This window comes from Streptomyces sp. NPDC007971 (assembly GCF_042958635.1).
In the GTDB taxonomy this organism is placed as follows: domain Bacteria; phylum Actinomycetota; class Actinomycetes; order Streptomycetales; family Streptomycetaceae; genus Streptomyces.
On record NZ_JBIBJK010000011.1, the window covers coordinates 113,622 to 169,897 of the forward strand.

The 56,276-nt window shown below is 71.1% G+C and carries 50 protein-coding genes and 2 tRNA genes (1 of these 52 only partly in view); 17 read left to right on the forward strand and 35 right to left on the reverse strand.

From position 1 onward, the window contains the following. Positions 1 to 308: 308 nt before the first annotated feature. Positions 309 to 1,421, reverse strand: coding sequence for a LacI family DNA-binding transcriptional regulator (locus ACFZCP_RS23855; RefSeq protein ID WP_362694276.1), 1,113 nt, complete (start codon positions 1,419 to 1,421; stop codon positions 309 to 311). A gap of 429 nt (positions 1,422 to 1,850) precedes the next feature. On the opposite strand from ACFZCP_RS23855, the gene hisC reads away from it, so the two are divergent. Continuing rightward, on the forward strand, positions 1,851 to 2,930 hold the full coding sequence (gene hisC / locus ACFZCP_RS23860) for a histidinol-phosphate transaminase (RefSeq protein WP_391429744.1): 1,080 nt from the start codon (positions 1,851 to 1,853) through the stop codon (positions 2,928 to 2,930). Between the two features lie 22 nt (positions 2,931 to 2,952). On the opposite strand, the gene ACFZCP_RS23865 is transcribed toward hisC, so the two are convergent. Next, complete coding sequence (locus ACFZCP_RS23865) at positions 2,953 to 3,327, reverse strand: cyclophilin-like fold protein (protein WP_362694282.1); 375 nt, start codon at positions 3,325 to 3,327, stop codon at positions 2,953 to 2,955. A gap of 208 nt (positions 3,328 to 3,535) precedes the next feature. On the opposite strand from ACFZCP_RS23865, the gene ACFZCP_RS23870 reads away from it, so the two are divergent. The 4 genes from ACFZCP_RS23870 (at position 3,536) to ACFZCP_RS23885 (ending at position 10,133) form a co-directional block, all read left to right on the forward strand. Next, entirely contained in the window at positions 3,536 to 5,044 is a 1,509-nt protein-coding gene (locus ACFZCP_RS23870) for a cytochrome ubiquinol oxidase subunit I (RefSeq protein ID WP_391429747.1), read from the forward strand. Positions 5,045 to 5,059: 15 nt separating this feature from the next. Further along, the gene (gene cydB / locus ACFZCP_RS23875; RefSeq protein WP_391429749.1) at positions 5,060 to 6,079 is read left to right on the forward strand and encodes a cytochrome d ubiquinol oxidase subunit II; all 1,020 of its coding nucleotides are present in this window, start codon (positions 5,060 to 5,062) and stop codon (positions 6,077 to 6,079) included. A 59-nt stretch (positions 6,080 to 6,138) separates the two neighbouring features. Continuing rightward, on the forward strand, positions 6,139 to 9,852 hold the full coding sequence (gene cydD / locus ACFZCP_RS23880) for a thiol reductant ABC exporter subunit CydD (RefSeq protein ID WP_391429751.1): 3,714 nt from the start codon (positions 6,139 to 6,141) through the stop codon (positions 9,850 to 9,852). A 116-nt stretch (positions 9,853 to 9,968) separates the two neighbouring features. Beyond that, positions 9,969 to 10,133 (forward strand): hypothetical protein, encoded by a 165-nt coding sequence (locus ACFZCP_RS23885; RefSeq protein ID WP_391429753.1) that lies wholly within the window; start codon positions 9,969 to 9,971, stop codon positions 10,131 to 10,133. Between the two features lie 39 nt (positions 10,134 to 10,172). On the opposite strand, the gene ACFZCP_RS23890 is transcribed toward ACFZCP_RS23885, so the two are convergent. The 6 genes from ACFZCP_RS23890 to ACFZCP_RS23915 all read right to left on the reverse strand — a co-directional run bounded on the left by ACFZCP_RS23890 (position 10,173) and on the right by ACFZCP_RS23915 (position 16,729). Continuing rightward, positions 10,173 to 11,060, reverse strand: coding sequence for a Cof-type HAD-IIB family hydrolase (locus ACFZCP_RS23890; protein WP_391429756.1), 888 nt, complete (start codon positions 11,058 to 11,060; stop codon positions 10,173 to 10,175). Positions 11,061 to 11,291: 231 nt separating this feature from the next. After that, positions 11,292 to 12,194: an LLM class flavin-dependent oxidoreductase gene (locus ACFZCP_RS23895; protein ID WP_391429758.1), complete on the reverse strand. Its 903-nt coding sequence runs from the start codon at positions 12,192 to 12,194 to the stop codon at positions 11,292 to 11,294. A 196-nt stretch (positions 12,195 to 12,390) separates the two neighbouring features. Continuing rightward, the gene (locus ACFZCP_RS23900) at positions 12,391 to 12,939 is read right to left on the reverse strand and encodes an RNA 2'-phosphotransferase (protein ID WP_391429760.1); all 549 of its coding nucleotides are present in this window, start codon (positions 12,937 to 12,939) and stop codon (positions 12,391 to 12,393) included. A gap of 121 nt (positions 12,940 to 13,060) precedes the next feature. After that, positions 13,061 to 14,008 carry a MerR family transcriptional regulator gene (locus ACFZCP_RS23905; RefSeq protein ID WP_391429762.1) on the reverse strand — a complete coding sequence of 316 codons (948 nt, stop codon included), beginning with the start codon at positions 14,006 to 14,008 and terminating at the stop codon, positions 13,061 to 13,063. A gap of 127 nt (positions 14,009 to 14,135) precedes the next feature. Further along, the gene (locus tag ACFZCP_RS23910; RefSeq protein ID WP_391429765.1) at positions 14,136 to 15,890 is read right to left on the reverse strand and encodes an SDR family oxidoreductase; all 1,755 of its coding nucleotides are present in this window, start codon (positions 15,888 to 15,890) and stop codon (positions 14,136 to 14,138) included. Then, positions 15,887 to 16,729, reverse strand: a complete 843-nt coding sequence (locus tag ACFZCP_RS23915; RefSeq protein WP_391429767.1) for a M24 family metallopeptidase — start codon at positions 16,727 to 16,729, stop codon at positions 15,887 to 15,889. Before ACFZCP_RS23915 ends, ACFZCP_RS23910 begins: the two co-directional genes overlap by 4 nt. 240 nt (positions 16,730 to 16,969) lie before the next feature. On the opposite strand from ACFZCP_RS23915, the gene ACFZCP_RS23920 reads away from it, so the two are divergent. The 6 genes from ACFZCP_RS23920 (at position 16,970) to ACFZCP_RS23945 (ending at position 21,210) form a co-directional block, all read left to right on the forward strand. Beyond that, on the forward strand, positions 16,970 to 17,932 hold the full coding sequence (locus ACFZCP_RS23920; protein ID WP_391430070.1) for an ATP-binding cassette domain-containing protein: 963 nt from the start codon (positions 16,970 to 16,972) through the stop codon (positions 17,930 to 17,932). Next, positions 17,922 to 18,839: an ABC transporter permease gene (locus ACFZCP_RS23925; RefSeq protein ID WP_391429769.1), complete on the forward strand. Its 918-nt coding sequence runs from the start codon at positions 17,922 to 17,924 to the stop codon at positions 18,837 to 18,839. Before ACFZCP_RS23920 ends, ACFZCP_RS23925 begins: the two co-directional genes overlap by 11 nt. A 52-nt stretch (positions 18,840 to 18,891) precedes the next feature. Beyond that, a complete protein-coding gene (locus ACFZCP_RS23930) occupies positions 18,892 to 19,803 on the forward strand; it encodes an ABC transporter ATP-binding protein (RefSeq protein WP_362694312.1) in 912 nt (303 codons plus the stop codon). Between the two features lie 9 nt (positions 19,804 to 19,812). Further along, entirely contained in the window at positions 19,813 to 20,532 is a 720-nt protein-coding gene (locus ACFZCP_RS23935; RefSeq protein ID WP_362694315.1) for an ABC transporter permease, read from the forward strand. A 78-nt stretch (positions 20,533 to 20,610) separates the two neighbouring features. Next, positions 20,611 to 20,853, forward strand: coding sequence for a hypothetical protein (locus ACFZCP_RS23940; protein ID WP_391429772.1), 243 nt, complete (start codon positions 20,611 to 20,613; stop codon positions 20,851 to 20,853). Positions 20,854 to 21,125: 272 nt separating this feature from the next. Next, positions 21,126 to 21,210, forward strand: a tRNA-Ser gene (locus tag ACFZCP_RS23945). Positions 21,211 to 21,564: 354 nt separating this feature from the next. On the opposite strand, the gene ACFZCP_RS23950 is transcribed toward ACFZCP_RS23945, so the two are convergent. The 9 genes from ACFZCP_RS23950 to ACFZCP_RS23990 form a co-directional block, all read right to left on the reverse strand. Then, entirely contained in the window at positions 21,565 to 22,368 is an 804-nt protein-coding gene (locus ACFZCP_RS23950) for an HAD-IIB family hydrolase (RefSeq protein WP_391429774.1), read from the reverse strand. Further along, positions 22,365 to 23,642 carry a serine--tRNA ligase gene (serS, locus tag ACFZCP_RS23955; RefSeq protein ID WP_362694325.1) on the reverse strand — a complete coding sequence of 426 codons (1,278 nt, stop codon included), beginning with the start codon at positions 23,640 to 23,642 and terminating at the stop codon, positions 22,365 to 22,367. The genes ACFZCP_RS23950 and serS overlap by 4 nt, the downstream gene beginning before the upstream one ends. 551 nt (positions 23,643 to 24,193) lie before the next feature. Further along, on the reverse strand, positions 24,194 to 25,126 hold the full coding sequence (gene pheA / locus ACFZCP_RS23960; RefSeq protein WP_362694328.1) for a prephenate dehydratase: 933 nt from the start codon (positions 25,124 to 25,126) through the stop codon (positions 24,194 to 24,196). 82 nt (positions 25,127 to 25,208) lie between these two features. Further along, positions 25,209 to 26,495 carry an iron uptake transporter deferrochelatase/peroxidase subunit gene (gene efeB, locus ACFZCP_RS23965; RefSeq protein WP_391429777.1) on the reverse strand — a complete coding sequence of 429 codons (1,287 nt, stop codon included), beginning with the start codon at positions 26,493 to 26,495 and terminating at the stop codon, positions 25,209 to 25,211. Between the two features lie 8 nt (positions 26,496 to 26,503). Then, positions 26,504 to 28,501 (reverse strand): copper resistance protein CopC, encoded by a 1,998-nt coding sequence (locus ACFZCP_RS23970; protein WP_391429779.1) that lies wholly within the window; start codon positions 28,499 to 28,501, stop codon positions 26,504 to 26,506. Between the two features lie 13 nt (positions 28,502 to 28,514). Beyond that, a complete protein-coding gene (locus ACFZCP_RS23975) occupies positions 28,515 to 28,994 on the reverse strand; it encodes a copper chaperone PCu(A)C (RefSeq protein ID WP_391430073.1) in 480 nt (159 codons plus the stop codon). A gap of 17 nt (positions 28,995 to 29,011) precedes the next feature. Continuing rightward, positions 29,012 to 29,665: an SCO family protein gene (locus ACFZCP_RS23980; protein WP_391429780.1), complete on the reverse strand. Its 654-nt coding sequence runs from the start codon at positions 29,663 to 29,665 to the stop codon at positions 29,012 to 29,014. Between the two features lie 91 nt (positions 29,666 to 29,756). Continuing rightward, complete coding sequence (locus ACFZCP_RS23985; protein ID WP_391429782.1) at positions 29,757 to 30,488, reverse strand: DUF1775 domain-containing protein; 732 nt, start codon at positions 30,486 to 30,488, stop codon at positions 29,757 to 29,759. A 210-nt stretch (positions 30,489 to 30,698) separates the two neighbouring features. Continuing rightward, positions 30,699 to 31,526, reverse strand: a complete 828-nt coding sequence (locus tag ACFZCP_RS23990) for a hypothetical protein (protein ID WP_391429784.1) — start codon at positions 31,524 to 31,526, stop codon at positions 30,699 to 30,701. A 264-nt stretch (positions 31,527 to 31,790) separates the two neighbouring features. Here ACFZCP_RS23990 and ACFZCP_RS23995 point away from each other — a divergent pair, with 264 nt between their 5' ends. Continuing rightward, positions 31,791 to 32,237 (forward strand): ATP-binding protein, encoded by a 447-nt coding sequence (locus tag ACFZCP_RS23995; protein WP_391429786.1) that lies wholly within the window; start codon positions 31,791 to 31,793, stop codon positions 32,235 to 32,237. Between the two features lie 38 nt (positions 32,238 to 32,275). After that, on the forward strand, positions 32,276 to 32,854 hold the full coding sequence (locus ACFZCP_RS24000; protein WP_391429788.1) for a GNAT family N-acetyltransferase: 579 nt from the start codon (positions 32,276 to 32,278) through the stop codon (positions 32,852 to 32,854). A gap of 197 nt (positions 32,855 to 33,051) precedes the next feature. On the opposite strand, the gene ACFZCP_RS24005 is transcribed toward ACFZCP_RS24000, so the two are convergent. The 4 genes from ACFZCP_RS24005 to ACFZCP_RS24020 all read right to left on the reverse strand — a co-directional run bounded on the left by ACFZCP_RS24005 (position 33,052) and on the right by ACFZCP_RS24020 (position 39,042). Next, positions 33,052 to 34,389 carry an MFS transporter gene (locus ACFZCP_RS24005; protein ID WP_391429790.1) on the reverse strand — a complete coding sequence of 446 codons (1,338 nt, stop codon included), beginning with the start codon at positions 34,387 to 34,389 and terminating at the stop codon, positions 33,052 to 33,054. Positions 34,390 to 34,458: 69 nt separating this feature from the next. Then, the gene (locus tag ACFZCP_RS24010; RefSeq protein WP_391429793.1) at positions 34,459 to 35,823 is read right to left on the reverse strand and encodes an aminotransferase class I/II-fold pyridoxal phosphate-dependent enzyme; all 1,365 of its coding nucleotides are present in this window, start codon (positions 35,821 to 35,823) and stop codon (positions 34,459 to 34,461) included. A gap of 139 nt (positions 35,824 to 35,962) precedes the next feature. After that, a complete protein-coding gene (locus ACFZCP_RS24015) occupies positions 35,963 to 37,450 on the reverse strand; it encodes an aminopeptidase P family protein (protein WP_362694358.1) in 1,488 nt (495 codons plus the stop codon). A gap of 179 nt (positions 37,451 to 37,629) precedes the next feature. After that, positions 37,630 to 39,042, reverse strand: coding sequence for a SpoIIE family protein phosphatase (locus ACFZCP_RS24020; RefSeq protein ID WP_391429795.1), 1,413 nt, complete (start codon positions 39,040 to 39,042; stop codon positions 37,630 to 37,632). Between the two features lie 611 nt (positions 39,043 to 39,653). Between ACFZCP_RS24020 and ACFZCP_RS24025 the strand changes: the two genes are divergently transcribed. Together ACFZCP_RS24025 and ACFZCP_RS24030 are read left to right on the forward strand one after the other, a co-directional pair. Then, on the forward strand, positions 39,654 to 40,355 hold the full coding sequence (locus tag ACFZCP_RS24025) for a bifunctional DNA primase/polymerase (RefSeq protein ID WP_391429798.1): 702 nt from the start codon (positions 39,654 to 39,656) through the stop codon (positions 40,353 to 40,355). 55 nt (positions 40,356 to 40,410) lie between these two features. Then, positions 40,411 to 41,052 (forward strand): hypothetical protein, encoded by a 642-nt coding sequence (locus ACFZCP_RS24030; RefSeq protein ID WP_391429800.1) that lies wholly within the window; start codon positions 40,411 to 40,413, stop codon positions 41,050 to 41,052. Positions 41,053 to 41,295: 243 nt separating this feature from the next. Here the strand turns inward: ACFZCP_RS24030 and ACFZCP_RS24035 are convergent, their stop codons facing one another. The 3 genes from ACFZCP_RS24035 to ACFZCP_RS24045 form a co-directional block, all read right to left on the reverse strand. After that, positions 41,296 to 42,258, reverse strand: a complete 963-nt coding sequence (locus ACFZCP_RS24035) for a DUF5926 family protein (RefSeq protein WP_362694370.1) — start codon at positions 42,256 to 42,258, stop codon at positions 41,296 to 41,298. 261 nt (positions 42,259 to 42,519) lie between these two features. After that, on the reverse strand, positions 42,520 to 43,158 hold the full coding sequence (locus ACFZCP_RS24040) for an ATP-binding protein (RefSeq protein ID WP_362694373.1): 639 nt from the start codon (positions 43,156 to 43,158) through the stop codon (positions 42,520 to 42,522). 363 nt (positions 43,159 to 43,521) lie between these two features. Beyond that, complete coding sequence (locus tag ACFZCP_RS24045; protein ID WP_391429803.1) at positions 43,522 to 44,349, reverse strand: glycerophosphodiester phosphodiesterase family protein; 828 nt, start codon at positions 44,347 to 44,349, stop codon at positions 43,522 to 43,524. A gap of 316 nt (positions 44,350 to 44,665) precedes the next feature. Here ACFZCP_RS24045 and ACFZCP_RS24050 point away from each other — a divergent pair, with 316 nt between their 5' ends. Together ACFZCP_RS24050 and ACFZCP_RS24055 are read left to right on the forward strand one after the other, a co-directional pair. Further along, on the forward strand, positions 44,666 to 46,144 hold the full coding sequence (locus ACFZCP_RS24050) for a trypsin-like peptidase domain-containing protein (RefSeq protein ID WP_391429806.1): 1,479 nt from the start codon (positions 44,666 to 44,668) through the stop codon (positions 46,142 to 46,144). Between the two features lie 724 nt (positions 46,145 to 46,868). After that, positions 46,869 to 46,955 (forward strand) — tRNA-Ser (locus ACFZCP_RS24055). Between the two features lie 135 nt (positions 46,956 to 47,090). Here ACFZCP_RS24055 and ACFZCP_RS24060 read toward each other — a convergent pair. From ACFZCP_RS24060 to ACFZCP_RS24110, 11 genes are all read right to left on the reverse strand, one after another. After that, positions 47,091 to 48,506, reverse strand: a complete 1,416-nt coding sequence (locus ACFZCP_RS24060; protein WP_391429808.1) for a tyrosine-type recombinase/integrase — start codon at positions 48,504 to 48,506, stop codon at positions 47,091 to 47,093. A 60-nt stretch (positions 48,507 to 48,566) separates the two neighbouring features. Next, entirely contained in the window at positions 48,567 to 48,755 is a 189-nt protein-coding gene (locus tag ACFZCP_RS24065) for a helix-turn-helix domain-containing protein (protein WP_391429810.1), read from the reverse strand. Positions 48,756 to 49,240: 485 nt separating this feature from the next. Further along, positions 49,241 to 50,716 (reverse strand): ATP-binding protein, encoded by a 1,476-nt coding sequence (locus tag ACFZCP_RS24070; RefSeq protein WP_391429812.1) that lies wholly within the window; start codon positions 50,714 to 50,716, stop codon positions 49,241 to 49,243. 3 nt (positions 50,717 to 50,719) lie between these two features. Further along, on the reverse strand, positions 50,720 to 51,568 hold the full coding sequence (locus tag ACFZCP_RS24075; protein ID WP_391429814.1) for a bifunctional DNA primase/polymerase: 849 nt from the start codon (positions 51,566 to 51,568) through the stop codon (positions 50,720 to 50,722). Then, entirely contained in the window at positions 51,565 to 52,305 is a 741-nt protein-coding gene (locus ACFZCP_RS24080; protein ID WP_391429816.1) for a DNA methylase, read from the reverse strand. Before ACFZCP_RS24080 ends, ACFZCP_RS24075 begins: the two co-directional genes overlap by 4 nt. Positions 52,306 to 52,392: 87 nt before the next feature. Next, entirely contained in the window at positions 52,393 to 52,845 is a 453-nt protein-coding gene (locus tag ACFZCP_RS24085) for a hypothetical protein (RefSeq protein ID WP_391429818.1), read from the reverse strand. A gap of 11 nt (positions 52,846 to 52,856) precedes the next feature. Beyond that, on the reverse strand, positions 52,857 to 53,321 hold the full coding sequence (locus ACFZCP_RS24090) for a hypothetical protein (protein ID WP_391429820.1): 465 nt from the start codon (positions 53,319 to 53,321) through the stop codon (positions 52,857 to 52,859). 204 nt (positions 53,322 to 53,525) lie between these two features. Then, the gene (locus ACFZCP_RS24095; RefSeq protein ID WP_391429822.1) at positions 53,526 to 55,643 is read right to left on the reverse strand and encodes an ATP-binding protein; all 2,118 of its coding nucleotides are present in this window, start codon (positions 55,641 to 55,643) and stop codon (positions 53,526 to 53,528) included. A gap of 97 nt (positions 55,644 to 55,740) precedes the next feature. Further along, a complete protein-coding gene (locus ACFZCP_RS24100) occupies positions 55,741 to 56,040 on the reverse strand; it encodes a hypothetical protein (protein WP_391430075.1) in 300 nt (99 codons plus the stop codon). Positions 56,041 to 56,042: 2 nt separating this feature from the next. Further along, positions 56,043 to 56,213: a pRL2-8 gene (locus tag ACFZCP_RS24105; RefSeq protein WP_391429825.1), complete on the reverse strand. Its 171-nt coding sequence runs from the start codon at positions 56,211 to 56,213 to the stop codon at positions 56,043 to 56,045. 2 nt (positions 56,214 to 56,215) lie between these two features. Beyond that, positions 56,216 to 56,276: the final stretch of a hypothetical protein gene (locus ACFZCP_RS24110; protein ID WP_391429827.1), read on the reverse strand. Its footprint extends 257 nt past the window's final position; the window shows 61 of its 318 coding nt (coding positions 258-318); the start codon falls outside the window, past its right edge; the stop codon is at positions 56,216 to 56,218.

Below are 56,276 nucleotides of genomic sequence, written 5' to 3' on the forward strand. Positions count from 1 at the left end.
GTTTTTTTGCGGCTCGCGCCGGACCGTGCGAACCGGGGCGGCTGACCCGTGCGGGCCGAGCCGCCGATCCGTGTGCGCCGAGCGGTTGCCCCGTGTGCGCAGAGCCGCCGAGCCGTCGTCGTACGCCGAGCGGCTGAGCCGTCTGTGCGAGGGGCCGATCCGGGTGGACCGGGCGGCGCCCTCGTGCACGCCGGGACGCGAGCGCCCGTGCCCGGGGCGGCCGGGCCGGGCACGGCGGGCGCCCGGACATTTCCGCCGGGCGCCCCGGCCGCGTGTCGGCCCCGTGATCGGCCGCGTGGCGGCGCGCCCTACCCCTCCTCCGGAGCCCGTGGCGGGCTGACGGTCGTGCGCGGGGGACGTCGCTGGGACGAGGTACGCACGATCAGTTCGGTCGGTATCACCTGCTCGACGGGGTGGTCCGACTCGACGCCCTCGATGGCGTCGATGAGGAGCTGGACCACGGCCGTGCCGATCCGGCGCGGCTTGAGGGAGAGTGTGGTGATGGGCGGCTCGGTGTTGGCGTACACCGTGGACTCGCTGCAGCACACGAGCAGCAGGTCGTCCGGGACGCGCAGGCCGTAGCGGCGGGCGGCGGCGAGCAGGTCGGTGCCGTTGGGGTCGAAGAGGCCGTAGACGGCGTCCGGCCGGTCGGGCCGGGCGAGCAGCCGGTCGGCCGCGACGGCGCCCGCGCACGGGTCGTGGGCCGGGTAGGCCTCGTAGACCGGGTCCTGGCCCACGCGCTCGCACCAGCGCAGGTAGGCGGTGGTCGACAGGTGGGTGTACGTGTCCGTCGTCGTGCCTGTGAGCAGACCGATCCGGCGGGCGCCCGCGTCGGCGAGGTGGTCGAGGATGCCGAGGACGGCGGCCTCGTGGTCGTTGTCGACCCACGCGGTGACCGGGAGCGAGCCGGCCGGGCGGCCGTCGGAGACGACCGGTAAACCCTGGCGGACCAGTTCGCTGACGACCGGGTCCTGGTCGGAGGGGTCGATGACGACCGTGCCGTCCAGGGCCACGTTGGACCACACGTCGTGGCGGGAGGTCGCGGGCAGGATGACGAGGGCGTAGCCGCGGGCGAGCGCGGCCGAGGTGGCGGCCCGGGCCATCTCGGCGAAGTACGCGAACTCCGTGAAGGTGAAAGGTTCATCCCCGTACGTCGTCACGGTCAGGCCGATCAGTCCCGACTTGCCGGTACGGAGGGTGCGGGCGGCGGCCGAGGGGCGGTACCCCAGCCGGTCGGCGACCTCGCGGACATGGCGTCGGGTGGCATCCGGGAGCCGGCCCTTGCCGTTGAGGGCATCGGAGACGGTCGTGATGGAGACCCCGGCGGCGGCGGCCACGTCTCTGATGCCCGCCCGGCCCGGCCGACTGCCTCGACGTGAGGTTTCCGCGCGGCTCACCTGGTGCTTCCCTGCTGCTGTCATGGCGAGCCGATAGTAGGGCTCATGCGGTGGGGTAGTGCGGACGCATATGCACGCGTTGACAGACACGTTTCTGCATGGTCATTTCTAGGCAACTGCCTTAGATAGAAAGTCAGTTAAGCGCTCTCATGCCAAGACGTGACTTGTCGACGCGCATGGGCCTGCCAAGTGTCCGATGTCTCGAAGAGGTCTCAACTCACCTTCACGAGGGATGCGCGCCACGGCGTGAGCTACCGGCGCATAGATATATGTACGGCGCGCCCCCCGATACGTACGCCTTCGTGTGACGATGCCCCTGTTGCCTGTGGAGACGATGAGGTTCGCCTCTTGCTGTCCCGCATCTGTACGCATCGGCGCCGAATCCTCATATGGTGAGGAGTATTGGAACCCGGCGGCGTCGACGGTCCGCCGGTGGTCGCGAGGAGGACTGCGGTGAGCGAGACGAGCCCCAAGCTGCGCGCGGAGCTGGAGGGTATCCCCACCTACAAGCCGGGCAGGCCCGCTGCGACCGGCGGGCCGGTCGCCTACAAGCTGTCCTCCAACGAGAACCCCTATCCGCCGTTGCCCGGCGTGATGGAGAGCGTGACCGCGGCCGCCGCCGGCTTCAACCGCTACCCGGACATGGCCTGCACCGGGCTGATGAACGAGCTGTCGGAGCGCTTCGGTGTCCCGCTCTCCCACCTGGCCACCGGCACCGGTTCCGTGGGTGTCGCCCAGCAGCTGATCCAGGCCACCAGCGGGCCCGGCGACGAGGTGATCTACGCCTGGCGCTCCTTCGAGGCCTACCCGATCATCACGCAGATCAGCGGGGCCCGGTCGGTGCAGGTACCGCTCACGCCGGGCGATGTGCACGACCTGGACGCGATGGCGGCCGCGATCACCGACCGGACGCGTCTGATCTTCGTCTGCAACCCCAACAACCCGACCGGCACGGTGGTGCGACGGGAGGAGCTGGAGCGGTTCCTCGACCGGGTGCCCGCTGATGTGCTGGTGGTGCTCGACGAGGCCTATCGGGAGTTCATCCGCGACCCCGAGGTGCCCGACGGTGTCGAGCTGTACCGGAGCAGGCCGAACGTCTGCGTCCTGCGCACGTTCTCCAAGGCCTACGGCCTGGCCGGACTGCGGGTGGGTTTCGCGATCGGCCATGATCCGGTGGCGGCGGCGCTGCGCAAGACGGCGGTGCCCTTCGGTGTCAGCCAGCTCGCTCAGGAGGCGGCGATCGCCTCGCTGCGGGCCGAGGACGAGCTGCTGGGCCGGGTCGGCTCACTGGTCTGCGAGCGCACGCGCGTGGTCGACGCGCTGCGCGCCCAGGGGTGGACGGTGCCGGAGACCCAGGCCAACTTCGTGTGGCTGCGGCTGGGGGAGCACACGGTCGCGTTCGCGGCGGCCTGTGAGCAGCACGGCGTGGTGGTCCGGCCGTTCCCGGGCGAGGGTGTGCGGGTGACGATCGGGGAGACCGAGGCGAACGACATCTTCCTGAAGGTGACGGAAGGGTTCCGCAAGGAGCTGTAGCTCCCGGCGTGAGGCGGTGGCCCTAGGCGTCGATCAGTTCCACGCGTACGGGGTCGCCGTCCCGCACGGTCGCCAGCACGGCGGCGTCCCCGTCCAGGCTTCCGAGGATGTTGCAGGGGCTCGCGAGGCGGCACTCGTCGCCTCGCGAGATCGGTGTGGGGCCGTAGGGGAGGGCGAGCGCATCGCCGTCCGTCCAGAAGGCCACGGTGCCCGGCTCCACGACCTGCCGTGCATCCGTTTCACGTGAAACAGACACACCTGTATCGAAATAGACCTCCTCGCCCCAGGTGTGGGCGGTGGAGGCCAGCGGCAGCGCCTTGCCCAGCGCTTGTGCGGTCGGGGTGTTCTCAAGGGTCGCGGTGAGGTGGCCGGCGGGCCACGAGATCCGTATCTGCATGAGCCGCAATTCAACAAGATGTTGAAGTCACTGCCAAGGTCTTGACGCCGAGGCGAAGGAGGGACCCCCCTTCGATTGGCGAAAATCAGTGCGTCATAATGGCTTGTGAATGTGAACGCGTTCACAAGCGTGCCCGATTGCTCCCGTGATGTACGCGACAAAAGGGGCAAGCTGCCGCTACCACGGCGAAGTGTAAGGAGCTGACGACGTGGATTTGGCTTTGGCGCCGGAGACTCTGGCGCGATGGCAGTTCGGCATCACCACCGTCTACCACTTCCTGTTCGTCCCGCTGACGATCTCCCTGGCCGCCCTCACGGCCGGGTTGCAGACGGCCTGGGTGCGCACGGAGAACGAGAGGTACCTCAGGGCGACGAAGTTCTGGGGCAAGCTCTTTCTGATCAACATCGCGATGGGTGTGGTCACCGGCATCGTGCAGGAGTTCCAGTTCGGCATGAACTGGTCGGACTACTCGCGCTTCGTCGGTGACATCTTCGGCGCCCCGCTCGCCTTCGAGGCCCTGATCGCGTTCTTCTTCGAGTCCACCTTCATCGGCCTGTGGATCTTCGGCTGGGACAAGCTGCCGAAGAAGATCCATCTCGCCTGCATCTGGATGGTCTCGATCGGCACGATCCTGTCGGCGTACTTCATCCTCGCGGCCAACTCCTGGATGCAGCACCCTGTCGGCTACAAGATCGACAAGGTGAAGGGGCGCGCCGAGCTGACCGACTTCTGGGCCGTGCTGACCCAGAACACCGCGCTCAGCCAGGCCTTCCACACCCTCTCCGCGGCCTTCCTGACCGGCGGCGCCTTCATGGTGGGCATCTCGGCCTACCACCTGGCCCGCAGGAAGCACATCCGCGAGATGAAGACCTCGCTGCGGCTGGGCCTGGTCACCGTGGTCATAGCCGGCCTGCTCACCTCGGTCAGCGGTGATGTGCTCGGCAAGGTCATGTTCAAGCAGCAGCCGATGAAGATGGCGTCCGCCGAGGCACTGTGGGACGGCCAGAAGCCGGCGCCGTTCTCGATCTTCGCCTACGGCGATGTCGAGAAGGGCCACAACACCGTCGCGATCGAGATACCGGGCCTGCTGTCCTTCCTCGCCGACGACGACTTCACCTCGTACGTCCCGGGCATCAACGACGTCAACAAGGCCGAGCAGCAGAAGTTCGGGCCCGGCGACTACCGGCCCAACATCCCCGTCGCCTTCTGGGGCTTCCGCTGGATGATCGGCTTCGGCATGGCCTCCTTCGCCATCGGCCTCGCCGGGCTGTGGCTGACCCGCAGGAAGTTCCTGCTGCCGCAGCATCTGCGGGTCGGCGACGACGAGGTGCCGCACCTGGTCCTGTTCAAGAACAAGGCACTCAGCCCGAAGCTGACTTCCTGGTACTGGCGCATCGCGACCTGGACCATGGCCTTCCCGCTGATCGCCAACTCCTGGGGCTGGATCTTCACCGAGATGGGCCGCCAGCCGTGGGCCGTCTACGGCGTGCTGCAGACCCGGGACGCGGTCTCCCCCGGTGTCTCCCAGGGTGAAGTCCTCACCTCGATGATCGTCTTCACCTCGCTCTACGCCATCCTCGCGGTCGTCGAGGTCAAGCTGCTCGAGAAGTACGTCAAGGCCGGCCCGCCCGAACTGACGGAGGCCGACCTCAACCCGCCCACGAAGATCGGCGGCGACACCCGTGACGCCGACAAGCCGATGGCCTTCTCGTACTAGGCCGAGGGGACAGTCATGGAACTTCACGACGTCTGGTTCGTCCTGATCGCCGTCCTGTGGACCGGCTACTTCTTCCTGGAGGGCTTCGACTTCGGGGTCGGCATCCTCACCAAGCTGCTCGCCCGGAACCGGCCCGAACGGCGGGTGCTGATCAACACCATCGGGCCCGTCTGGGACGGCAATGAGGTGTGGCTGCTCACGGCGGGCGGTGCCACCTTCGCCGCCTTCCCCGAGTGGTACGCCACTCTCTTCTCCGGCTTCTATCTGCCCCTGCTGGCCATCCTGGTCTGTCTGATCGTCCGCGGTGTCGCCTTCGAGTACCGGGCGAAGCGGCCCGAGGAGAACTGGCAGCGCAACTGGGAGACGGCCATCTTCTGGACCTCGCTCATCCCGGCGTTCCTGTGGGGCGTGGCCTTCGGGAACATCGTGCGGGGCGTGAAGATCGACCGGGACTTCGAGTACGTCGGCACCCTCGGGGACCTGTTCAACCCCTACGCCCTGCTCGGCGGCCTGGTGACACTCACCCTCTTCACCTTCCACGGAACGGTGTTCACCGCGCTCAAGACGGTCGGTGACATACGGCTGCGCGCACGCAGGCTGGCGCTGTGGGTCGGTCTCCTCACCGCCGTTCTGGCGACCGCCTTCCTGCTGTGGACGCAGGCCGACAGCGGCGACGGCAAGAGCCTGGTGGCCCTGATCGTGGCGGTCGTGGCTCTGGTGGCCGCGCTGGTGGCCAATCAGGCGGGTCGCGAGGGATGGTCGTTCGCGCTGTCCGGAGTGACCATCGTGGCGTCGGTGGCGATGCTCTTCCTGTCGCTCTTCCCGAACGTCATGCCGTCCACGCTCAACGGGGACTGGAGTCTCACCGTCACCAACGCCTCGTCGAGCCCGTACACCCTGAAGATCATGACGTGGTGCGCGGCCATCGCCACGCCGCTCGTCCTGCTGTACCAGAGCTGGACCTACTGGGTGTTCCGCAAGCGGATCGGTACGCAGCACATCGCTCCTGACACTGCCGCCGGCGCCGCACACTGAGTCCACCGAGGGTGTGTTTCACGTGAAACACACCCTCTGGGCCGAAGGGCATGTTTCACGTGAAACCGATCGATCCTCGCCTCCTGCGATACGCCCGCGCCACCCGTGTCTTTCTGGTGGCGGTCGTCGGCCTGGGGGCCGTCGGGGCCGGTCTGGTCATTGCCCAGGCGATGTTCATCGCCGAGGTGGTGGTCGGAGCGTTCCAGCACGGGCAGTCGGTATCTGAACTGCGCACCCCGCTCCTGCTGTTGGCTGCCGTGGCCGCAGGGCGGTCGGTTGTCGCGTGGCTCACCGAACTCGCAGCACACCGCGCCAGTGCCGCGGTGAAATCCGAGCTGCGCGGGCGGTTGCTGGAGCGCGCCGCCCACTTGGGCCCCGGGTGGCTGAGCGGCCAGCGGACCGGCTCGCTGGTCACCCTGGCCACGCGCGGGGCGGACGCTCTGGACGACTACTTCTCGCGCTATCTCCCCCAGCTGGGGCTCGCGGTGGTCGTCCCGGCGGCCGTCCTCGCGCGGATCGTCACCGAGGACTGGGTGTCGGCGGCGATCATCGTCGGCACCCTGCCTCTGATCCCCCTCTTCATGATGCTGATCGGCTGGGCCACGCAGTCCCGGATGGACCGTCAGTGGCGGCTGCTGTCCCGGCTCTCCGGCCACTTCCTGGACGTGGTCGCCGGCCTGCCCACGCTGAAGGTGTTCGGCCGGGCCAAGGCCCAGGCCGACTCCATCCGGCGGATCACCGGCGAGTACCGCCAGGCCACCCTGAGGACCCTGCGGATCGCCTTCCTCTCCTCGTTCGCACTGGAGTTGCTCGCCACGCTGTCGGTGGCGCTGGTCGCCGTGACGATCGGCATGCGCCTGGTGCACGGCGACATGGACCTGTACATCGGTCTGGTCATCCTGGTGCTCGCGCCCGAGGCGTATCTGCCGCTGCGCCAGGTGGGCGCGCAGTACCACGCGGCGGCAGAGGGTCTTGCCGCGGCCGAGGAGATCTTCGCCGTCCTGGAGACACCGGTCCCGGCGCCGGGAACCGCTGAGGTACCTGCGGGCCCCGTGACCTTCGACGGCGTGACGGCCCGCTACCCCGGACGGTCGGCGGATGCCGTGACCGATGCGTCCTTCACCGTGCAGTCCGGCGAGACCGTGGCTCTCGTCGGAGAGAGCGGGGCGGGCAAGTCGACGCTGCTCAACGTGCTGCTGGGGTTCGTACGGCCTGCCGAGGGCCGGGTGTGCGTCGGGGGCGTCGATCTCGCCGAGGCCGACCTGGAGCAGTGGCGGTCGCGGATCGCCTGGGTGCCGCAACGACCGCACCTGTACGCCGGGACCATCGCGGAGAACGTACGGCTGGCCCGGCCCGACGCGGACGACGCCGCCGTTCGCGAGGCACTGCGGGACGCCGGTGCGCTGGAGTTCGTGGACGCGCTGCCCGAGGGGGCCGACACCGTGCTCGGGGAGGACGGCGCCGGGTTGTCCGCCGGCCAGCGGCAGCGGCTCGCGCTGGCCCGGGCCTTCCTCGCGGACCGGCCCGTACTGCTGCTGGACGAGCCGACGGCCGCGCTGGACGGGGCGACGGAGGCCGAGGTCGTGGCGGCGGTGCGCAGGCTTGCAGCGGGCCGCACGGTGCTGCTGGTGGTACACCGGCCGGCGCTGCTGGACGTGGCGGACCGGGTGGTGCGGCTGGAGGGCGCGCAAGCGCTGACGGCCCGGAGCGACAGCCGGCCTCCCAGGAGGCTCCGCCCCCAGGACCTTCGCGCCCAAGACTCTCGCCCCCAGGACCTTCGCGCCCAAGACTCCCGCCCCCAGGACCTTCGCCCTCAAGACTCCCGTCTCCTGGGCGCTCGTCCCCAGGACCTCAGCCCCCAAGACACCCGTCCTCCGGACTCTTGCCTTCTGCCGGCCTCCCCCGCGCTCGACTCCGCTCGTGCGGAGGGACCCTCGCCCCGACTCGACGGCCTCGCACGCGGCCCGGCGGAGCAGTCCCCGGCGGGTTCTCGGAGCGTGCTCGCCCGGGTCCGGAGACTTGCCGGACCCCGGCGCGGCCGGCTGGTCCTCGCGCTGCTGCTGGGGAGCCTGGCGTTCGGGAGTGCCGTCGGGCTGATGGCCACCTCCGGCTGGCTCATCTCGCGGGCCTCGCAGCAGCCGCCGGTGCTCTATCTGATGGTGGCCGTGACGGCGACGCGGGCCTTCGGGATCGGGCGGGCCGTCTTCCGGTACGCCGAGCGGCTGGTGTCGCACGACGCCGTGCTGCGGATGCTGGCCGACACCCGGGTCGCCGTCTACCGGCGCCTGGAGCGGCTGGCGCCCGCGGGGCTGCGGACGGCCCGCCGCGGCGATCTGCTCACCCGGCTGGTCGCCGACGTGGACGCGTTCCAGGACTACTGGCTGCGCTGGCTGCTGCCCGCCGGGGTCGCGGTGGCCGTCTCGACCGCCTCGGTCGCCTTCACGGTCTGGCTCCTGCCGCAGGCCGGGGCCGCGCTCGCGGCCGGCCTCCTGGTGGCCGGCGTCGGGGTCCCCCTGATCACCGCGGCCGCAGCCCGGCACGCCGAGCTGCGGCTGGCGCCCGCCCGGAGCGTGCTCGCGACCCGTGTGACCGACCTGCTCACCGGCACTGCCGAGCTGACCGTCGCCGGGGCCCTGCCGGCCCGTACGGCCGCGGCCCGGCAGGCCGACGGCACGCTCACCCGGATCGCCTCGCGCGCCGCGGCGGTCACCGCGCTCGGTGACGGGCTCACCGCGCTGGTCTCCGGGCTGACCGTCACCGCCACCGCGCTGCTGGGCGCGCAAGCGGTGGCCGCGGGCCGGCTCGGCGGTGTGGCGATGGCCGTGGTGGTCCTCACTCCGCTGGCCGCCTTCGAGGCCGTACTGGGGCTGCCTCTCGCCGTGCGCTTCCGGCAGCGGGTGCGGCGGAGCGCGGAGCGCGTGTTCGAGGTGCTGGACGCGCCCGAACCCGTACGGGAGCCGGAGCGGCCCCGCCAGGCGCCCGCCGTGCCCTTCCCGGTGGTGCTCAGGGGCCTGACCGCCCGGCACCCGGGGCAGCACCGCGACGCGCTCGTCGGGCTCGATCTCACCCTGGACCAGGGGCGCCGGATCGCCGTGGTCGGAACGTCCGGCTCGGGCAAGACGACGCTCGCCCAGGTCCTGCTGCGCTTCCTCGACCCGGGGGCCGGCTCTTACACCCTCGCCGGTGTGGACGCACACGCGCTGGCCGGCGACGACGTCCGCAGGCTCGTCGGGCTGTGCGCCCAGGACGCGCACCTCTTCGACAGCACGGTGCGCGAGAACCTGCTGCTCGCCCGGAAGGACGCCACCGAGAGCGATCTGCGCGACGCGCTGGCCCGCGCCCGGCTGCTGGACTGGGTGGACGAGCTGCCCGACGGCCTGGACACGCTCGTCGGCGAGCACGGTGCGCGGCTGTCCGGCGGGCAGCGCCAGCGCCTCGCGCTGGCCCGGGCGCTGCTCGCCGACTTCCCCGTCCTCGTCCTGGACGAGCCCGCCGAGCATCTGGACCTGCCGACGGCGGACGCGCTCACCGCGGATCTGCTGGCCGCCACCGAGGGCCGTACGACGCTGCTGATCACGCATCGGCTGGCGGGGCTCGACGCCGTGGACGAGGTGGTCGTGCTCGACGGGGGCCGGGTGGTGCAGCGGGGGCCGTACGCGGAACTGGCCTTCGTGAACGGGCCGTTGCGTGCCATGGTGCACCGGGAGGCCACGGCAGGGGTGGCGGCCGAGGTGGCGGTAGCGGCGAAGACAGCGACCAAGACAGCGACCTAGGCAGCGACCAAGACAGTGGTGAGGACAGTGGCGGAGGTGTCTGCGGAGGCTCGGTGAACGGGCGCCCACCCATCGCTCCGGTTTCCGTCACAGACGGGACTAATCGCTCTCGGGGCATGTCCGCCGTGCCCTCGCCCGATCTTTCGCCGGCCGCCCGGGCCGCCCGGGCCGCCCGGGCCGCCCGGGCCGCCCGGACAGCCCTGCGGGTGCCGCAGCTGCTGGAGTCGCGCCTGCCGGAGGCCGGCACCGGAAACACCCACTGGATGTCCTCGACCGCGTGACCCGCCCGAGGCCGCACAGCCCGGGGCGGGGCAGGTGGGTCAGACGCGTTCGGCGAGCAGTTGCTCGATCACGACGGCCACGCCGTCCTCGTTGTTGGCGACCGTACGGCCCGAGGCCGCGGCGACGACGTCCGGGTGGGCGTTGCCCATCGCGTACGACCGGCCGGCCCAGGTCAGCATCTCGACGTCGTTGGGCATGTCCCCGAAGGCGACGACCTCCTCGGGCGAGATGCCGCGCTCGGCGCAGCACAGGGAGAGTGTGCTGGCCTTGGAGACGCCGGGGCCGCTGAGTTCCAGCAGGGCGCTGGGGCTGGAACGGGTGACATTGGCTCGCTCGCCGACCGCGAGGCGGGCCAGGGCGAGGAAGGCGTCCGGGTCGAGGTCGGGGTGGTAGGCGAGGATCTTGAGCACCGGCTGGTCGTGGTCCGGGCCGTCGGCGGCGAGGAGGGCCTCGGCGGGCAGGAGGTTGTCCGGTGTCTCCATGTGCAGCTTGGGATAGGCCGGTTCCTGGTGGAAGCCGTAGGTCTGCTCGACCGCGAACACCGTGCCGGGAGCCGCGTCGCGCAGCTGCCGTACGGCGTCCAGCGCGTTCTGCCGGGCCAGCTCGCGCACCTTGACGAACCGGTGGGAGCCGGGGCCGCCGTGCAGGTCGACGACGGCGGCACCGTTGCCGCAGATCGCCAGGCCGTGGCCGTGGACGTGGTCACTGACGACGTCCATCCAGCGGGCCGGGCGGCCGGTGACGAAGAACACCTCGATGCCCGCCTCCTCGGCGGCGGCCAGCGCGGCGACCGTCCTCGGGGAGACCGACTTGTCGTCGCGCAGCAGAGTGCCGTCGAGGTCGGTGGCGATCAGCCGCGGCCGTAGGGCGGCGGCCGGGGTCCCGGGCTGTCTGGTCGCTGAGGTCACCCGGCCATTCTCGCGCATATGCCCGCACGGCCGTGCGGGAGTCCGCACAGATGAGTTCACAGACACATCGCAGATGGCCGACGGGCGACGTCTGTCACCGGGTCAGGCCGGCTGGGCGCGCGCCTCAGTGGCTGTCGCCGGGTGAAGCCGGCCGGGCGTGCGCCTGCATGGCTGTGACCGGGTCAGGCCGACCGGGCAGGCGCCTCCACGGCTGTCGCCGGGGCGGGACCCGGCATCGCTGTTGCCGGGTCAGGCCAGCTGGGCGGGTGCCTCCATGGCGATCCGCTCGAAGACCTTCTCCTCCGCGGCGAAGTCCGAGTCCGGGATGGGCCAGTGGATCACGATCTCGGTGAAGCCCAGCTCCTGGTGGCGGCCGGCGAAGTCCACGAAGGCGTCCAGGGACTGCAGCGGGCGCCCGCGGTCCGGGGTGAATCCGGTGAGCAGGACCTTGTCCAGTCCGGCCATGTCCCGGCCGGCCGTGGCGCACACCTCGGACAGCTTCTCCATCTGACCGCGCAGCGCCTCGACGGACTGCTCCGGGGTGCCGTTCTCGTACAGCTTCGGGTCGCCGGTGGTGACCCACGCCTGTCCGTAGCCCGCGGCGAGCTTCAGCCCGCGCGGGCCGGTGGCCGCCACCGCGAAGGGCAGCCGGGGTCGCTGGACGCAGCCGGGGATGTTGCGCGCCTCGTGCGCCGAGTAGAACCGGCCCTGCGACGACACGGCGTCCTCGGTGAGCAGCCGGTCGAGCAGCGGCACGAACTCGGCGAGCCGGTCGGCGCGCTCGCGCGGCGTCCACGGCTCCTGGCCGAGGGCGGTGGCGTCGAAGCCCGTGCCGCCCGCGCCGATGCCCAGGGTGATGCGGCCGCCGGAGATGTCGTCCAGGGAGATCAGCTCCTTGGCGAGGGTCACCGGGTGCCGGAAGTTCGGTGAGGTGACCAGCGTGCCCAGGCGGAGCCGGTCGGTGGAGGCGGCCGCGGCGGTCAGCGTCGGGATCGCGCCGAACCACGGGCCGTCGCGGAAGCTGCGCCAGGACAGGTGGTCGTAGGTGTACGCGGTGTGGAAACCGAGCTGCTCGGCCCGCACCCAGGCCGAACGGCCGCCCTCGTTCCAGCGGCGGTACGGGAGGATCACGGTGCTCAGACGCAGACTCATGGGTCCGAGGGTAAGGGGACCCGCTGCCATGGCCGAAAGCCGTCACCGTATGTGCCGGTAAGGCCACGAGGTGAGCAGGACCCACGGGCGTGCGCTCACGGGCGTGCGGCCCTCGGGGGTGCGGCCCATGGGCGTGCGGCCCACGGGGGTGCGGTCCGCGAGGGTGCGTTTCGCGTGTGCGCGGGGTCGCGGGCCGTCAGGGCCGGCCGGGAAAGCGCAGGTAGTGGGGCGGTACGGCCTGGGTGAGCCACACTCCGTTCGCGCTGCGGTGGAAGACGTGGCCGTCGCGGTGCATGGCGCCGGCGTCCACGGAGAGCACGACGGGGCGGCCGCGGCGGGCGCCGACCCGGGTCGCGGTCTCGCGGTCCGCCGACAGGTGGACGTCATGCCGGTTCATGGGCCTGAGACCCTCGGCACGGATCGCGTCCAGGTGGGCGGCGACGGTCCCGTGGTAGAGGTACGACGGTGGGGTCGCCGGGGGCAGGCCGAGGTCGATGTCGATGCTGTGGCCCTGGCTGGCGCGGATCCTGGTGCCCTCGACCGCGAAGCGCTGCTTGTCGTTGGCGGCCACGACGTGGTCGAGCTCCTCGCGCGAGAAGCGGAAACCGTGAGCGCCGGCCGCGGCGATCAGCGTGTCGATCTCGACCCAGCCGGCCTCGTCGAGGGTGAGTCCGATGCGCTCGGGCTGGTGGCGCAGGTGTTTGGAGAGGTATTTCGACACCTTCACGGTGCGCTTTTCATCCATGCCTTCAGGGTGCGGGAGAGACGCGGATCACGCAGGTTATTTTCGCTCCGGGGTTTGATCCACAGCCAAGTGAGTTTATCCACAGGGGAATTGAAGGAGTTGTGGACAACTGACGGGCGGTTCAGGGTGATTCGCCAAGATCATTGCGGGAGCGTCCCGGTGGGGTGAGATCGTCCAAGATCCGTGCCCTTACCTCCCGTTCCGCTGCCAGGGCGATGAAGGTGGATGCGTGCTCGCGGCCAACAAGGCGTTCCACGGCGCTGATCGTCTCCGCGGGAAGAGCGACGGAACGCGTCCCCCGGCGTGTGTGCGGCGGGCTCTCGGTGCCCAGGCTGGTGCGAAGGTGCTGGACCGCGAACACCCGCATGGCGCGGGCCAGTTCCGCGTCCACGGTCTGCTGGGCCAGGGGGCGAAGCCGCCGCACCCACGAGGCCGCTTCCGCCGCATGCGCGTCCGTGCGGTGACCGGGATCGTCCAGATAGCGGGCGAAGACGTATTCGGTGGTGAACTCCAGGAAACGGGCGGCTATGTGCTCGACCTGGATCCTCAACTCCCTGAGATGGCCCGAGATCGCGGCGAGCGGCACCCCTGCCGCGTGCAACTCGGCCGCCACGGACAGCTCTTGGGGGCTCGGCACGAGAAAGGTGTCCTGATCGCCCTCGACCGGTTCCAGCACGCCGAGTTCGACGGCCTCGGCCACGGCGTCGTCGTCGGGGGCGCCGCCGAAGCGGGCGTTCAGTTCGTCGCGCGTGATGCGGGCCGGTTCCTCGTCGGTCCACGGGCCCTCCACCTCGGTGACCAGGCCCAGGACGCCGCCCAGGCCGCGGCCGGTGTCCCAGGCGTCCAGGAGTTCCTTGATGGAGGCCAGGGTGTAGCCGCGGTCGAGGAGGTGGACGATCTGGCCGAGGCGGGTGAGGTGGATGCCGGAGTAGAGGTTGGCCCGGCCCCGGCGTTCGGGACGGGGGAGGAGGCCCTTGTCCTGGTAGGCGCGGATGGTTCGTACGGTGGTGCGGGTGTGGTGGGCCAGGTCTTCGATGCTGTAGGTCCGGGAGGCCGGGAGGTCGGTCATGCGGGGTCCTTTGCGGTGACCGGAGTGGGGGCGGGGCCGCCATGAGGCGCCGTGACCTGAAGCCGGCCTGGTCCGAAAGGAAGACCCTAGGCGGGCAGGACGGCGCGCGGCTGCACGGACGTGCCGCTCACAGCTTCGGCTCCACCCGGGCGAGCCTGCGCAGCATCCCCGGCATGAACCGCGACAGCAGGTGTGCGCCGCGGGCCTCCGGTGTCACCGGCACCACCGCTCTGTTGTGGGTCACCGCCTCCAGGACCGCGTCGGCGACCTTCTCCGGTGGGTAGTTGCGCTTCCCGTACAGGCGGGCGGAGTGCTTCTGGCGGCGGCGTTCCTCGGCCTCGTCGACCCCGGTGAAGCGGGCCGTGGCGGTGATGTTCGTGTTGACGAAGCCCGGGCAGATCGCCGTGACTCCGATGTCCTGCGAGGCCAGCTCGGCGCGCAGGCACTCGGAGAGCATCAGGACCGCCGCCTTGGAGGTGCTGTAGGCGGGCAGGGCCCGGGAGGGCTGGTACGCGGCCGCCGAGGCGATGTTGACGATGTGGCCGCCCTGGCCGCGCTCGGCCATCCGCGCCCCGAAGAGACGGCAGCCGTGGATCACGCCCCACAGGTTGACGTCCAGGACCTTGCGCCAGTCGTCGGTGGTCGTGGTGAAGAACGAGCCCGACAGGCCGATGCCCGCGTTGTTGACCAGCACGTCCAGCACGCCGTAGGCGCGGTGCACCTTTTCGGCGAGCTTCTCCATGGCCTGCTCGTCGGAGACGTCCGCGGTCTCCGCCCAGGCCTCGGGCGCGCCGATCAGCCGGGACAGCTCGGCGGTGCGGGCGGCGGCCTCGGCGTCGCGGTCGACGGCCACGACGCGTGCGCCGGCCTCCGCGAACGCGAACGCGGTGGCCCGTCCGATGCCGCTGCCCGCGCCGGTGATCAGGACCAGCTGCCCGCTGAACCGGTCGGCATGGCGGCCGGTCGCGGACGGCTCGGTGCGGCCGCCCTCCACGGACGTCACGAACTCATCGATCCACGCCGCCAGGTGGTCGGGGCGCGTGCGTGGGACCCAGTGTTTGGCCGGAAGGGTGCGCCGGGTCAGCTGGGGCACCCACCGGTCGAGGTCGTCGTAGAGCCGCTCGGACAGGAACGCGTCCCCCTGGGGCGTGATGAGCTGCACGGGTGCGTGCGCGTATGCGTCGGGGCGCGGTCTGCGCAGCCGGGCCCGGACGTTGTCCCGGTACAGCCAGGCGCCGTGTGCCGCGTCGGAGGGCAGGGACGCGGTCGGGTAGCCGTCGGCGGGGACCTTCTCGACCCGCTGGAGGATCTTGGGCCAGCGTTTGCCGAGCGGTCCGCGCCAGGCCAGTTCCGGCAGGGCGGGTGTGTGCAGCAGGTAGACGTACCAGGACTTGGCGCCCTGGCCGAGGAGCTGGCCCACGCGGCGCGGCGTGGGGCGCTTCACGCGCGCGTTGATCCAGTGACCGAAGTGGTCCAGGGACGGCCCGGACATCGACGTGAAGGAGGCGATACGGCCCTCCGTGCGCCCCACCGTGACGAACTCCCAGGACTGCACCGAGCCCCAGTCGTGGCCGACGACGTGCACCGGCCGGTCCGGGCTCACCGTGTCCACGACCGCCAGGAAGTCGTCCGTGAGCTTCGCCAGGGTGAAGCCGCCGCGCAGTGGCTGCGGTGCCGTGGAGCGGCCGTGGCCCCGGACGTCGTACAGGACGACGTGGAAGTGGTCCGCGAGGCGTGCGGCGACCTCCGACCAGACCTCCTTGCTGTCCGGGTAGCCGTGCACCAGCACCACGGTCGGCTGTCCCGGATCGCCCAGCTCGGCCACGCACAGGTCGACCCCGCCGGTCTGTACCCGGCGTTCACGCGCGCCCTTCAGCGTCACTTCTCCTCCGCCCAGCGCCGCACGTGCGGCAGATCGTCGTCCAGCCAGAACGCGCTCTGCTCGGGGTCCCGGGAGTCGGTGACGACCAGGATCTCCTCGAACTTCGCGCCCGTACCCCGGAAGCCGAGATGCGGTTCGACCGCCCACAGGCCCGGCCGCGGCGGGTGGTCGGAGAAGCGGTACGGCGACCACAGGGGCGACCAGCCCTCGCGGTGGCCGTGCAGGGCGTCGGCGGCCAGGCCCTTCAGGGACTGGGTGCCGAACCCGAACAGGTGCGGGGACCAGCGGCGCTGCTTCACCCGGTCCACCTTGTGGGCGATCACGCCGAAGGGGTACGCCCGGTGCCGGTTGGCGTAGCCCTGGCGGACCATGAGCCGGTCCACGTCCTCGTAGATCTCGCGCAGGGGCCGTCGCTCGCGCACCTCGCGCAGGATCAGCTCGCGGTGCGCCTCCAGGTCGGCCATCAGCCGGTCCTGCACCGGGTTGACGCCGAGGGAGCCCGAGTAGCCGATGTCGGCGGTGTGTCCCTCGTAGACCGGGGCCATGTCCAGGATGAACGGCATGCCGGGCTCCAGCGCCCTGTCGGTCGGGAAGAACTGCAGCGGGATGCGGAAGTCCACGAACGCCGTGCGGTCGCCGAACCAGGCGAAGGGGAGGTGGAACCAGTCCCGCACCCCCCGCTCGCGCAGCCACTCGCGCTGCATCCGTGCCGCCTCGCGCTCGGTCACGCCCGGTTCGAGGCGTGCCGCGACCGCCTCCGCGCACTCGTACGCGAGGCGCTGCACCCGCCTGAATCCCTGCAACTCCACGGAGAGTTCGCTGCTCACTGCCGTCGCCATGCCGCCCCGTCCCGTCGACTGCGGTACGCGTCCGTAACTTGACACTGGTGAATGTGACAGTTGTTAGAGGCGGCGTCAATAGGCGGGATCAAGGCCTGTGGACGACGCTCCGTGAGCGTCTGTGGATAACTCTCAGGCAGGGGATCCCTTAAGGCCCCGTAATACTGGAGGCTGACGCCAAGACGGCTCTGAGGTCTGACGCCCCGCGTGGTCTGCGTCACTACTGTCGACGACGTGACTGTGATCGCGACCGAAAGCCTGAGCAAGCGGTACCCACGGGTGACCGCGCTCGACCGGCTGTCCGTGGACATCGGACCCGGTGTGACCGGACTCGTCGGAGCCAACGGCGCCGGCAAGTCCACGCTCATCAAGATCCTGCTGGGTCTGTCCCCCGCCACGGAGGGCCGCGCCAAGGTGCTCGGCCTCGACGTCGCCACCGAGGGCGCCGCCATCCGTGAGCGCGTGGGCTACATGCCGGAGCACGACTGCCTGCCGCCCGACGTCTCGGCGACCGAGTTCGTCGTGCACATGGCGCGCATGTCCGGCCTGCCGCCCACCGCCGCGCGCGAGCGCACCGCGGACACCCTGCGCCATGTCGGCCTGTACGAGGAGCGCTACCGCCCCATCGGCGGCTACTCGACCGGCATGAAGCAGCGGGTCAAGCTCGCCCAGGCCCTGGTGCACGACCCGCAGCTGGTCTTCCTGGACGAGCCGACCAACGGCCTCGACCCGGTCGGCCGCGACGAGATGCTCGGCCTGATCCGCCGCATCCACACCGACTTCGGCATCTCGGTCCTGGTCACCTCCCACCTGCTGGGCGAACTGGAGCGCACCTGCGACCACGTCGTCGTCGTGGACGGCGGCAAGCTGCTGCGCTCCAGCTCCACCACGGACTTCACGCAGACCACGACCACCCTCGCGATCGAGGTCACCGACACCGACGAGCACCCGGACGGCACCCGCGCGGTGCGCGAGGCGCTGCACGCGCGCGGGGTGAGCGTCGAGGCCGGCAGCGGTCTGCCGGGCGCCGGCCACATCCTGCTGCTGACCGCGCAGGGCGAGCAGACGTACGACCTGGTGCGCGACGTCGTCGCCGACCTGGGGCTCGGCCTGGTGCGGATGGAGCAGCGACGGCACCACATCTCGGAGGTCTTCACGAGCGAGGACGAGCAGCAGAAGGAGGCGGTCGGCCATGGCGGTTGAGCAGCCCATGCGGACACCGGTCGCACCGCAGGGCGACCAGACCCGCATCCACAACATCGGCTACCGCAACTACGACGGCCCCCGCCTCGGCCGTTCCTACGCCACCCGCTCGCTCTACTCGCAGTCGCTGCGCGGCGCCTACGGCCTCGGTCGCTCGATCAAGTCCAAGGTGCTGCCGATGCTGCTGTTCGTGGTGATGTGCGTGCCGGCGGCCATCATGGTCGCCGTCGCGGTCGCCACGAAGGCGAAGGACCTGCCCGTCGACTACACGCGCTACGCGATCATCATGCAAGCCGTCATCAGCCTGTACGTCGCCTCGCAGGCTCCCCAGTCCGTCTCGCGCGACCTGCGCTTCAAGACCGTGCCGCTGTACTTCTCGCGGCCGATCGAGACCGCCGACTACGTGCGCGCGAAGTTCGCGGCGCTGGCCTCCGCGCTGTTCGTCCTCACCGGTGCCCCGCTGATCGTGCTCTACGTCGGCGCGCTGCTGGCGAAGCTCGACTTCGCCCACCAGACCGAGGGGTTCGCCCAGGGACTCGTCTCCGTGACACTGCTCTCGCTGCTCTTCGCCGGGATCGGCCTGGTCATCGCCTCGGTCACCCCGCGGCGCGGCTTCGGCATCGCGGCCGTCATCGCCGTCATGACCATTTCCTACGGCGCGGTCTCCACGCTCCAGGCCATCGCGCAGACGCAGGGCAGCAGCACCGCCATCCCGTGGATCGGCCTCTTCTCGCCCGTCACGCTGATCGACGGACTCCAGTCCGCGTTCCTCGGTGCGACCTCGGCGTTCCCCGGCGGGATCGGCCCCACGAAGGGGGAGGGCGTGGTCTACGTGCTCGTCGTCCTCGGTCTCATCGCCGCGAGCTACGGCCTCCTCGTGCGCCGGTACAAGAAGGTGGGACTGTGATCACGCCCAGCCCGTCGCCCGCCATCACCCCTTCAAGGAATGGGCTGCGCCCATGAGCACTCTCACCATCGACCACGTCTCCCGCTGGTTCGGCAACGTGGTCGCCGTCAACGACATCACGATGACCATCGGCCCCGGCGTCACGGGCCTGCTCGGCCCCAACGGCGCCGGCAAGTCCACCCTCATCAACATGATGGGCGGCTTCCTGGCCCCCTCCACCGGCACGGTGACCCTGGACGGGCAGCCGGTGTGGCGCAACGAGTCGATCTACCAGCACATCGGCATCGTCCCCGAGCGCGAGGCGATGTACGACTTCCTCACCGGCCGCGAATTCGTCGTCGCCAACGCCGAGTTGCACGGCCTGGGCGCGAAGGCGGCCCAGAAGGCCCTCGCGACGGTCGAGATGGAGTACGCGCAGGACCGCAAGATCGCGACGTACTCCAAGGGCATGCGCCAGCGCGTGAAGATGGCGTCCGCGCTGGTCCACAACCCGTCCCTGCTCCTGCTCGACGAGCCCTTCAACGGCATGGACCCGCGCCAGCGCATGCAGCTCATGGACCTGCTGCGGCGCATGGGGGACGAGGGCCGCACGGTGCTGTTCTCGTCGCACATCCTCGAAGAGGTCGAGCAACTCGCCTGGCACATCGAGGTCGTCGTCGCCGGGCGGCACGCGGCCAGTGGCGACTTCCGCAAGATCCGCCGTCTGATGACCGACCGGCCGCACCGCTACCTGGTGCGCTCCAGCGACGACCGCGCGCTCGCGGCCGCGCTGATCGCGGACCCGTCGACGGCCGGCATCGAGGTCGACCTCGCCGAAGGCGCGCTGCGCATCCAGGCCGTCGACTTCGGCCGCTTCACGGCCCTGCTGCCCCGGGTCGCCCGTGACCACGGCATCCGGCTGCTCACGGTCTCGCCGTCCGACGAGTCCCTCGAGTCCGTCTTCTCGTATCTGGTCGCGGCGTAGGAGGCCAAGATGTACGACCCCACAGTCGCCCGGCTCACCTACCGGGCCCTGCTCGGCCGCCGCCGGGCCCTCATCCTGGGCGCCCTGCCCCTGCTGCTCATCGCGATCTCCGTCGTCGTCCGCGGCCTCGCGGGCGCCGACGACCAGACGGCCGCCGACCTGCTGGGCGGGCTCGGGCTCGCCACGATGGTGCCGATCATCGGCGTCATCGCGGGCACGGGCGCGATCGGCCCGGAGATCGACGACGGCTCCGTCGTCTATCTGCTGTCCAAGCCGGTGAAGCGTCCGACGATCATCTTCACCAAGCTGATCGTGGCGATCGCCGTGACGATGGTGTTCTCGGCCCTGCCGACGCTCATCGCGGGCTTCATCCTCAACGGCAACGGCCAGCAGATCGCCGTCGCCTACACGGTGGCCGCGCTGGTCGCCTCGATCGCCTACGCGGCGATGTTCCTGCTGCTCGGCACGGTGTCCCGGCACGCGGTGGTCTTCGGCCTCGTCTACGCGCTCGTCTGGGAGGCCCTGTTCGGCTCCCTGGTGTCGGGCGCACGCACCCTGAGCGTCCAGCAGTGGGCGCTCGCCGTGGCTCACAAGGTGGCCGGCGGGGACATGGTGACGTCGGACGTAGGACTGCCGACGGCGACGGTCCTGCTGGTCGTGGTCACCGTGCTCGCCACCTGGTACGCCGGCCAGAAGCTGCGGTCGCTGACGCTCGCCGGCGAGGAGTGACGGGTTCCTGGTCCTGACGGGGGCTTCACGCCGGTCCGGGCACACTGGGCCCAGCGGATGTACGGCTAGGAGGCCGAGATGGCAGAGGAGACACCGCAGCACGACGCCCTGGGGCGGGCCGCCGACGACGTCTGGGACGAGCTGGTCCTGGACGAGAGCTTCATACGGGCCGCCGGGACGTCCGAGCCGTCCGCCCGGGCCCGGATGCTCGGCGCCCGCTGGCGCGCCGAGGAGCCGGAGCCGCAGCCCTGGCGGTCCGACGAGCCGCCGGCGGGCTGGTTCTTCAGCAAGGCGCGTCGGCGCAGGTGGCGGCGCCGGTAGGACGGTCCCCGGCAGGCCGGTTTGCGGTTAATTCGGTGGCGTCCAACTCGGCGGCGGGGCACAGTGGTTGTGCCCCTTCCGCCGGGAGTGTCCCGGCGTCACGAACTGGGAGTGGAGGTGGGCGATGTCCATGCACGGCAGTACGCCCAGCTCCCGCCAGGGCAGCCCGAGGCCGGCTCCGGAGTAGCCATTACCTCTCCGTGAAGCCACGGGAGCTGCCCGGGGCGGCCGCTTCGAGCACGCGATGTCGCTCTCGCGTGGGCCGCCCACCCGGAGGATTGGCCGAGTGGTAAGGCACCGGCTTGCTAAGCCGTGGTCGGGGGCAACCCCGCGCACGTTCGATCCGTGCATCCTCCGCAAGATGTTGTCACTGGGGTTCGGCCGGCAGCAGTAGCCGGTAGTGGTTCTTGGCTTTGCGCGGCGTTGGCAGTGGATGGCTGCGCACGCCGGTCGCAGCGCCCTGAAGGGGCGCGGGGAACTGCGCGAGCGACCACGGCGGACCCGCACTCGGGGACGATCCTCAAGTTTCGCGGCGCGGCGGAAGATGGCTGCCCACTCCGGCCGCAGCATGCCGAAGGGGCGCGGGGAACTGCGCGAGCAACTACGGCGGACCCGCACTCGGCGACGAACGCCGGACCCCATGGCGCGACCGTCCACGACGGACCTTCGCATCCGGCGACCGACCGCAGGTCCTTGCGGTGTGGCCCGTGGCTAGCCCAGCATCCGCTCCAGCACCACCGCGATGCCGTCCTCCTCGTTGGAGGCCGTCACCTCGTCGGCCACCGCCCTCAACTCCTCATGGGCGTTGGCCATGGCCACCCCGCGGGCGGCCCAGGCGAACATCGGGATGTCGTTCGGCATGTCGCCGAAGGCGATCGTGTCGGCCGCCTTCAGACCCAGGCGGCGGGCCGCGAGGGACAGGCCCGTGGCCTTGGACAGGCCGAGCGGCAGCAGCTCCACTATGCCCTCGCCCGCCATGGCGACGGTGACGAAGCCCCCGGCCGCCCGGCGGGCCGCCTGCGCCAGCTCGTCGTCGCTCAGCGTCGGATGCTGGATGTAGATCTTGTTCAGCGGGGCGGTCCAGAGGTCGGACGCGTCCTGCAAGGGGATCGCGGGGAGCGTCCCGGTGACTGCGTACCCCGGCCCGACCAGCACCTCGCCGTCCAGGCCGTCCCGGCTCGCCGCCAGGTACAGCGGCCCCACCTCGGCCTCGATCTTGGCCAGGGCGACGCCCGCCAGTTGCCGGTCCAGCGTCACGGACGTCAGCAGGCGGTGCTGCCCGGCGTCGTACACCTGCGCCCCCTGGCCGCAGACGGCGAGACCCTCGTAGCCGAGGTCGTCGAGGATGTGCCGGGTCCAGGGGACCGCGCGGCCGGTGACGACGATGTGTGCCGCGCCCGCCGCGGTGGCCGCGGCGAGCGCTTCACGGGTGCGCTGCGAGACCGACTCGTCGGAACGCAGAAGCGTTCCGTCGAGGTCGGTGGCGATGAGGCGGAAGGGGAATCCGGCGCTCACTTGGCGACCGGCTCCAGGACCTCCCGGCCGCCGAGGAACGGGCGCAGCACCTCGGGTACGTAGACGGAGCCGTCGGCCTGCTGGTGGTTCTCCAGGATCGCCACGATCGTGCGCGGTACGGCGCACAGCGTGCCGTTGAGCGTGGCCAGCGGGCGGACCTGCTTGCCCTCACGGACGCGGATCGACAGACGGCGGGACTGGAACTCGGTGCAGTCCGAGGTCGAGGTCAGCTCGCGGTACTTGCCCTGGGTCGGGATCCACGCCTCGCAGTCGTACTTGCGCGAGGCCGAGGAGCCGAGGTCGGCGGAGGCGACGTCGATGACGCGGAACGGCAGCTCCAGCGAGGTCAGCCACTGCTTCTCCCACTCCAGAAGGCGCTTGTGCTCCTCCTGCGAGTCCTCGGGAGTGACATAGGTGAACATCTCGACCTTGTCGAACTGGTGCACGCGGAAGATGCCACGTGTGTCCTTGCCGTGCGAGCCGGCCTCGCGGCGGAAGCACGGGGAGAAGCCGGCGTAGCGCAGCGGCAGCTTGTCCGCGTCGATGATCTCGTCCATGTGGTAGGCCGCCAGCGGGACCTCGGACGTGCCGACCAGGTACAGGTCGTCCTTGTCGAGGTGGTAGACGTCCTGGGCCGCCTGGCCGAGGAAGCCGGTGCCGGCCATGGACTGTGGGCGCACCAGCGCCGGGGTCAGCATCGGCGTGAAGCCGGCCGCGGTGGCCTGCGCGATCGCCGCGTTCACCAGGGCCAGCTCCAGCAGGGCGCCGACACCGGTGAGGAAGTAGAAGCGGGAGCCGGAGACCTTGGCGCCGCGCTCGACGTCGATGGCGCCGAGGATCTGGCCCAGCTCCAGGTGGTCCTTGGGCTCGAAGCCCTCGGCACCGAAGTCCCGGATGGTGCCGTGCGTCTCCAGCGTGACGAAGTCCTCCTCGCCGCCGACGGGCACGTCGGGGTGGACGAGGTTGCCGAGCCGGAGCAGCAGCTGCTGGGTCTCGGCGTCGGCCGCGTCGCGCTCGGCGTCGGCGGCCTTGACGTCCGCCTTCAGCTGCTCGGCGCGCTTGAGCAGCTCGGCCTTCTCGTCACCGCCGGCCTTGGGGATCAGCTTGCCGAGCTGCTTCTGTTCGGCGCGCAGTTCGTCGAAGCGGACGCCGGAGGACCTGCGCCGCTCGTCGGCAGACAGGAGGGAGTCGACGAGCGCGACGTCCTCTCCACGGGCGCGCTGGGACGCGCGCACACGGTCGGGGTCCTCACGGAGCAGGCGAAGGTCAATCACGTGGCCAAGGCTACCGGTGCGAGCTCGCGGGCCACGACTCACTATTGCGACTCACGGCATACATGCCGTTATGGGGTAATTGCGCAGAGTGCCGGAGTCGGTCAATAGACCCGTCTCATTCCCTGGAACGTAGCAGTAGGTGAACGGCAGGTTGACTGGATTCCCTTGTGGAGAACGGCACTTGGGGGTGCCGTTGTCCACAGGGGTCCACACCCCGGAGAGAGTTATCCACAGGCTGTGCGGAAAGTCTGTGGACTTCGGAATTGATCACTCCGGAACTGTCGACCGGACCGAAGAATTCCCCGTCCAAACAGGGGCGACACCCACTTTCGGGTGGAATGGGGTCGCTCCAAAAGATGAATCAAAGGAAACGAGTGGACGAAGGGTGACTTGCGGGGCGGCGACCCCAACAAGGACTTCCAGGGCGATTTGTCGACTGGGTCGCCTACCTCTGTCGACTTGTCCCCAGGTCGAGAAGCGGACCTGTGGATAACTTCTGTGGATAACGAAGATATGCAGGTAGGACTGGCTCGGAGCAGTCTACGACCTGGCTAGAACCGGCCGTCCTGGCAGCGCGCCACCCAGTCGGCCGCCCCGACGAACTCCTCGTCCGAGGTCCCCGGCAGGGTGGGCCGGGCCTCGCCCGGCTGGATGTCGGCGCGTGGATAGGACCCGAGAAAGCGCACCTGGAGACAGATCCGCTTCAGCCCCATCAGCGTCTCGGCCACTCGCCGGTCGGAGATATGGCCCTCGGCGTCGATGCAGAAGCAGTAGTTGCCGATGCCCGCGCCGGTCGGCCGGGACTGCAGCAGCATGAGGTTGATGCCCCGGGTGGCGAACTCGCCGAGCAGATCGCGCAGGGCACCGGGATGGTCGTCCCGCTGCCACAGCACCACCGAGGTCTTGTCGGCGCCGGTCGGGGCGGCGGGCCGGGCCGGACGCCCGACCAGCACGAACCGGGTCTGTGCGTTCTCCGCGTCGTGGATCCCGGTCTCCAGGGCCCTGAGGCCGTACCGGGCGGCGGCGAACTCGCCCGCGAAGGCGGCGTCGTACTGGCCCTCCTGGACCAGCCGCGCGGCGTCGGCGTTGGAGGCGGCCGACTCCCAGTGGGCGTCCGGGAGGTTCTTCTTGAGCCAGTTGCGGACCTGCGGCTGGGCGGCCGGATGCGCGGAGACCGTCTTGATGTCCGACAGGTCGGTGCCCGGCCGGACCAGCAGCGCGAAGGTGATCGACAGCAGCACCTCGCGGTAGATCATCAGCGGCGCGCCCGCGACCAGCTCGTCCAGGGTGGTGGTGATGCCGCCCTCGACGGAGTTCTCGATCGGGACGAACGCTGCCTCGGCCTCGCCGCTGCGTACCGCGTCCAGTGCGGACTGCACCGACACGTACGGGATCAGCTCACGGGTGGCCGCCTCGGGAAGCGTGCGCAGGGCGACTTCGGTGAAGGTGCCTTCGGGACCGAGATACGCATAGCTCGCTGGCATGTCCCTCACCCTAATGGCCGCGATGACGCGCGTCGCCCGCGTCTCACGGACGCCACCCGACCGGGTGGTTTCAAGCGCTGAATCACCCTTCCAGCAGCCGCTGGCCCACGTACTCTCCCTCGGCCGCACCCCCGGGCACCGCGAACAGACCGCTCGACTCGTGCCGGATGAACTGCGACAGCGCGTCCCCGCGGTCGAGCTTGCGCTGCACGGGGACGAAGCCGCGCAGCGGGTCCGCCTGCCAGCAGACGAACAGCAGACCGGCGTCCGGCGTCCCGTCCGCGTCGATGCCGTCGTGGTAGGAGAACGGGCGCCGCAGCATGGCCGCGCCGCCGTTGCGGTCGGGCCGGGTGATCCGGGCGTGCGCATTGACCGGTACGACGTAGGCGCCCTTGGCGTCGGCCTTCTCCAGGTCCATCGGGGTCGTCTCGGTGCCTCCGGACAGCGGCGCCCCGTCGGCCTTGCGGCGCCCTATGACCGCCTCCTGGGCCGGGAGCGACAGCTTCTCCCAGTCGTCCAGCAGCATGCGGATACGGCGTACGACGGCGTAGGAGCCGTTCGCCATCCACGCGGGCCGTCCCGAGGAGGGCACGAAGATCCGCTCGTCGAAGTCGGGCTCGGCTGGTTTCGGATTGCGGGTGCCGTCCAGCTGGCCCATGAGATTGCGGGCGGTCATCGGGTGGGCGGTGGCGCCCGGCGTGCGGTTGAAGCCGTTCATCTGCCAGCGGACCCGAGCCGCGCCGCCGGCGTCCTTCTGGACCGCACGCAGGGCGTGGAAGGCGACCAGGGCGTCGTCGGCGCCGATCTGCACCCACAGGTCGCCGTCGCTGCGCGTCCTGTCGAGGTGGTCGGAGGAGAAGTCGGGCAGGGGATCGAGGGCGCCCGGCCGCTGCTTCTCCAGGCCGGTCCTCGCGAAGAAGCTGTGGCCGAACCCGAAGGTGACCGTCAGCGAGGACGGGCCCGCGTCCCGGGCCACGTCGGTGTCGTCGTGCGGGGCGGCCTCGCCCGCCATCAGCCGTTCGGCCGTCGCCGACCAGCGGCGCAGCAGGGCCGCCGCCTCTTTGCGGCCCGCTCCCGCCGCCAGGTCGAAGGCGACCAGATGGCCGCGGGCCTGCAGACCCTCGGTGATGCCGGGCTGATGTTTCCCGTGAAACATCGCCCGGCCGTTGCCCACCGCGGTCAGCGGGGTGGCCCGGGCGGGCGCCGACGCGTAGCCCACGGCCCCGCCGGCCGCGCCGAGCACGAGCCCGGTGGCGCCGGCGGTACCGAGCAGCGCACGCCGGGAGACGCCCTGGACGCTGCCGGAGGAAGCGGGCTCCCGCACCGGCGAGTCGGACGTACGGGCCTGGGGGATGGACTGGTCGGGCATGGTGGGGTTCAGCCGATCTGCGCGTTCTTGGAGACGGTCGCCTGGTCGATGTCGGAGGTCCGCACGGTCACGGCGATCTTCCAGTCGCCGGCCATGGGGATCTGCACGCTGCTCGCCGACCAGTGGCCGGTGGTGATGTGGTCGGGTGTCACGGGAAGCGGACCGATCTTCTTCTCCGTGAGGGTGAAGGCGACCTTCACCTCGGGGACGTCGAAGGCGCGGCCGTTGGGCCGTTGTACGTAGACGTGCATCTCGTTGCCGCCCACGCGCGCGGGGTCGAGGTCGATCCGGACGAGGCCCTTGCCGTCGGTGCCGCCGGTGTCGAAGGGCATGTCCAGCGTCAGAGCACCGGACGAGGACGACGAGGCCGAGGAGGAGCTGGCGGACGACGAGGTCGCGGCCCTGGCCTCCTGCTCGGTGCGGCCCGGCTCGGTCTGGGTCAGCCAGGTGGTCACGGCGAGCAGCACGACCGCGACGCCCGCCTCGGCGAGCACCGAGCGGCGCAGGCCGAAGCGGTTCGGGTCGGCGTCCCGCAGCTGCTTGTTCCGGGCGGCGTCCACCGCGGCCCGCTGCCGGGCGAGCTGGGCGGCCCGCTTGCCGTCACCCGAGGCGCTCCCCCTGCCGCCACCGGAGGCGCTCCTCTCGGCGTCACCGGAGGTGCTTTCCCTGCCCTCGCCGGAGGTGATCCCCTTGGCGGTGCCGGAATTCTTGCCGCTCTTCGCCGCGGAGACGTGCTCCTTCTCTCGCTGCTTCGCCTTCTTGGCGGTGACGACCGTGTCCGTGAGCCGTCCGGTCCAGCGCCGCGAGATCCACGCGATGCCCACCAGCAGCGCCACCAGTCCGATCTTGACCAGCAGCAGTCGGCCGTACTCGGTATCGGTGAACGCCGACCAGGAGCCGAGCTGGCGCCAGGACTGGTAGGTGCCGGTGGCGACCAGGGCGAGGACGGAGCCGAACGCGAGGCGGGAGAACCGCTGGACGGCGGCGGCCTCGACCGGCGTGTCCACGGGTGCCCGGTACAGAGCGACGAGCAGGGCGGTGAGGCCGCCCAGCCAGGTGGCCACGGCCAGCAGATGGATCACGTCGACGGGCATGGCGATGGCCGGCTGGAGCCCGGTGGAGGCGTGCTCGGCCATGGCCCAGCTCGCCGCGAGCCCGGCGGCCACGACCACACCGCCGATCGAGAGCCCGAAGGTCAGGTCGCTCTTCTCGTCGGCCTCCTCGCGCCGGTTGTAGGCGCCGAAGAGAACGGCGATGAACAGCGCGGCGGCGGCGAGCAGCAGCAGCCGGGAGACCAGCGCGGCGCCGGTCTTGGTCTGCAGCACCTGCCCGAGCAGGTTCAGGTCGAAGATGTCGCCGGCCTTGCCCGAGCTCGTGTAGGAGCCGCGCAGGAGCAGCAGCCACAGGGTGGCGGCGGTGAGCGTGAGCCAGCCGCCCACCACGAGCCGCTGCATGGCCCGCACGCCGGAGCCGCGCCGCCAGCAGGCCAGCACGAAGGCGGCGCCGCCCGCCAGCACGATGAACCCGGCGTAGGAGACGTACCGTCCGATCGAGTAGAGCCAGCCGACGACTCCGCCGCCCGCCGCGGTCCCTACGCCGGAGACGACGGTCTGCGAGGGCGCCCCGATGGAGAAGGTGTAGGCGCCGGAGACGGGGTGGCTGTCCGCCGAGACGACCTGGTAGGCGACCGTGTAGGTGCCCTTGGCCAGGCCGCTCCTGAGCCGCACGGCGTACGTCGTCCCGCTCACGTTGGCGGGCGAGCCGACCTCGACCTTCTTGCCCTTGGGGTCGAGGACCTGCAGCGAGTCGTCGTTCATCGCCACCTTCTCGGAGAAGGTGAGCGACACCTGGGTGGGCGCCTTGTCGACCACCACCCCCTGTGCGGGGTCGCTGCCGGTGAGCGCGGCATGCGCGGAGGCCGGTCCGGCGGCCGCGAGCAGCGCGCCGGTGACGGCGAGGAGCAGCAGCACCAGGGTCCGCAGGCGGGGGGTGATGGTCCGCGTCAAGGTGGTCCCTCCCTCAGTGGCCGGTCGACGGGTTGTACGTGGCGGACCTCACCGGCATCTCGACGGTGAGGGGCCCGGACTTGGCAAAGGTGAGCTTCAGGGTGACCTTCTGGCCCTGTTCGGGCTTGCGCCTCAGCTTTTCGAACATCAGATGGTTGCCACCGCTCTTGAACACGAGTCGACCATGGGCCGGGATGGCGAAGGAGGTCTTCTCCTCCATGGCCCCGCCGACGGTGCTGTGCATGGTGACCTGGCCGGCTATGTCGCTGGTGACCGAGGTCAGCTCGTCCTTCGCGCCGCTCTTGTTGGCGATGGTCAGGAATCCGGCGGCCATGTCGGCGGAGACCGGCTGGGGCATGTAGGACGCGCTCACGGACAGTTCGGCCTTCGAGGCGTCCGCGGAGTCGGTGGAGCCCGGTGAGCCGGAGGAGCCGCAGCCCGCGAGGGCTGTTGCAGCGGCGAGCGCGGCCACCGGCAGGGCGGCCCGCCTCATGGCACGGTTCGCCCGCCTCACGGCCTGGCCCCCTTCACGAGTTTCGGCAGGTCCTTCGTGTAGTCGTCGACCGTGGCGTCCTCGCCGTAGAGGACGTACCCCCCGTCGGTCTTCGGCGAGAAGGCGATGACCTGGGTGCCGTGCACCGAGACGAGCTTGCCGTTCTTGTCCTTCGTCGTCGGCTCGATGGAGATGCCCAGGGAGCGGGCGCCGGCCTGGACGGTGGCGAAGTCGCCGGTCAGACCGATGAACTGCGGGTCGATGCCCTTGAGCCACTTGCCCAGTTCGGCGGGGGTGTCGCGGGCGGGGTCGGTGGTGACGAACACGACCCTGAGGTTGTCCTGCTCGGTCTTGGGCAGCGCCTTCTTGGCGACGGCGATGTTGCTCATCGTCGTGGGGCAGATGTCGGGGCAGTGCGTGTAGCCGAAGTAGACCAGGGTCGGGTGGCCCTTGGTCTGGGCGCGCAGGTCGTACTTCTTGCCGTGTGTGTCGGTGAGGACCAGGTCCGGCTTGGCGAACGGCTGGTCGAGGATGGTCGCAGCCTTGCCCGAGTCGGTCTCCTCGGAGACCACGGCGACGGGAGACTTGCCGTCGTTGCCGCTGCCACAGGCGGAGAGGGTCAGGGTGGCGGCGGCGAGCAGCGCGGCCGCGGCGAACGTCTTCTTGCGCATAGAGAAATGTCCCAGATGTGAGAACTCCGGCGCGCACCGGGGTCGTACGACAGGGTCGCACGACCCCGGGTGCGCGTGCGGAACGGTGGGGTCAGGCGGTCCGGCGGCGGCCGGCGAGGACGCCGTAGGCCACACCCGCGGCGCCGACGACGATGCCGACCACACCGAGCACGCGCGCGGTGGTGTCGCTGCCGCCCTTCGAGTCCTCGGCGGCGGCCGTCTTCCCGGTCTTGCCGTCGGCCTTGTCGGAGGCGTCCTCGGCCGCGGAGCCACCGTGGTGGTCGCCGGTGGCGGCGGACAGCTCCAGCACCGGAGCCGGGTTCTCCGGCTCGGCCCCGCCGTCCTGCGGCACCTCGATCCAGCGCACGACCTCCTTGTTGGAGTACGTCTGGATCGCCTTGAAGACGAGCTGGTCGGCGTCCTCGGGCAGGGCGCCGACGGAGAGCGGGAACTTCTGGAAGTAGCCGGGCTCGATGCCCTTGCCGTCGGCGGTCCAGGTGACCTTGGTGACGGCCTCGTCGATCTTCTCGCCGTGCATCGTGAGCGGCTTGTCCAGCTTGGACTTGGTGACCTTCACGCTCCAGCCGGGGAGCGGCTGCGGCATGACCGAGGCCAGCGGGTGGTCGGCCGGGAGGTTCACCTCGATCTTGGTGGTCGAGGCGTCGTCGCGCTCGTTGGGGACCTTGAAGTCGACCACCGCGTAGCCGCCCTTGGCCGCGGGGCCCTCGGGCTGCACGGTGACGTGCGCGAAGGCGGGGGCGGACAGGGCGAGGACGGCCGAGCCCGCGACGGCGGTGGCGGCGGCGATACGAGAAGCCTTCATGGCAGGGAGCACTCCACTCCGAGTGAGTTCCGGTGGTGATCAGGAGTACGCGTGCGCGTGGCGGGACCACTCGTGGGGCCGCTTGCCGCGGTGCCCGTCGTGGTGTCGCCGACAGGGATGCAGGGATGCGCACGCGCGCGTGCCGCGCGACGGCGGCCCCTCCCGTCCGGTTCTCCGTTTCCGGCTCCGGTGGAGTGCGCTCGCCTCGCGTCAGGCGGCGAGAAGGAACGCGGCGGCGGGCGGCCCGCGCCGGATCACCGTGTGCTGGAGTGCGGTGGTGTGCGGGGCGGGCGCCTCGTCCCGGGCGGTACGACGGCAGCACGGGCCGGACTCGGCCGCGGGGAGCAGCCCCGCGCACAGGGCGCGCGCCAGCGCGAGCGCGGCGCGCAGGGATCGCACGAGCGCCCCCTCTGTGACCCCATGCACCGATAGCTCGATCAGCCGCAGCACGGCCACGTCGCCGCGGCGCAGCAGCCATCCGGCGGCGACGGCCGCGAGGACGTGCCCGAGCAGCATCGGCAGGGTGGGCAGCAGCGACGCCGAGGAGCCGGTGGCGTCGGCCATGTGCCGCATGGCGGGCGTGGTGCCCGCGGCCCGGCCCGAGGCGTCGACGAGGTGCGCGTCGAGAAGGAGCCGGTAGGCGTGCCCGGGGGTGAGCGCCGACGGACTGGACCCGCACAGAAGCCGCGCGGCCCGTTCCACGAGCGCGCCGCTGTTCTGGGACCCGTCCGCCGGGCCCATCGGCATCGTGGCGGCGGCCCCGTGCGCGCCGAGTCCGAACAGCGTGTGCAGCACGCTCTGGCCGAGCGCGAGGAGCGCGGCGATGCCCGGCAGCGAGCGCTGCCGGCCGGTGAGCGGTGCCACGAGCAGCAGGGAGCCCAGGAACCCCGCGCCGAGCGTCCACAGGGGCACGCGCGCGCAGGAAGCCAGTGTGTGCCCGGCCGCGGCCAGCGCGACACAGGCCGCGGCGAACACCGCGGCCCGCAGCATCCGGAGTCCGGCTCCGGGGCGCGCCGTGCGCGGGTGGGGGGCAGTCATGGCGGGCTCATCATCGCACTGGCCTTACCCGCGCCCTACGGCAGGTCGCGGGATTCCGCCACCGCACGGTGGATCGCCGGCGCCGCCGAAAGATCGCCGAAACGGCTGGAAGATCGTCCTCCGCCCCACATTCATGCCCTCATACACCGATTCCTTCCGGGGCGCATCGCCTGAATGGGCGGCGGCACGTCAAGGGTGTGCTTACGGCCGCGCGCGGGCGGCAATACGTATCGGTATGTCGAGCCGCGGCCAGGAGGCTGGAGCATGAGCATCTGGTGGTCACTCCATCTACGCCGCGAGGCTGCGAGCGTCCCGCTCGCCCGGCGGCTGCTGATCGGCACGATGGAGACGGCGGGCGTCGACCCGGACGTCTCCTTCGACCTGTCCGTCGCGCTCAGCGAGGCCTGCGCGAACGCCGTCGAGCACGGCGGGGGCACCACGCGCGGAGGCTGCTCGGAGGCCTATCGGGTGACCGCGTATCTCGACGGCGAGAAGTGCCGGATCGAGGTGGCCGACGCCGGGCCCGGATTCATCCGCATGCAGGACGTCCGGCCCGCCCGAACGGACGCCGAGCACGGCCGCGGGCTGTGTCTGATCAGAGAACTCGCCGACCATGTCCACATCGGGGCCAAACCGGGCCGGGGCGGAACGGTGGTGAGCTTCGACAAGATTCTCAAGTGGAAGAAAGATCCTTCCCTGCTTACGGCATGACGGTCCCCCTGCAGAGCGCGCGCGGTTAAAGTGCGCCCATGCTCACCGACCGCAGAACAATCGGAGACGAGGAAATAGCGGGCGGCGTGATCCTGCGCCCGCTCGCATCGGGCGACGCTTTCACGCTCGCCTCCGCCTATACAGAGAACCGAAAACACCTTGAACCGTGGGAGCCGGTCAGGCCGGATTCCTTCTTCACCGCCGAGGGACAGGCCGAGCGCATCGACGGGCTGTTGCGGCAGTCCGCCGAGGGTGCCGTGGTGCCGTGGGTGTTCGAGGCTCCGGACGGGCGGATCGTGGGGGCGATCACCCTGTCCGGGATTTCCCGCGGCCCTTTCTGCAGCTCCTACCTCGGGTACTGGGTCGCCGCCGACCACCAGAACAGGGGGCTGGCCAGCGCGGCGGTGCGGCAGGTCTGCCGTATCGCCCGGGACCGGCTGGGACTGCACCGGATCGAGGCGTCCACGCTGACCGAGAACACCGGTTCACAGCGGGTTCTTCAGAAATCAGGTTTCGAACCGATCGGGCTGGCCCAGAATTATCTGCACATCAACGGGAAATGGCGGGACTGCCGACTCTTCCAGCGGGTACTGCACGACCACGCCCCGGTGATGTGAGAGCGCCTTTTGGGCCTTTTGCTCGGTAGTGCCGGCCGCACCGCGCTTTGCCGGGGCACGCCCCTCGGACCGGCGAGCTGCGTTCCCGGCTTTGCGGGCCGTGACGGAAACGCAGAAAACACCTCGGTCACCCGGCCGTCCGGGACGGCGCCCCCGCGGAACCACTCACGGGGCGCCGTTCCCGGACGCCTCACCGCTCAGCTCACCGCCACCGGCAGCGGCTTCGGCTCCAGCTTCGACTTCGACTCCGACGTCAACCCCAAGTTCGACTCCGGCTCCGGCTCGGTGGCCGTCTTCCGGGCGCGCCCGGCGGCCCGGCGTGCCGCCGGACCCATCGCGCAGGCCGCCACCGGCATCAGCGCGCCCAGCAGGAGCCAGCCCGGCGTGCCCCAGCCGAGCAGCAGCGAGGTCACCACCAGCGGCCCGAGCGTGCGGGCCACCGTCACACCCGTGCCGAAGAAGCCCTGGTACTCGCCCATCCGGTCGGCGGGGGCCAGGTCGAAGGACAGCTGCCAGGAGCCCGCCGACTGCTGCATCTCCGCGATCACCTGCAACACCGCGCCGGCCACCAGGAGCAGGGCCGCGGGCCACGCGGACCGGCCCGCCGACAGCGCGAACACCGCGCAGGACGCGAGCATCACGACCCCGGACCGGCGCAGCGCCCGTACGGCCGTCGGGATTCCGGTGACGGCCCGGGCCGCCCGCACCTGGAACAGCATGACGATGCCGGTGTTGAGGACGAACAGCGCGGAGGCCAGCCAGGCCGGCGCCGCCGTCCGCTCGGTGATCCACAACGGCAGGGCGAGGCTGAGCAGGGGCATCCGCAGCAGCAGCACCGCGTTGAGCAGCGCGACGAGCGCATACGGCCGGTCGCGCAGCACGGCGAACCGCTGCTCGCGCCGCTCGCCGCCGACGGGACGCGTGCGCCGCTCACCGGGGGCCGGATGCATGCGCCGCTCGTCGGTGGCCGCCGCCGGCGTCATCGCCGGCAGCCGCAGCAGGATCAGTGCGCACACCAGGAAGCACACCACGTCCAGAGCGAACACCGCCCGGTATGCCGTCGCCGTGCCGGCGTTCAGCGCGAGCCCGCCCGCCGCCGCGCCGATCGCGAGTCCGCCGTTCAGCGTGGACTGCAGGCGCGCCAGCATGCCGGTCCGCTCACCGGGCGTCACCAGCCCCGCCAGCAGGGCCTGCCGGGCCGCCGCCAGGCCCGACTGCGCGCAGGCATAGGCACAGGCGGCGAGGACGAACGGCACGAACCCCCGCACCAGGAGGAACGAGCCGACCGCCGCCCCCGTTCCCAGTGCCAGCAGCACGGACGTCCCGCGTGCTCCGCGCCGGTCCGCGAGTCTCCCGAGCACCACCCCGACCAGCGAGCCCACCGCCCAGGCGAGGGTCAGCCCGAGGCCCACGCGCTCCGGGCCGAGACCGGCGACGCGCGTGAAGTACAGCGCCGAGGTGACGTAGAAGGCGCCGTCACCAACGGAGTTGGCGAGCTGGGCGAGGGCCAGGAAGCGCTGCGGACGAGTCTTCATACCGTTGACGGTAGGGGCCCGGTGGACCCCGGAGCAGACCCAATCAGCCACTGCTTCAGTGGCCCACTTTCAGGCGTCCAGCACCTTCGCCAGCACCTCCAGCGCCTGCGGATACGCGCGCTCGCGCGGGGTGCCGTAGCCGACGACCAGGCCCTGCGGCCGGCCCTCGCCGGGCGCGTCCCAGTGGTCGCCGAGCGCGCCGAGCGCCAGCCCCTGTGCCTCGGCACGGGCCAGCACCCCGGCCTCGTCGGGCACGTCGACCAGCGCGTGCAGCCCGGCGGCGATGCCGCGTACGCGCTGCCGCGCCCCGAGCCGGTCCAGCAGCTGGTCCCGGCGGCGCCGGTACCGCAGCCGGCACGCGCGTACGTGCCGGTCGTAGGCGTGACTGTCGATCAGCTCGGCGAGCGCCAGCTGGCCGATGGTCTCGGTGTGGTGGTCGCTGTGCAGCTTGGCGTCGGCGACCGCGTCGACCAGGTGCGGCGGCAGCACCATCCAGCCGAGCCGCAGCGCGGGGCCGAGGGTCTTGGAGGCGGTGCCCAGGTACACCACCTGACCCGGGGCCATGCCCTGCAGCGCGCCGACGGGCTGGCGGTCGTAACGGAACTCGCCGTCGTAGTCGTCCTCGATGATGAGCCCGCCACGCGCGCGTGCCCAGTCGGTGAGCGCGCGCCGCCGCTCCGGGTGCAGGGTGACACCCGTCGGGTACTGGTGGGCCGGGGTGACCACCACGGCGGCCGCCTCGCCCAGCTCCCCGGCGCGGACCCCGCGTTCGTCCACCCGCACCGGCAGCACGGTCCCGCCGTTGCGCCGCACCACCTCCCGGTGGAAGGGCAGACCGGGGTCCTCCATGGCGAGCGAGGCGCCCTCCAGCACGCGTGTGAGGAGTGCGAGCCCCTGGACGTAGCCCGAGGTGATCACGATCCGCTCCGGTGGCGCGAGCACCCCGCGCGCCCGCCCCAGGTAGCCCGAGAGCGCGGTGCGCAGTTCGATGCGCCCGCGCGGGTCGCCGTAGTCGTACGCCAGTGAGGGCGCCGTGGCTATGGCGCGGCGCAGGGCGCGCAGCCAGGCCGCCGCGGGGAACGCGCCCACGTCGGGGCTGCCGGGCCGCAGGTCGAAACGCGGTGCACGCGTGCGTGCGTGCGCCTGTGGTGTCTCGGAGCCCAGGGAGGGCAGCGGGGCGACCCGGGTGCCCGAGCCCTGCCGTGCCATCAGGTACCCCTCGGCGACCAGCTGGTCGTAGGCGGCCTTGGCCGTTCCCCGCGAGATGCCGAGTTCGGTGGCGAGCCGCCGGGTGGCCGGCAGCCGGGTGCCGGGCGCGAGCCGCCCGTCGCGTACGGCGTCCCGCAGCGCGCGCTCCAGACCGACCCGGCGGCCGTCCGCCGCGTCGGGTTCGAGATGCAGGTCGACACCGATTCCGGTCCAGAAGTCGTTCACGTTCCCCCCACGTGAGACCCGCGCCCCTCACGGGGCAGCGTTCGACAGGCGGCCCGGCCGCGCGGGGCGCGGCCGGGCACGACGTACGTACACACGAAATGGCCGGGTACCCACCGGTACCCGGCCATTCAGTGTGACGTCAGCCCTGCAAAGATGCCATCCATTCCTCGACCGCGTCCGACCTCCGGGGCAGCCCTGCGCTCAGGTTCCGATTGCCGTCCTCGGTGACGAGGATGTCGTCCTCGATGCGGACGCCGATGCCCCGGTACTCCTCGGGCACCGTCAGGTCGTCGGCCTGGAAGTACAGGCCGGGCTCGACGGTGAGCACCATGCCGGGCTCCAGCGTGCCGTCCACGTACGTCTCGGTGCGCGCGGCCGCGCAGTCGTGGACGTCCATGCCGAGCATGTGGCCGGTGCCGTGCAGGGTCCAGCGGCGCTGCAGGCCGAGCTCCAGGACCCGCTCGACCGGGCCCTCGACCAGGCCCCACTCGACGAGCCTCTCGGCGAGCACACGCTGGGCGGCGTCGTGGAAGTCGCGGTACTTGGCGCCGGGCTTCACGGCCGCGATACCGGCCTCCTGGGCCTCGTACACGGCGTCGTAGATCTTCTTCTGGATCTCGCTGTACGTGCCGTTGACCGGCAGCGTGCGCGTGACGTCGGCGGTGTACAGCGTGTGCGTCTCCACGCCCGCGTCCAGCAGGAGCAGGTCGCCGGAGCGGACCGGGCCGTCGTTGCGCACCCAGTGCAGCGTGCAGGCGTGCGGGCCGGACGCGCAGATCGAGCCGTAACCGATGTCGTTGCCCTCCACGCGCGCGCGGAGGAAGAACGTGCCCTCGATGTAGCGCTCGCTGGTGGCCTCGGCCCTGTCGAGGACCTTCACGACGTCCTCGAAGCCGCGCACGGTGGAGTCGACGGCCTTCTGCAGCTCGCCGATCTCGAACTCGTCCTTGACCAGGCGCATCTCGGAGAGGAAGACGCGCAGCTGCTCGTCGCGCTCGGCGGTGACCTTGTCGGTCAGGGCCGCCTCGATGCCGGCGTCGTGGCCGCGCACCACGCGGACCGGGCCGGTGGCCTCGCGCAGCTTGTCGGCCAGCTCGCGCACGTCCGCGGCCGGGATGCCGTAGAGCGCCTCGGACTCGGTGAGGGAGTGGCGGCGGCCCACCCACAGCTCGCCCTGGCCGGAGAGCCAGAACTCGCCGTTCTCGCGGTCCGAGCGGGGCAGGAGGTAGATCGTCTCCCGGTGGCCCTCGGCGTGCGGCTCCAGGACGAGGACGCCGTCCTCGGTCTGGTTGCCGGTGAGGTAGGCGTACTCGACCGAGGCGCGGAAGGCGTACTCGGTGTCGTTCGAGCGGGTCTTCAGGTTGCCTGCGGGGACGACCAGGCGCTCGCCGGGGAAGCGCGCGGAGAGCGCGGCGCGGCGGCGGGCGGTCTCGGTGGCCTGCGCGATGGGTTCCAGGTCACGCAGTTCCGTGTCGGCCCAGCCGGACTGCATGTTCTCGGCCAGCTCGTCGGAGACGCCCGGGTACAGGCCGTTCTTCCGCTGCTTGATGGGCTCCTCGGACTCGGTCTCCGGGTCGGCCGCGGTGGCGGCGGCATCGGAAAGAGCCGGGTTGAGCTCGTCGGACACGTGATCCTCCTCGGTACGGCAGGTGATCTCCCCCGGGCCCGCGACGCTCACGCTTGTGGCCGAGCGGGGGGACCTCCATCATCGTACGGTCGCACCGGGAGCGGCCCGGGACCGGAAGACCTGTTATGGCCGCCCATGTCAGGCAGTGTGAGAGCGCTCTCATGCGCTCTCGTCCGCTCTCAGTCGAAGCGGGCCGCCAGCAGGACCACGTCCTCCTCGCTGTCGGCCGTGTCCAGGCCGTCCGGCAGCACGGTGTGCAGCACGTGGTCGGCGACCGCTCCGGGATCGCGGCGCAGCGTGCGCGGGATGCTCGCGGCGGCCGCGTGCAGGCGGGCGAAGGCGCGGTCCATCGGGTCGCCGGTACGGTGCAGCAGCCCGTCGGTGTAGAGCAGGACGGTCTCTCCCGCCTCCGCCTGGATCTCCACGCTGGGCGCCTCCCAGCAGGCGAGCATGCCGAGTGGCGCGGAGACGGAGGTCTCGGCGAACTCGGTGCGCCGCTCGCCGATCAGCAGCGGCGGGCTGTGCCCGGCGCCGGCCAGGGTGATCTTGCGCAGGGCGGGCTCGCAGTAGGCGAACAGGGCGGTGGCCGAGCGGGCGGGCTCGGTCAGCCGCAGCAGCAGCTCCAGGTCGGACAGGACGGCGACCGGGTCCTCGCCCTCCATCACGGCGTAGGCCCGCAGGGAGGCGCGCAGCCGGCCCATGGCGGCGACCGCGCTGGGGCCGGAGCCGGTGACCGAGCCGACCGAGAGCCCGAGGGCGGCGTCGGGCAGCGGCAGCGCGTCGTACCAGTCGCCGCCGCCGCGCGGGCCGGTGCGGTGCCGGGCGGCGAGCTGGACGCCGGCCACGCGGGGCAGCCGGGAGGGGAGCAGTTCCTCGGCGATCGTCGCCAGGCGCGCGCGTGTGCGCTTGACCTCCAGCAGCCGTGCGAGGTGCTCGGCGGCATGGCGGACGTACAGGCCGACGAGGTGGCGGCGGCGCTCGTCCGGTTCGGCGGGCTCGTCGTACAGCCAGACGACGGCGCCCAGGCGGGCGGCGGACTCGGTGACCAGGGGGAGGGCGTAGCTGGCGGCGTAGCCGAGGCGGGCGGCCACCTCGCGATGGCGGGGGTCGAGGCCGTCCTCGGCGAACAGGTCGGCGTGCACGGTCTCGGTGCCCGCGCCGGTGTCGAGGAGGGCGCCGTGGAGCGAGCCGCGCGGCACGGTCTCGATGTGGCCGAGATCGGCGCGGCCGAGGCCGAGGCCGATGGTGGTGCAGGGGCCGAGTCCGTCGCCCGGTTCCAGGACGACCAGGCCGCGACGGGCGCCGACGAGGGCGGATCCGGCACGCAGCAGTTCCTGCAGGGCGGGTTCGAGGGCGTCCGTGCGGGACAGGCGTTCGGTGAGTTCGTGGAGGGTCGTGAGGTCCGAGACCCAGCCGGCCAGCCGGTCCTGGAGGACGGTCCCGGGGGCGGGGCCGGTGGGGACGGGCAGGGCGGGAGTGGCGTCCGGGGAGGGGTCGGCGCCGGGGGACGGGGGTGCGGGCGCGACAGTGTGTGCAGGCGTGGGAACCGCTGGATCGATTCCGGCCACTTTCGGAGGGTGCGGGGCGCTCATGGCGTCCGGCCTTCAGACCGGTGCGTATTGCTCAGAAGCATCGCAAACCCCCATGTCATTCTGCGCCGCCGGCGGTGTCTCCACATGTACACGCACTCGTAAGGGGATGTCCAGCATTGTCCTGCAGGGATTCCTGGTGTCCATGGGTCCGATGTGGGTTTCTTCCGAAACCCTTGCCTTACTGTCAAGTTGGCTTAAAACTGCCTCGGGTATCGGTTCATTGCGGTCGACTGGGCTTGCTCCACAGAGCGTCACAGCGGTCGTGATGGGTACGTACTCGGAGAAGGCCAGGGGTGGTTGGGGGCCACCCGGAACCTGGCGACGGACCCGGGCGTCATAGCCACCGACGACCGAGCCCCATCCTCCCGTGGCGGAGGCGGAGAGAAATACGCGCGACGGCAAAACGCCATGCTTCGCCACCCCCGCGCCGCAGCCGTGCTTTTGACAGACGCGCCATGGAAGCGGACGCGGCCAACGCTCGACCCCCTGGGGTTCCCCCTGTCATGCGCAGGGATGTGATGCGCCAACAGGTACGCACAGTGAAGTGATCGACACATGGTGTGATGTGGTCCACGGTGTTGCCAGCGGTGCAACGGAAAGGACGAGCGCTGATGCGCGAGATCCTCAAAAGGCGACGCAGGCTCCTGTCCAGGCGGAACGACGGGAGGCCTGAGCTGATCAGCGCGGCCCTGACCTTCGCGACGGAATGGCAGTGGCCCGTACTCCCGGGCGTGGCCCCGGACCCGCAGGGACGGGCCCGCTGCGGCTGCCCCGACCCGGAGTGCACGGTGCCCGGTGCACACCCCTTCGACCCCGGTCTGCTCGCCGCCACCACCGACGCGCGCATGGTGCGCTGGTGGTGGACCAACCGGCCGGACGCGCCCATCGTCCTCGCCACCGGGGCCGCCGCCCGCCCGGGCGGAGCCGAGAGCGGGGGAGGCCGGGCGCCCTGCGCGATCAGCCTGCCGGCGCCCGCCGCGCCCCACGCCCTCGACCTGCTCGACCGGCGGGGCATGCGCCTCGGCCCGGTGATCGCCGCGCCCACCCGCTGGGCGGTGCTCGTCAGGCCGTACTCCATGGAGCAACTGGGCGAACTGCTCTACGCCAAGGATTTCGTGCCCGGCTCGCTGCGTTTCCACGGCGAGGGCGGCTACCTCGCCCTGCCGCCGTCCGAGACCGGCCAGGGCGCGGTCCGCTGGGAGCGCGCGCCGCTGCCCGGCTCGGCCTCGCCCTGGGTGCCGGACGTGGAGGCCGTCGTGGACGCCGTGGTCGACGCCCTCACTCGTACGGGTGTGAGCGCGCCCGAGTTGTAGGGGTGTCGGGCGCGGTCGGGCGGTTTGCCCGCCCGCGGTCGTTATCTTCCGTTACATGCTGCGTTTTTCTGGGGATCATGGCACTCATTCGTCGCACCGCGGCGGGCCGGATCCCCGCAGACTTCGTCTGCTCGCCCTCGTGGGCGTCGTGGCGGCCGCGGTCGCGCTGCCGCTGGCCGTGGCGTCCGCGGGGCAGGTGGGCGACGTATCGCGACCCGACGGGCAGGGGTCCGACGGGCAGGGGGCCGAAGGCCAGCGCGGCGGCACCGCCGTCACCGCCTCCCCCGACGACGCGAAGCTGCCCTCCGCCGCCCCTTCCCGCTCCCCGCTCCTGCTCGGGCTGGGTCTGGCCACCGCCGCCCGCTGCGGGCCCGAACTCACCTCTCCGGACGGGGTCGAGGCGCAGACCTGTGTGCTGACCCAGGGCGAGGACACCTGGGCGCGCACCTACTACCGCAACACCACCGGCCGGGCCGTGGATTCGGTGCTGAGCCTGATGGAGCCGGGCGGCCGGACCGTGCAGGCGCGCTGCCCGGCGGGCGCCGACGACCAGCCCGCCACCTGTGACACGCCCCGCGAGCACACCCGGGGTGCGCTGGACGGCTATACGGCCGTCAGTGAGTTCGCCTCGCCCGGGGCCGAGGGGCCTCTGCTGCTGCGCTCGGCCAGCAACTCCCAGGATCCGAAGGGGAGTTGACGCTCCGCGGGCTGGTGTACACCGCAGGCGGACATGGAAAGACCCGGTTGCTGGCGACGGGGGATGCACCAGCAACCGGGCTACTCGAACCGTAACAAGAGATCGGCGGTTCGCAAATTCGATCTCGGCTATTCGGACACGGATTTCCCTGCGAAGACGGGGAGTTGTGACAGGAGTCACCCCGTCCGGTGCCGACATCACGGCTGAACGGTCGGTCAGCCGTGATGCGTGTGCGAGAGCGACTCAGCTGAGCGTGACCTGCCGGTTGGTCAGTCCGCCGCGCGCGCGGCGCTCGTCGGCCGTGAGCGGCTCCTCGGCGGCGAGAGCGGTGGCGAGCCGCTCGGCGAACTCGGCGGCCGGCTTCTCCACGTCCTCGGCCGTGACACCGCTCGGCAGGTCCCAGACCGGCACCGTGAGGCCGTGAGCACGGAAGGAACCCACCAGCCGGGTGCCCTCGCCGAGGCTGGAGCGGCCCGCCGCGTGCAGCCGGGCGAGAGCGTCCAGAAGCTGCTCCTCGGGATACGGCATGACCCAGCGCAGGTGGTTCTTCTCCGGGGTCTCGCACCAGTAGGCGGCATCCACGCCGGACAGCTTCACGGTCGGGATGGCAGCGGCGTTGGCCCGCTCCAGGGACGCGGCCACCTCCGGGGTGGCGTTCTCCGCGTCCGGCACCCAGAACTCGAAGCCGCTGTGCACGACTGGCTCGAACGTGCCTTCCGGGGCGAGCAGGTCCTGCAGCCGCGGGCCGTCGGCGGGGGCGCGGCGGCCCTCCACCGGCGTGCCGGGCTCGGCCGCGAGCGCGCGCTGGAGGGTGTCGGCGAGGTCGCGGCTGATGTCGCCGGAGGGCGTGTCGTTCTGCAGGCCGAGCAGCACCGAGCCGTCGTCGCGGCGCAGGGCGGGCCAGGCCATCGGCAGCACCGTGGCGAGCACGACCGACGGGACGCCCTCGGGCAGGCCGTCCTTGAGGGGCAGTTCGACCGTCGCGGCCGGCACCAGTTCGCGCAGCGCGACCCAGTCGCATTCGCCCGGCAGCCCTTCGAACGGGCGGCGCACCAGCTCGGTCACGGCGTGTGCGGCAGCCCGGCCGTGGCAGGCCTTGTAGCGCCGCCCGCTGCCGCACGGGCAGGGCTCGCGGGCGCCGACAACCGGGATCTCTCCGTCCGTGATCTGCGGCTTGGCCTTCGTCTGGGGTCGCTTCTTGGCCATCGTGGGTGTCTCCCGGTTACGGCTCGTCTCGTACGGGCGGGAGCCTAGCCGTTCCCGCCACGACCGACGGGAACCTGTGGACAACGGACACGTGGACGAGGCCGACGGTGTGAACCTGCGCGTGGCCTCCGCGTCCTCGTGGGGGCGGCACGGGCCGCGGGCCTTCCTCGTCCCGGCGGGCCCGGAGCAGTTCGGCTTCCCGCAGGGCGCGCCCGGGCCGGTTGCCGTCGGGGCTCGGCCCGGGCCGGCTTCCCGCGGGGCTCAGTCCAAGTCGTCGAACGCGTCCGCGAAGTCCAGCTCCGCCATGGCCGGAACCGTGGAGGAGGTGACGCGCGTAGCGAAATCGCCGCGACGGTACCCGGCGTCCGGATCGTGCACGTCCTCGTGGACCACGACCCAGACCGTGACCTCGCCCTGGGTGTCGTCCCGGACGCCCCAGTCGTCGGCGAGGGCCGTGATGATGTTCAGCCCGCGGCCGCCGTGCGCGGTGACCGACGGGGTCGCCGGAGCCGGGCGGGTCGGGCCGCCGCCGTCCGTCACCTCGACTATGAGCCGCCCGCGCGTGTCCACCCGCCAGGCGGCACGCACGTCGCCGTCCCCGGCCATGGCGTTGCCCAGAGGGCGCCCGTGTTTGCAGGCATTGCTCAAGAGTTCGGAAAGGATCAGTACGGCATCGTCGATGACCGGTTCCGATACGCCCCCGCTGCGCAGTTGCGACCGCATCCTGTGCCGAGCCGTTCCCACGCCCGCAGGGCCATGGGGTACGGCCATGCTCGACGACGTGGGCACCTCCTGTGCCACCACCAACGCCACCCCCGAGACCTCCTTTGCCCCACGCCACGGTGTGGATGCCCCATTGGCCTGTACCGGAAACCGGCCAGTCCCCTTCCGGTGACGCATTCGCAACGACCGAACACGGACCGAACGCGCCGGAGCACTCCCTGTGACGGGTCTGTCGTCGTGTGGCTTGATTTCAATGGTGTGGCCGAGAAGGGAGGATGCTGCAGCCCGGCGTCCGGGTCAAGAGGTGCGGAGCCCTCCTTACCCGGCTCTTGGGAGTTGCCTTACCCGGCACTTGGGGGTGCTCTCCCGCGACCGGCCTCCCGGCGGTTCTCTCCGTCGTGACCGGCTCTCGCGCGACCGGCGGCCCTGCGGCCGGCGACCCGGTCGTGCGGTCGTGCGGTCGTCGGGTCGTCGGGTCGTCGGGTCGTCGGTCGTCCGGGTCGGGTCGGGTCGTCGGGTCGTCCTGAGGCGTTGCGGCGGTCAGCGGCCCAGCTGGCGCAGCACCGCGTGCGGGCGGTTGGTGATGAGGGCGTCGACGCCCAGCTCGACACAGAGGTCCACGTCCTCGGGCTCGTTCACGGTCCACACATGGACCTGGTGGCCGGCTCGCTTCAGCCGCTCCACGTACCCCGGGTGGTTGCGCACGATGCGGATCGAGGGGCCCGCGATCCGCACCCCCGCGGGCAGCCGCCCGTCGCGCAGCCGGGGCGACAGGAACTGGACCAGGTAGACCGTCGGCATCGTCGGCGAGGCGGCACGCACGCGGTGCAGCGAGCGCGCCGAGAAGCTCATGATCCGCACCGGCGATGCGGCGGCCGAGACCGGCGCGTCCAGCCCGAACCGCTTCAGCAGAAGCAGCAGCCGCTCCTCGACCTGCCCCGCCCAGCGGGTGGGGTGCTTGGTCTCGATGGCCAGTTCCACCCGTCGCCCGGCGTCCGCGACCAGCTCCAGCAGCCGCTCCAGAGTGAGGACGGAGGTCTCCTCGCGGTCCTCGGGCCGGTGCTCCCAGTCGGGCTCCTCGTCGCGTCCGCGCCAGGCCTCGCGCGTCTTCCAGGAGCCGAAGTCCAGGGTGGCCAGTTCGGCCAGTTCCAGGGCGGAGACGGCCCCGCGGCCGTTGGAGGTGCGGTTCACCCGCCGGTCGTGGACGCAGACCAGGTGGCCGTCGGCGGTCAGTCGTACGTCGCACTCCAGGGCGTCCGCCCCGTCCTCGATGGCCTTCTTGTACGCGGCCAGAGTGTGTTCGGGGGCGTCCTCGGAGGCCCCCCGGTGGGCGACGACCTGGATGTGGTGCTGTGGTGCGTGGGTCACCGAGTCATGGTCCCACCGCCGTGGGATACGCGGGGCGGCGCGGGCACGTCCGCGGAGCGAACGAGGTCATACACCCTACTGGTTTGTATAATTTTCGCCGTAAAGATCCTATATAAAGAATGGTCCCGGACCCACAGTCACCGCTTATGGTGCTCTGACGGCCCATGGGAAAAGCTGACTGCATACAAGCGCCACACTGGACCATGCACGGCCGCTTCGCGCCGGACCGACGGCAGCGTGCATGCGTGTTACCGAATGCGACCGAGTGTGACTGAGTGCAACCTATGACGACAGCCGTGGATCGAGGAGAAGAGCTGTGAGCACCGAGAACGAGGGCAACGCGGTACCCCCTGCGCCGTCCGCACCTCCCGTGCCGATGGCATCTCCCGCCGCCTCCCCGCAGGGCCCCGCGCCCGAGGGGAACGCACCGACGGCTCCGCTCCCGCCCGTGCCCCCCGGCACCCCGGGCGCGGCCGAGCAGGACACGGCGGCGGCCGCACACGCCCAGCAGGGCCCGACCGATCCGTACCAGCCACCGGCCGGCCACCCCGGCCCCGCCCCCGACGGCTCCTGGCCGCCCCCGCCCCCGGCCACGCCCTCCTACGGCGACGGCGGCCCCGGTGCCCCGGGCGCCGGCTGGGGTGCGTCGTACCAGCAGCCCGCCCCCAAGCCCCGTAGCGGGCGCGGCGGGCTGGTCGCGGCGGTCCTGGTGGCCGCGCTGGTCGCGGGCGGCCTCGGCGGCGGCCTCGGCTACACCCTGGCCAAGGACAACGACAGCAACGGCTCCACCACCGTCTCGGCCTCCGACGGCAGCGCCGCCCAGGTCAAGCGTGCCCCCGGCACGATCGCCAACGTGGCCGGCAAGGCGCTGCCGAGCACGGTCACCATCGAGGCGGAGAGCACCAACGGCGAGGGCGGCACGGGCACCGGGTTCGTCTTCGACACCCAGGGCCACATCGTCACCAACAACCACGTGGTGGCGGACGCGGTGAACGGCGGCAAGCTCACGGCCACCTTCCCCAACGGGAAGAAGTACGACGCCGAGATCGTCGGCCATGCCCAGGGCTACGACGTGGCGGTCGTCAAGCTCAAGAACGCCCCCTCGGACCTCAAGCCGCTGGCCCTCGGTGACTCCGACAAGGTGGCGGTCGGCGACGAGACCATCGCCATCGGCGCCCCCTTCGGCCTGTCCAACACGGTCACCACGGGCATCATCAGCGCCAAGAACCGCCCGGTGGCCTCCAGCGACGGCAGCGCCAGCAGCAAGGCGTCCTACATGAGCGCCCTGCAGACCGACGCGTCCATCAACCCCGGCAACTCGGGCGGTCCGCTGCTGGACGCCTCCGGCGCGGTCATCGGCATCAACTCGGCGATCCAGTCCAGCAGCAGCGGCGGATTCGGCTCGGGACAGTCCGGTTCGATCGGCCTCGGCTTCGCGATCCCGATCAACCAGGCCAAGTACGTCGCCCAGCAGCTGATCAAGACCGGCAAGCCGGTGTACGCCAAGATCGGTGCCTCCGTCTCGCTGGAGGAGTCCACCAACGGCGCGAAGATCACCGACCAGGGCGCGGGCGGCTCCTCCGCCGTCGAGTCGGGCGGCCCGGCCGACAAGGCCGGCCTCAAGCCCGGGGACGTCATCACCAAGCTCGACGACAACGTGATCGACAGCGGACCGACACTGATCGGCGAGATCTGGACCCACAAGCCCGGCGACAAGGTGACGGTCACCTACCAGCGGGGCGGCCAGGAGCACACGGTCGACCTCACGCTGGCGGGGCGGACGGGCGACAACTGACCCACCGGCGACCCGGGAAGAACACGGGAAGCGAACACGCGGGAAGAAGGGGGCACCTCTCTGAGGAGGGGCGCCCCCTTCCTCATGCCCCTGACGGCCTCACGGGTCCATGGAATCCGCCGGTCCATGGAATCCGCCGGGTCCATCGATTCCGGGGGGTCCACGGTTTGCGCCGGGTCCGTGGGCGCCGCTGAATCTGCTGATGCCGTCGGGGCTGCCCGGACCTCCTCGGCGGGAAGCGGAGTCACCCCGCTGCCGGGGTACTTGGTGCCCGTGCAGCGGTCCCGTCAACGGCCCCCGGTGTCCCGCAGGCGACCCGCCATCGTGCCTCCGGCACCGAGACCTCCGCGTCCCCGGCACGGAGACCTGCGTGCCTCCGGCACGGAGACCTGCGTGCCTCCGGCACCGAGCCCTCCGTGCCGTTCTCCCCGGCGTCCTCCGGCCCGCCGAAGTTCCGTCCGGCTTCTGCCATACCGGTGTCTCCCCCGTGAGCCCTCGTGTGGCGCACGGGTCCGGGGCAACCCCGCCTCCATGCTTGATCCGTACGGCAGTGCGCGCCCGCCCGATGCCCACCGGCTGTGGCGGTCGCGGTGGTTGGACCGCCACGGCATCTCCACAAGGGGCCCGGGCGGCACCGCCGGTGGGCCCCATGACGGCCACGCCCCCACGACCCGGCAGCGTGCCGGTAATCTGTACCCGCGCCGCCGGTCTCCGGCGGGAGCGGGGAGGCGTGCCCGAGCGGCCGAAGGGAACGGTCTTGAAAACCGTCGTGGCAGCGATGTCACCGTGGGTTCAAATCCCACCGCCTCCGCAGTGGCCATGAGCCTTGCAGGTCAGAAGGGGTGTCTCTCGGGGAGGGGCACCCCTTCTGCGTGGAGCCTGTCTCACCCTTTCTCGCCCGTATCTCACCTTTGACCAGTGCGTATGGGCCATCCGTGGGCCAGGGTCAGGGCGTGTCTCCCTCGTCGAGCGCGCGGGAGATCAGGTCGTTGGAATGCTTTTGACCGCCCTTGAGGATCTTCGCGTAGAAGCGGTACAGCACGGCGATGCTGTGGCCGGCACGAGCGGCGACCTCCGCCGGGTCCACTCCCGATTTGATCCAGAGGGAAACGCCTGCGTGGCGCAGGGAATACGGCACGGCCGCAAGGTCCGACCTGACCTCGCGCGGGGCCAGCACCGCCTTTCGCGCTCTCTCCCAGATGTCGCAGTACTCGGTGGAGGGGACTCGTCCGCCCCGAGCAGCCCGGAACAGCCGGCCGTCATCGGCCGTGCCGTAGCGCGCGATGTGCTCCCGGAGCAGGTGCACGAGAACGGGCGGGATGGGCACTGTTCGCGTCGCGCCACGCTTTCGCCGCTTGAGTCCGCGCGTCTCGTACGACGTCCCGTCATCTGTCCATCCGCCGCCCACTTCCGGGCGACTCTCCCCAAGCAACAGCTCGCCCCACTCCTTCACGGTCGCAGGCGAGCTGGGAGGCAAGGTGCAGTCCGCTTCCTTGAGCGCGACGATCTCACCTGGCCGCATGGACGCGTAGTAGAGGCACCCGAAGAACGCGTGTAGGTGCTGACCTCGCGCCCCGGAGTCTCGGACAGCCCCGAGCAACGACCGAGCCAGAGCCGGATCCGGCACGTACCGGAAATCGATCTCGTCATCGCTCTCAGGAGGCGTCCAGTCCACGCGCGGCAGGGGGTTGGCGGAGAGTAGCCCTTTCTCCTCCACCGTGTAGCGCAGCACGTTGCTCAGCACCATGCGCTTGCGCCGGGCCGTGTTCTCAGCAGCTTTGCCCCCGTCCAAACGGAGCGACAGAGCCTCCAGAGCCGGCCGCAGTAGTGCGGGGTCCTCCAGATCCTTGACCTTGATGGAGTGCGCGGCGATCCACTCCAGCGCGACGCGGACGTCTTCTGGAGGCTCCTCCACCGTGTGGCGCGGCACCCAGGTCCCCTCAGGGGAGCGGACCGCCCGGAAAGCCCACTGGTACAGGGCAGCGCGCAGAATTGCCGGGAGCGGCGCTCCCCTCTTGCTGGTGACGAGCGTGGGGGTGACAACGGCAAGCGACTCCGCGATGCTCGCGCGGTGCTTGGCGGCAGCCCGCGGCCACTTCATGAGTACGTATCCCGTGACGTGCTCGTACCAGGTAGGAGAGGTGCGCGCCGCCAGTTCGCTCGCGGGGAGCCCCGTCTCCTCGTCGAATTGCTGGCGATCGCGCAGCGCGGCCATCAACTCCGCCCGCCGACCGTCAGCCTGCGGTTTGAGTTTGAAGCTGCGGGAATGCGGACGCTCGCCGACCCGCCAGCGCAGCTCCCATGGTTTGGGGCGACCGGCACGCTTGCGGATGGACCAGATATCGACGTCATACGTGAGCATGTCTCTCCAGACAGAGCGAGGGGCCCGCGCTGAGCGCGGGCCCCGGTGAAGCGGTCGGATCTATGCAGCGTGCTGCTCGCACCGCTCCCACCACGTGTCCAGGTCGGTGCGGCTGACGCGGACTTGACCGTTGGGGAGCTTGCGGAGGCGAGGGGCTTGGCCGCGGGCGCGCATGCGGTAAAAGGCGGCGCGGCTCACGCCGATTTCGTCGAGGACTTCGGGGAGTTTGAGCATCTGGGGGCGGGCCATTCGATGGCTCCTCAGCAGTCGGAGTGGGTGAGGCGGGTTGGTCTCGGTCTCCTCGGGGGCCGCGTCTGTCCGAGGTGGGGATTTCTGCGTCATCGCGTCACGCACGTCATTTGGGGCTCTGAGCTGCGGTTATGTGGTGACGCGGGCCGCTCGGGGCGTGTCACAGGGCGGGGCGGGGTTCTGTCACCCGTGACGAGGGTGACGCGGGATGACGCAGGTTTCGGCCGTCTGCGTCACCGGCCTAGCCGCAGGTCAGGGGCCGTTTTCTGGTCCGTGGTGACGTGGGTGACGCAGCGTCTCTTCTCTTAGGAAAAAGAAGAGGGGGGTGGTGTCTGTGGTGGTGCGGTGCGGCTCAGGACGTGAAGAAGGAGCCGCCTTGCGGCGCGACTTGTGCAGCGGCGGCAAGCCGCCGGAACAGCAAGAGGAGCACGCCAGTCGCGGGGTGCTCCTCTTGCTTGTTCGGTGCGGCGCCGTGGTGGCGCGGGTCAGAACGCCGCTTCCTGCTCGTGCAGGGACGGGAGGGGCGGGCGGGTCATCTCGATGTAGCGGGCGGCGCTGGTGCGGCCCCAGTCGATGAGGACGCCGCGTGCGGCGAGGGTCGGCTGCAGCCGCTTGAGCCGGTCGGAGAGGACCTTGCCGGTGGTGGGCCAGCCCTTGGGCAGGGGACGGCACTCCTCGCCGCTGTAGAGGGTGGTGAGGCAGTGCAGCCACTCCGATGAGGTCATACGGACTTCTGCGCCCGCGTCGAGCCCGGCAGCGTGCTTCAGGACCGTCTGAGCCAGCAGGTCTCCTTCGATGACGTCGTCATTGAGGTCATCGAGGCTGGCCCGGTAGGCGCTCAGCGAGCCGAAGCCGGTAGCCGCATCGAGCTGTGCGCACAGGTGGGCGAAGTCGGCCATCCGCAGGTCGGTGGGGGTGTCGGCCTGGGCGGCCCGCACCCTCACTGTCAGGTCCAGCAGGGAGCCGAGAACGACCGGCAGGATCTCCGTGTACTCGGCCCACAGCTCTGCCTCGGTGCGCCGTACCCGGGGCCGCACGAGGCGGAGCGGGAGGAGGCGTTCGGCGAGGTCCGGGCGGATGACGCCGACATCGATGCCGGTCAGGAGCATGGGGCGCCGATAGCGGGAGCGGACGACGTCGCCGTCGGTGAAGAGCGCGCGCTTGATGCTCTCGGCGCCGGTCACGATGCAGCACATGAGGTCGGACAGGTCAGGGGGCAGGTGGGAGAGGTTGTCCAGGGCGGTGACCCATCCGGCGGCGACGGCCGTGATCATGTTCTCTTCGTCCTTCGGTGCCCTGCGCAGGTCGCCGCTCATCCCTTCGATGATCCGCACGAGCATCCGGCCGCCGGTGGACTTGCCCGCGCCTTGGGGTCCGGTGAGGAACGGTGCGGGGACGGGCACGGACGGCTCCAGGCAGCCGATGAGCCAGGCGAGGGCCAGGCACTCGGTCTCGGCACTGGCGAAGTTGCACAGGCGGAGCAGGAGGTCGATGCCCTTGCCGTTGGTGTCCCGGGCGGGCAGGGGGAGTTCCCCGGTGAGCTGGGTGCGCCGCCAGCAGACTTCCTGCGGGTCGGGGGTGAGGATGTCCCAGCCGGTGGGGTGGATACGGACGCACTGGCCGTCGTCGCGGCCCAGGTCGAGCCAGGTCGCACCGTCAAATCCCGGGGCGACGCGGATGTGGGTGGGCTGTACGCCCTCGGTCAGGGCGAGTGCTTCGATCAAGTCCAGCGCCTCCTTGAGTGCCGTGCCGTTGAACACGCCGACCCCGTCTTTGAAGAGGCCGACCATGAGTTCCTGCCGGTGGCTCCCGGTCGTGCCCTGGGAGCGGATGGGCCGGGCGACGGGGTGGCCGTTCTTCTGCGCGTAGACGGTGCCGTCGATGGTGCGGAAGTACCGGAAGTGCGCTTGTGCGTAGTCGGTGATGATCTGGCGGGCCGGAGTCTTCTCGTCCTCGGACATGACTCACATCCCCAGTGCGGTGCGGGCGTTGGTCCACGCGTCGGTGCAGTGCCGGGGTGATTCGCCCTTGGTCTGCGCGGCGGTGAACAGCCGCGCGACGTGGGCATCGGTGAGGCAGCCGCACCGGCCGTGGGCGGACAGCACGGCGAGGAAGGTGCGGTAGACCGTGGTGTGGATGGCGCTGCGGGCCTCGGTGATGCGCTGTTCGGCCATGGTGATGCCGCGTTCCAGGTAGGCGGGTGTGCGGTGACGGCACTCCCCGTCCCCGACCCGTGCGGGCACGGTAGGGGCATGCGGCGCTGGCCGGACCGTGGAGGGTTCCTTCACGGCCAGTGCGCGCACTTCCGCCGGCAGTGTCGTCATGGTGCCGGTGCCGGGGCCGAGCCATCGGGCGTAGGCCATCGTGGACTTGATGTCCACGCCGGGCCGGACGGCATTCACGGACCGCATTGGCCCCAGGTAGACCCAGTGCTCACCACGGGTTGTAGGCACGGTTTGAGTGGCTGGCAGGTTCTCGCGTGCCCACGTGACCGCGTCGGCGTTGTCCAGGTCCACGACCGTCAGCCACGCCCCGCCCGGGTGGTAGGCGACCGCAGTAGCCCGCACCCATGCGCGGCGCCAAACGCCAGACTGGATGACGTCCAGGTCGGTCGTTGCGGCGGCCCATGCGTGGCAGGGGCCAGGGCAGGCGCAGGGCCCGGCGTTCCTCATGTTCGGCCGGCCCCCGCAGGCGTTGTCGGCGCACCTGCGGCAGTTGCCGAACGGCACCTTCCCCGCCCGCAGAGGCAGCACCGGGACGCCGGCCGCCGCGAGGTGCAGCGCGGTGCACAGGTGGCTGTTCGGGGCGCTCACGCGGCCACCCCCAGACCGGCCGTGGCACGCGCGGTGAGGAAGGCCCGGCCGATCCACTCGGTGTAGGCCGGCGGCAGTGCCTCACGCAGGCGCAGGTGATCGGTGGACCAGTCGATTCCCTTCGCCTGCCGGATCTCCTCCACGGTGGCCTTCCCGCCGCCCTTGCCGTACGCGGCCACGTAGGGGCCGTCGTGGTACTGGCCGTGCCGCCAGCCACGGACCCGACCGCGGTGTTTGGGGTGTGCGGGCTGAGGGGCGGTCCAGTGGCCGAGTTCGAAGTAGCGGTGCATGAGCACGGCGAGGCCGAACTGTTCGCCGCACAGGCGGATGTCCTTGCGGACCTCGGAGCCGGCCACGTTCTCGATCACGTACGGCCGGCCGGTCCCCTCCAGAGCGGCGCGCGTCGGCACGATCAGCCGCGGGTAGGTCCGGCCGATCGCAGCGTTGCGGGCCTTGTTGGTGCCCTTGGTGGGAGCGCCCTCCCCCTGGCAGGGGCAGGAGGCATGGATGAAGTCGAATTCGTCGCCGTGGGCGTGGATGAACTCCACAGCGTCGCCCTGATGGAAGGCGTCGCCGCGGTAGTCCGGCTGGGGTTCGATGTCCACGCCGGTGATGTGGCAGCCGGGGAAGGCACGGCGGTAGCCCTCGGTGCCGCCGCCGATGCAGCAGTAGGCGTCCAAGACCCTTAAGGGCCGGTCCAGGGCGAACGCTCGCCCGATGTCGGTTGGATGGGTCATGCTGGGTGTCTCCAGTTCCTTGTTGGGGTGCTGGTTGGTCAGGGCGGCCCGGGTTCTTGGCGGAATTGGGGGCCGCCCTTGGCGTTGCTAGTGGTTGTTGGCCCACTGGGCGTACTGCTGGCGGACGTAGGCCCGCGGGTTGCAGCCGACGACGGCGCCGTCCAGGGCCATCAGGTGGCAGGCCAGGTCGAATGCGTTGCTGGTGCTGGCGAAGTGGCCGGGAGTCATGCCGGAGGCCATGCGGTCGGTGAGGGCGGCGCGGCGCAGCCACCACTCACGCCCCCGCTCCTTGGCGGCCAGGAGCCAGGCCAGTTCGCTGCCGGCGTCGGGCGCACAGGCGTAGGCCTCGGTGCGGCCGGGCCACTCGTCAGGGGTGTTCGTCCGGGGTGCGTGCTTGTGGTCGGCGCGGACGTAGAGGCGGTTCTTCTCGCCGTCGCGGCTGGGGTAGACGGTCACGGTCCCGGCGTTGAACGCGCCGTCGAGCGCGGCGACGACGTGATCGGTGTCGGCGGGGTCGCAGATGATCCGGATGTCGAACACGAGGGCTCCTGTCAGCCGTGGAAGTGGTTGCGCTTGAACGTGGCCTTACGGATGTGGACCGTGGCGCCGCCCTTGTGGCCGTGGGTGCTGAGGACCTGGACGGCGATGAACCCGCCGAACACGACCGCGACGAGCGTGATGAGCTGGGTGATCAGCGCGGTCAGGGCGGTGATGAAGGTGGTGAGCAGCAGCAGTCCGCCGCACACCGCGAGGAACCCGACCCCGCCGAGGGCGACGTTCACCGCCGCGCGGGAGACGACCGGCTTGGCCGTGACTGGTTCGGGTTGGGTCGGGTTGATGGCGTAGCCGGTGACGATGCGTCCGTCCGGCAGGACGATGCTCGCGACCGTCGGAACGGTGCCCGGCTGGAGCGGAACGAGAGGTGCCGGGGTGACGACGGCCGGCGTGATGGGGCTGGGCTGGTGGACTTCGATAGGCCGTCCGCGGCCCGTGGCGGGGGTGTGCTCGGGGTACATGCGGAATCCCTTCCGGTGCTCGGTCAGGGAGGCGGGGGCACCCCCTTCGGGGTGCCGTGCGGAGGGGGTTTTCGGGGTGCTGACCTGCGGGCCTCCCTGCCTCCCTGGTGGATCATTTGGGCTGGTCAGGGCCAGGGAGGCGGGGCAGGGAGGGGTTGAGGGAGTTCTCCCTGCCTCCCTGCCCCGGGAGGGGTCGGCTCCCTGCTATCCGGCGGCGGAAGCGGAACCGTCCGCGTCGCGCTCGGCGAGGGCGCGGGCGAGGCGGTCACGGCTGACGACCATCACGCCGTCGGACTTGTACGGCTCGGCCCCGGTGCCCTCCAGCACGCGGGTGAGGTTGAGGAACGACCAGCCGCCGTACGCCTCCGGATTCAGCGCGGCGAGGCGCGGGAGAACGTCCTTCGTCCGCATCCGCGCCGCGTCGCCGACGACGGCGGCGATGTCGGCGAGCGGGTCGCGCTCCTCGCCCCGCTCGATGGCGTGCACGGTGGCCACACCGTCCCGGAGGGCCTTGGCACGGTCGGCGATGGCGGCGGCCGTGTCGTTGTCGATGTAGTGCGTGCGCACGGTGATGGACGCCTGGCCCTTGGGGATCTCGATGCCGTCGGAGGAGACGACAAGGGTTCCCTTGTCCAGGCCGGGGCGGAGCAGGTGCGGGGCGGCGCCACCGTTGACGGCCTTCTCCCCGAGTGCCATGACGGCCTGCGACTCGGTGCCCAGAGCGAGAGAGGCGCGGGTGTGGGCGCCCTCACGGACCAGCTTGGGAAGGTTCTGGTCGGTGGGGTCCTGCGTGCCCTGCCACAGCAGGACATTGACCGCACGGCCCTGGTTGTGGATCTTCCGGCAGGCCATGAAGTAGCGGGAGGTCTGGCTGCTGCCGCCATAGGGCCGCTTCTCGTCGTCCTTGACCGGGCACATGAACGCCACCTGTGCTTCGTCCACCAGCAGGATCAGCGGCGGGAACGCGGTGCCGGGCGGGGCCTGGAGACGCCGGTTCATCTCCTGAACGCCGTCCTCGACCATCTCCGTCGCCTGGATGACGTGGTCGTCGGTCGGCCCCTGGATGAGCACGCTGGCCAGGCCATCGAACATCGCCCAGTCCCCCACGCCCTTCAGGTCAGCAATCCGGAACTCCACCGTGCGGTCCAGGGCCAGCCACAAGGCGAGCGCGCGCAGCGCGGCGGTCTTGCCCTGGTTGGACATGCCGGTGACCAACACCATCCGCTGGAACACGCTCAGCAGGGCAGCATCCCCGCGCAGGTCCTGGCCCCAAGGGGCGCGGCCCTTGGTGTAGTCGGCGGTCAGGGTCTCGTCGGTGACCAGCGGCGAGGGGCCGATCGGTTCGTCCAGCGCGCCGGAGTCAGCGACCCACAGGCGCACGGTGCGGGCCGCTTGCGGGATGGTGATGAACACCTCGTGCTCGTGCCGGGACAGGTTCTCGGCGAGCTTGCGCCGCTTGTTCTGCACTTCGATGGTCGACACCCCGGACGGCAAGCTGACGTCGACTTCCACACCGCACCCGGCGATCACGATCGGGGACAGCATGGAAGCACCGGCGTCGCCCATCTCCGTGATGGCCTTGCGCAGCGCGGGCACCCCGAGGTCACGCAAGGCCTTGACCACGATCGAGGGCGTGATCGGCTCGCCCTCACCCGTGCGGATGCTGGCCGGCAGCGCCCATTGCGGTGCGGCCTGCTGGTGGGCACCGACCGACCACAGCGCGAGCAGCGCCAAGAAGGGGCCGATCGTCAGGGCCGGGCCCCACACCACCCGAACAATCGTGATCATCAGGTTGATGAACCCGATCACGGCCATCAGCGGCGTGACGACGTCGGTGGCGTCCTTGGTGGCTATGGCCATGGCGATCCCGAGCAGGACCAGACCGCCGATGCCCATACCAGCGCTCACGGCGGCGCCCTTGGCCACGTCCAGCGGGGAGTGAATCAGGTCCATGCGGCGGCGGTGACGGGCCTCCCGGTAGCGCTGCCCCCGCTCCTCCCACTCGGCGGCAGCCTCGTGATTTCCCGCAGCTTCCGCCGCACGGAGCATGCGTTCGTAGCGGGCCGCGGTGCGGCCGTCCCATGCACGGCGACCGACGATCTTCGCGCCGCCGAAGACGTAGAGGGAGTGCCGGGCGACCCCCCGGGCGGCGGCTTTGGTGGTCTCGTGGGTGACGGCCGTCTTGATGGCGCGGCCGGAGCGCACCCACACCGGAACGGTCGCGGCCGGTGCCGGGTCGGGGACCACGGTCAGCCGGGTCACCGTGGCCGGTTCGGCAGGCGGTTCGGGGCTCTTGTGCAGGTGAACGACGGTGTCTCCCATGACGGGAACTCCTGACTGCCCCAGGGCAGGGGCGGAACGCTGAGGAAGGTTGGGGAGCGGCCCCGCCCGGCGTTGGCGCGGGCGGGGCTTGACGGGCTCAGCGGCCGTTGCGGGCGCGGTTCTCGGCGTGGCTGAGCTGGGACGGGTCGATGCGCGGGCCGTCGAGCCAGCAGAAGGGGCGGATGCCGTCGGCGGCCGTGAAGACGCGGATGGCGGCGCCGGGCGGGGCGTCGGGGAGGGGGTAGACGCGGCCACCGTCGAGGGAGGCCAGCAGGCGGGCGCCGTGGTGCTCGCACCCGGCGGCCCCGGCGTTGACCTTGTCCAGCACGGTCACCACGACCGGACCGACGCAGGGGGTGGGGTCTTCCGGGTGCGCGGCGGGGCACCGGCGGTCCATGCTCACCACCACGTCGACTCCTTCTTGGGCACGATGTAGGGGTGGCCGTTGCGCATGTGGTCCACGCACTGCGGGCAGTCCTCGCGGGGGCCGAGGTGGCGGTGTGCGCGCCGGTCGTGGGCGTGCTCCCAGCACTGCGGGCACTCACCGGGAGGCGTGGGCTTGCCAGCCATGGTCACCACCACCCGGAGGACTTCTTGGCGGCCTTGGCGGTCGCGTGCTCGGTCACGATTCGC

Coding starts and splice junctions, on each gene's coding strand:
- ACFZCP_RS23855 (WP_362694276.1), bottom strand. CDS start 1,421: ATGACAGCAGCAGGGAAGCACCAGGTGAGCCGCGCGGAAACCTCACGT.
- ACFZCP_RS23865 (WP_362694282.1), bottom strand. CDS start 3,327: ATGCAGATACGGATCTCGTGGCCCGCCGGCCACCTCACCGCGACCCTT.
- cydB (WP_391429749.1), top strand. CDS start 5,060: ATGGAACTTCACGACGTCTGGTTCGTCCTGATCGCCGTCCTGTGGACC.
- ACFZCP_RS23885 (WP_391429753.1), top strand. CDS start 9,969: ATGTCCGCCGTGCCCTCGCCCGATCTTTCGCCGGCCGCCCGGGCCGCC.
- ACFZCP_RS23890 (WP_391429756.1), bottom strand. CDS start 11,060: ATGCGCGAGAATGGCCGGGTGACCTCAGCGACCAGACAGCCCGGGACC.
- ACFZCP_RS23895 (WP_391429758.1), bottom strand. CDS start 12,194: ATGAGTCTGCGTCTGAGCACCGTGATCCTCCCGTACCGCCGCTGGAAC.
- ACFZCP_RS23900 (WP_391429760.1), bottom strand. CDS start 12,939: ATGGATGAAAAGCGCACCGTGAAGGTGTCGAAATACCTCTCCAAACAC.
- ACFZCP_RS23905 (WP_391429762.1), bottom strand. CDS start 14,008: ATGACCGACCTCCCGGCCTCCCGGACCTACAGCATCGAAGACCTGGCC.
- ACFZCP_RS23915 (WP_391429767.1), bottom strand. CDS start 16,729: ATGGCGACGGCAGTGAGCAGCGAACTCTCCGTGGAGTTGCAGGGATTC.
- ACFZCP_RS23925 (WP_391429769.1), top strand. CDS start 17,922: ATGGCGGTTGAGCAGCCCATGCGGACACCGGTCGCACCGCAGGGCGAC.
- ACFZCP_RS23930 (WP_362694312.1), top strand. CDS start 18,892: ATGAGCACTCTCACCATCGACCACGTCTCCCGCTGGTTCGGCAACGTG.
- ACFZCP_RS23935 (WP_362694315.1), top strand. CDS start 19,813: ATGTACGACCCCACAGTCGCCCGGCTCACCTACCGGGCCCTGCTCGGC.
- ACFZCP_RS23940 (WP_391429772.1), top strand. CDS start 20,611: ATGGCAGAGGAGACACCGCAGCACGACGCCCTGGGGCGGGCCGCCGAC.
- pheA (WP_362694328.1), bottom strand. CDS start 25,126: ATGCCAGCGAGCTATGCGTATCTCGGTCCCGAAGGCACCTTCACCGAA.
- efeB (WP_391429777.1), bottom strand. CDS start 26,495: ATGCCCGACCAGTCCATCCCCCAGGCCCGTACGTCCGACTCGCCGGTG.
- ACFZCP_RS23975 (WP_391430073.1), bottom strand. CDS start 28,994: ATGAGGCGGGCCGCCCTGCCGGTGGCCGCGCTCGCCGCTGCAACAGCC.
- ACFZCP_RS23980 (WP_391429780.1), bottom strand. CDS start 29,665: ATGCGCAAGAAGACGTTCGCCGCGGCCGCGCTGCTCGCCGCCGCCACC.
- ACFZCP_RS23985 (WP_391429782.1), bottom strand. CDS start 30,488: ATGAAGGCTTCTCGTATCGCCGCCGCCACCGCCGTCGCGGGCTCGGCC.
- ACFZCP_RS23990 (WP_391429784.1), bottom strand. CDS start 31,526: ATGACTGCCCCCCACCCGCGCACGGCGCGCCCCGGAGCCGGACTCCGG.
- ACFZCP_RS23995 (WP_391429786.1), top strand. CDS start 31,791: ATGAGCATCTGGTGGTCACTCCATCTACGCCGCGAGGCTGCGAGCGTC.
- ACFZCP_RS24000 (WP_391429788.1), top strand. CDS start 32,276: ATGCTCACCGACCGCAGAACAATCGGAGACGAGGAAATAGCGGGCGGC.
- ACFZCP_RS24005 (WP_391429790.1), bottom strand. CDS start 34,389: ATGAAGACTCGTCCGCAGCGCTTCCTGGCCCTCGCCCAGCTCGCCAAC.
- ACFZCP_RS24020 (WP_391429795.1), bottom strand. CDS start 39,042: ATGAGCGCCCCGCACCCTCCGAAAGTGGCCGGAATCGATCCAGCGGTT.
- ACFZCP_RS24025 (WP_391429798.1), top strand. CDS start 39,654: ATGCGCGAGATCCTCAAAAGGCGACGCAGGCTCCTGTCCAGGCGGAAC.
- ACFZCP_RS24030 (WP_391429800.1), top strand. CDS start 40,411: ATGCTGCGTTTTTCTGGGGATCATGGCACTCATTCGTCGCACCGCGGC.
- ACFZCP_RS24035 (WP_362694370.1), bottom strand. CDS start 42,258: ATGGCCAAGAAGCGACCCCAGACGAAGGCCAAGCCGCAGATCACGGAC.
- ACFZCP_RS24040 (WP_362694373.1), bottom strand. CDS start 43,158: ATGCGTCACCGGAAGGGGACTGGCCGGTTTCCGGTACAGGCCAATGGG.
- ACFZCP_RS24060 (WP_391429808.1), bottom strand. CDS start 48,506: ATGCTCACGTATGACGTCGATATCTGGTCCATCCGCAAGCGTGCCGGT.
- ACFZCP_RS24065 (WP_391429810.1), bottom strand. CDS start 48,755: ATGGCCCGCCCCCAGATGCTCAAACTCCCCGAAGTCCTCGACGAAATC.
- ACFZCP_RS24070 (WP_391429812.1), bottom strand. CDS start 50,716: ATGTCCGAGGACGAGAAGACTCCGGCCCGCCAGATCATCACCGACTAC.
- ACFZCP_RS24080 (WP_391429816.1), bottom strand. CDS start 52,305: ATGACCCATCCAACCGACATCGGGCGAGCGTTCGCCCTGGACCGGCCC.
- ACFZCP_RS24090 (WP_391429820.1), bottom strand. CDS start 53,321: ATGTACCCCGAGCACACCCCCGCCACGGGCCGCGGACGGCCTATCGAA.
- ACFZCP_RS24095 (WP_391429822.1), bottom strand. CDS start 55,643: ATGGGAGACACCGTCGTTCACCTGCACAAGAGCCCCGAACCGCCTGCC.
- ACFZCP_RS24100 (WP_391430075.1), bottom strand. CDS start 56,040: ATGGACCGCCGGTGCCCCGCCGCGCACCCGGAAGACCCCACCCCCTGC.
- ACFZCP_RS24105 (WP_391429825.1), bottom strand. CDS start 56,213: ATGGCTGGCAAGCCCACGCCTCCCGGTGAGTGCCCGCAGTGCTGGGAG.